The following is a 57671-nucleotide window of genomic DNA, read 5'->3' as shown; positions in this document are numbered from 1 at the left end:
GTCACGGTGATGCCTCGTGCGACGAGCCGCTCGGCTATCAGCGGCTCGATCCGGGACCACTTGCCGCCGGCGAGGCCGCAGCCTATGCGGGGCATGTGCACCGACGCGTCCAGCTCGGCCGCCCTGTCGGCGAGGCGGCCGAGGGCCGTGCCGATCGCCTCGTAGCGGACGGGGGCACCCTTGCTGCCGGTCCTCGTGCCGCGCTGGCCGATCATGTTGGCCACCCACACGTACGGCTCGACCTGGACGAACTGGACCGCGCCCAGCCCGAAGTCGTTCGACGCGCGGTCGCGGTGCCAGGCGCGGTAGGCCGCCTCCGGCTCCGGCCAGCGGCGCGAGACGGCCAGGACGAAGCCCTTGCCCCAGCCGCCGAGATCGTTGCAGACATGGGCGATCACCTTGACGCCCTTGACCGAAGGGACGGTGGCGTCACCGCGGACATACCTGATCTCCGACATGACGCCACCGTAGAGGCCACCACTGACAGCGGCCGTGACCTGGTGTTTCCGGCTACTTGCCGAGGCGGCCGAGCTCCTGCTCGGCGGCGTTCCGCGCCACCCGGCGGCGGACGCCGAACCAGCCGGCCACCAGGAGCACGGCGATCACGGGCACGAGCAGCACGGTCTTGCGGCCGACCTCCTGGTCGTTCCACATCAGGACGATCACGGCCAGCAGGAAGGCGATCGTGACGATCTCCGTGACCGGGCTGCCGGGCAGGCGGAAGTGCGGACGGATGAGGTGCCCGGCCCGGGCGCGGCGGACGAAGGCCAGGTGGCAGATCATGATGATCACCCAGGTGCTGATGATGCCCAGGGAGGCGACGTTCAGCACGATCTCGAAGGCCTTGTCCGGCACCAGGTAGTTCAGGCCGACGCCGAGGACGCACACCGCGCAGGTCAGCAGGATGCCGCCGTAGGGGACCTGGCTGCGGCTCATCACGCCGGTGAACCTGGGGGCGGAGCCCGACATCGCCATGGAGCGCAGGATGCGGCCGGTGGAGTACAGGCCGGAGTTCAGGGAGGACATCGCGGCGGTGAGGACGACGAGGTTCATCACGTCGTCGGCCGCCGGTACGCCGATGCCCGACAGCACGGTGACGAACGGGCTCTCGTCGCCCGAGTAGAGCGAGCTGGGCAGCAGCAGGGCCAGCAGGACGACCGAGCCGACGTAGAACAGGGCGACCCGCCACATGATCGAGTTCACCGCGCGCGGGACGATCTTCTCGGGCTCGGCGGTCTCGCCGGCGGCGACGCCGACCAGTTCCAGGGCCGCGTAGGAGAAGATCACGCCCTGCATGACGAGGACGACGGGCATCACGCCGTGCGGGAGGATGCCGCCGTGGTCGGTGATCATGCCCACGCCGGGGGTGTGGCCTGCCACGTCGTGCTGGGTGGCCAGCAGGAAGATGCCGATCAGCATGAAGCCGACGAGGGTGGCGACCTTGACGATCGCGAACCAGAACTCCATCTCACCGAAGATCTTCACCGAGATGAGGTTCACCGCCAGGACCACCGCGAGGGCGATCAGGGCGAGCACCCATTGCGGGACGCTCGTGAACATACTCCAGTAGTGCGTGTACAGCGCGATCGCGGTGATGTCGGCGATGCCGGTCGTCGACCAGTTCAGGAAGTACATCCAGCCGGCGACGTAGGCGCCCTTCTCGCCGAGGAACTCGCGCGCGTACGACACGAAGGATCCGGAGGAGGGCCGGTAGAGCACCAGCTCACCGAGGGCCTTGACGACGAAGAAGGCGAAGACGCCGGCGACGAGGTAGGCGATGGCGAGCGCCGGGCCCGCGTCGCGCAGGCGCCCTCCGGCGCCGAGGAAGAGGCCGGTGCCGATCGCGCCGCCGATGGCGATCATGTTGACGTGGCGGGCCTTGAGGTCCTTGCTGTAGCCGGCGTCACCCGCGTCCGCGGGTCGTTCGGCCGCCTGGGGGTGGGCGGCGGCCTGTGCCGTGGCGACGGCGTCCTTGCTCACGGGTGGTACCAATCTCTGGTGCGCCCGGGCGGGGTACGCCCAGGTCGTCCGTACAGCGACAAGGCCCGCACCACCCTTCGCGGCACAGACCAGGGCGGCACCTTCCCACGACTGTGCGTGGCCATGCGGTGTCTCATGTCACACAGCGTGACTTGTCACAAGATCCGTCGGTCGTCTCCACACGATGCGCGAGAGATGTCACAGCACTGCTGAGACAGCGATACTGCTGCACATGACGACGACGACCGACACCGAGGAGCCGCCGACCCTCACGATCGACGAGCTGGCAGCGCGGGCCGGCGTCACGGTGCGCACGGTGCGCTTCTACGGCACCAGGGGGCTGTTGCCGCCGCCGGCGATCGGACCGCGCCGGGTGGGGCACTACGGCCGGGAGCACCTGGCCCGGCTGGCGCTGATCGAGGAGTTGCAGCACCAGGGCATGACGCTGGCCGCGATCGAGCGGTATCTGAAGCGGCTGCCGCCGGACCTGAGCGCGCACGACCTCGCGCTGCACCGCGCGGTGGTGGCCTCCTGGGCGCCTCAGACGCTGGAGAGCGTCACGCGCGAGGAGCTGGGCCGGCGGGCGGGCCGGCCGCTGACCGACGACGAGGTGGGCCGGCTCACGGCGATGGACATCGTCACGCGGGACGCGGACGCCCCGGACGGCGACGCCTACCGCGTCGACGCCGGGCTGCTCCGGCTCGGCGTCGAGCTGCTGGACGTGCCCTTCTCCCCCGAGACGGTCCTCGCCGCCCGCACCGCCCTCCTCCAGCACTCCCGCGCCGCCGCGCGCGACCTGTCGCGGCTGCTGCGCGACGCGGTCGCCGAACGCGACGCGCGGGACGTGCGGTCCCTGTCCGCCCACATGCACCCGCTCGTGGTGCAGGCGCTGCTGACCACGTTCCAGCGGTCGCTGCGGGAGGAGCTGCGGGAGTGGCTGGACCGCGGCGGCGAGGACTGAGCCGCTCGCTCAGCGGCCGTCGGTGAAGACCTCCCCCTTGTCCGCCTTCTCCACCAGCAGGCCGGGCGGGGTGAAGCGCTCGCCGTAGCGGTCGGCGAGCTCCCGCGCGCGGGCCACGAAGCCGGGCAGACCCCCCTCGTAGCCGTTGATGTACTGCAGGACGCCGCCGGTCCAGCCCGGGAAACCGATACCGAAGATGGAGCCGATGTTCGCGTCGGCGACGGACGTCAGCACGCCCTCCTCCAGGAGCTTGACCGTGTCGAGCGCCTCCGAGAAGAGCATGCGCTCCTGCATGTCCGCGAAGGGGATCTCGTGGCCGGGCCTTGTGAAGTGTTCCCGCAGGCCCGGCCAGAGTCCTGCCCGCCTGCCGTCGTCCCCGTACTCGTAGAACCCGGCGCCGCCGCTGCGCCCCGGGCGCTCGAACTCGTCGACCATGCGGTCGATGACGGCCTCGGCGGGGTGCGCGGTCCAGGTGCCGCCCGCCTCCTCCACGGCCCGCCTGGTCTCCTTCCGGATCTTCCGGGGCAGCGTGAGGGTCAGTTCGTCCATCAGGGAGAGCACCTTGGCCGGGTAGCCCGCCTGGGCCGCCGCCTGCTCGACGGAGGCGGGCTCGACGCCCTCGCCGACCATGGCCACGCCCTCGTTGATGAAGTGGCCGATGACCCGGGAGGTGAAGAAGCCGCGCGAGTCGTTGACGACGATCGGCGTCTTGTTGATCTGCCGGACCAGATCGAAAGCGCGCGCCAGCGCCTCGTCGCCCGTCCGCCCACCCTTGATGATCTCGACCAGTGGCATCCTGTCGACGGGCGAGAAGAAGTGGAGCCCGATGAAGTCCGCCTGCCGCTCGACGCCCTCGGCCAGCGCGGTGATGGGAAGCGTGGAGGTGTTGGAGCACAGCAGCGCGTCGGGGGCGACGACGGCCTGGATGTCCTGGAACACCTTGTGCTTGAGCGCGGTGTCCTCGAAGACCGCCTCGATGACCGCGTCACAACCCGCCAGATCGGCCACCTCGGCCGTCGGCGTGATCCGCGCCAGCAACGCGTCCGCCTTCGCCGGAGACGTACGCCCCTTGGCCACGGCCTTGGCACACAGCCTCTCCGAGTAACCCTTGCCCTTCAGAGCCGACTCCAGCGCGACGTCCTTCAGGACGACTTCGATGCCCGCGCGGGCGCACGAATAGGCGATGCCGGCGCCCATCATCCCGGCGCCGAGGACGGCGACCTTGCGGACCTTGCGCGGCTCGACGTCCTTGGGACGGTTGGCACCGGAGTTGACGGCCTGGAGGTCGAAGAAGAACGCCTGGATCATGTTCTTCGCGGTCTGGCCCGCGGCCAGCTCGACGAAGTAGCGGGCCTCGATGACCTGGGCGGTCTCGAAGTCGACCTGGGAGCCCTCGACGGCGGCGGCCATGATGTTGCGCGGCGCCGGGTAGGGGGCGCCGTTCGTCTGCTTGCGCAGGTTGGCGGGGAAGGCGGGCAGGTTGGCGGCGAGCTTCGGGTTCGCGGGTGTGCCGCCGGGGATGCGGTAGCCGGGCCTGTCCCAGGGCTGGGCGGACTCCGGATTGGCGTCGATGAAGGCACGGGCCTTGGCGAGCATGTCCTCGCGGCTGTCGGCGACCTCGTCGACCAGGCCGTTCTCCCGGGCGCGGCTCGGGTTGTACTGGGTGCCCTGGAGGAGCACCTTGAGCAGTGCGTCGGTGATGCCGAGCATCCGGACGGTGCGGACGACTCCGCCGCCTCCGGGGAGCAGGCCGAGGGTGACCTCGGGGCAGCCGATCTTGGAGCCGGGGGCGTCGAGGGCGACGCGGTGGTGGCAGGCGAGGGCGATCTCGTAGCCGCCGCCGAGGGCCGCGCCGTTCATGGCGGCGACGACGGGCTTGCCGAGGGTCTCGATGCGGCGCAGGTTCCGCTTGATCGCCATGCCGCCGTCGAAGAGGTCCTGGGCGGTCTCGGGGGTGACCCGGATCAGGTCGCGCAGGTCGCCGCCGGCGAAGAAGGTCTTCTTGGCGGAGGTGACGATGACGCCGCGGATCGAGTCCTTCTCGGCCTCCAGGCGGTCGGTGATCACGGCGAGGGATTCGCGGAACGCCTGGTTCATGGTGTTCGCGGACTGGTAGGGGTCGTCGAGGACGAGGGTGACGACGCCGGTGTCGTCCCGTTCCCAGCGGATGGTGGTGCTCTCGGTCGTCATGAAAGGGGTCTCCAGTGAGGTCTTCGGTGGCCGTGGTGCCGCTTGCCCGGGGATCAGACGCGCTCGACGATCGTGGCGATGCCCATGCCGCCGCCCACACACAGGGTGGCCAGGCCGTAGCGCTTGTCCTGGCGCTCCAGTTCGTCGACGAGCGTGCCGAGGATCATCGCGCCGGTGGCACCGAGGGGGTGGCCGAGCGCGATGGCGCCGCCGTTGACGTTGACCTTGTCCAGGGACAGGCCCATGTCCTTGACGAAACGCAGGACGACCGCGGCGAACGCCTCGTTGATCTCGACCAGGTCGATGTCGTCGATGGTCAGCCCGGCCTTGGCGAGCGCCTTGCGGGTGGCGGGGGCGGGGCCGGTGAGCATGATGGTGGGCTCGGAGCCGGACACGGCGGCGGAGACGATCCGCGCGCGCGGGGTGAGCCCGTAGCGCTCGCCGACCTCCTTGGAACCGATGGCGACCAGGGAGGCACCGTCCACGATGCCGGAGGAGTTGCCCGCGTGGTGGACGTGGTCGATCTTCTCGACCCAGTGGTACTTCTGCAGGGCCACGGCGTCGAAGCCGCCGAGTTCGCCGATGTCGGCGAAGGACGCCTTGAGGCCCGCGAGGGAGTCTGCGGTGGTGCCCGGGCGCAGGTGCTCGTCGTGGTCGAGGACGGTCAGGCCGGCGCGGTCCCTGACCGGCACGACGGACCGCTCGAAGCGGTTCTCCTTCCAGGCGGTGGCCGCGCGCTCCTGGGAGAGGGCCGCGTACTCGTCGACGTCGCGGCGGGTGAAGCCCTCGATGGTGGCGATCAGGTCGGCGCCGATGCCCTGCGGGACGAAGTTGGTGGCGAGGTTGGTCATCGGGTCGTTGAACCAGGCGCCGCCGTCCGAGGCCATCGGCACCCGGGACATCGACTCGACGCCGCCCGCGAGGACCAGGTCCTCCCAGCCGGAGCGCACCTTGGCGGCGGCCATGTTGACGGCCTCCAGGCCCGAGGCACAGAAGCGGTTCTCCTGGACGCCGGCCACGGTGTCCGGCAGCCCGGCCGCGATGGCGGCGATGCGGGCGATGTCGGAGCCCTGGTCGCCGACCGGGCCGACGACGCCGAGCACGACGTCGTCGACGGCGGCCGGGTCCAGGTCCGGGAAGCGGGCGCGGATCTCGTGGATGAGGCCGACGACCAGGTCGACGGGCTTCGTGCCGTGCAGGGCGCCGTTCGCCTTGCCGCGTCCGCGCGGGGTGCGGATCGCGTCGTACACGTACGCTTCGGTGGTCACTGGCAGGCCTTTCACTGAGGGTTGTTCGGTGCGGGGTTCGGGCCGGGGTTACGGGCGGGGTCCGGTACGGGGTTACGGGCGGGGTCCGGGACGAGGTTTGCCGTGGGGTCCGGTGCCGGGGCCCCGGCGGGGCCCGGGTGTCGGGGCAGGTCCCAGTCGCGGGCCACGGCCTCGGTGTCGGCGCCCGGCAGGGCGGGTCCGGTGCGGACCGCGGTGGGGGTCGCGGAGAAGCGGGGCGCCGGGGCGGGCTGGGTGATGCCGCCGTGGTCCGTGAAGGTGGAGCGGGCGGCGAGGTGCGGGTGGTGCGGGGCCTCGCGAAGCGACAGGACGGGGGCGACACAGGCGTCGGAGTCCGCGAAGACGGCCGTCCACTCGTCCCGGGTACGGGACCCGAACCGGGCGGCGATGGCCTCGCGCAGCTCGCCCCAGCGGCCCGGGTCGTCGCGGGCCGGGGCCTGGTCGGGAAGACCGAGCAGGTCCATGAACTCGGCGTAGAACCGCTGCTCCAGGGCGCCGACCGCCATGTACCCGCCGTCGGCGGTCTCGTAGGTGCCGTAGAAGGGACAGCCGCCGTCGAGGAGGTTGGCGCCGCGCCGGTCCTGCCAGCCGCCGGCGGCGAGCATGCCGTGGATCATCGAGGTGAGGTGGGCGGTGCCGTCGACGATGGCGGCGTCGACGACCTGGCCGGTGCCCCTCGCGCGGGCGTGGTGCAGGGCGGCGAGGATGCCGACGACCAGGTAGAGGGAGCCGCCCGCGTAGTCGCCGAGGAGGTTGGCGGGGGCGGGCGGCGGCGCGTCGGGGGCGCCGGTCATGCCGAGGGCGCCGGTGAGCGCGATGTACCCGATGTCGTGGCCGGCGCGCTGGGCGAGGGGGCCGTCCTGGCCCCAGCCGGTCATGCGGCCGTAGACGAGGCGGGGGTTGCGGGCGTGACAGGGCTCGGGGCCGACACCGAGCCGCTCGGCGACTCCGGGGCGGTAGCCCTCGATCAGGACGTCGGCGCGTGCGGCGAGGTCGAGGACCCGGGCCGCGCCGTCCGCCGACTTGAGGTCCACGATCACCGAACGCTTGTTGCGGTTGGTGACGTCGTGGGCGGGGTCGATCGCGAGGCCGGGCCCGCCTGGGCGGTCGACGCGGACGACGTCGGCTCCCAGGTCGGCCAGGAGCATGGCGGCGAAGGGCCCGGGGCCGATACCGGCCAGCTCGACCACGCGCACTCCGGCGAGCGGGCCCTCGGGCGGCGTCCGCCCCGCCGTCTTCGCTTCCGACATCGAGCCCCCAGCTCTATGACACAACTGATGTAACACCAGTGATGCTAGAAACGTGTTCCACTGGGCACAAGACCCGGGCGAGCAAGCGCTTAGCCAATTATGGGCCAGGCTCTCTCCGGGCCGGCAGTCCTCACGCTAGCCTCAGCCACCGGCAACGGCTCGTACTGCGGATCCAGGGGTTGCCGACGGGCGACGAAGGGATGTCATGACCAGGCTGAACAGGACCGACCGTCCGTACGACATCGTGCTCTTCGGAGCGACGGGGTTCGTCGGCGAGCTCACCGCGGAGTACCTCGCCGCGCACGCGCCGCAGGGGCTGCGCTGGGCGATCGCCGGCCGCGGCGAGGAGAAGCTGCGGCGGCTGCGGGAGCGGCTGCCCGGCGCGGCGGACGTCGGCGTGCTGCGCGCGGACGTGTCCGATCCGGCCTCGCTGCGCGAACTCGCCGAGCAGGCGCGCGTGGTGGCCACGACGGTGGGCCCGTACGTCCGGTACGGCGACGCGCTGGTCGCCGCCTGTGCCGAGACCGGCACGGACTACCTCGACCTCACCGGTGAACCCGAGTTCGTGGACCTGACGTACGTCCGCCACGACGCCCGCGCGCGGGAGACCGGCGCGCGGCTGGTGCACGCCTGCGGCTTCGACTCCGTGCCGCACGACCTGGGTGTGCACTTCACCGTCCGGCAGCTGCCGGAGGGCGTGCCACTGGCCGTGGACGGCTTCGTGACGGCCGGCGGCACCATCTCGGGCGGTACGTTCGCCTCGGCGCTGGGTCAGTTCGCGCGCGGCCGGCAGATGCGGGTGGCCGCGCGGGAACGCCGGCGGCACGAGCCCCGGCTGGTGGGACGCAGGGCGGTGACACCGACCGGCACGCCGCGGTTCGCCGGTGAGGTGGGTGCCTGGGCGCTGCCGCTGCCGACGATCGACGCGCAGATCGTGCGGCGCTCCGCGAAGGCGCTGGACCGCTACGGTCCGGACTTCCGCTACCGGCACTACGCGGCCGTCCGGCACCTGCCCGTCGCGGTGGGCGGGGTGGCCGCCGTGGGCGCGCTGGCGGCGGCGGCGCAGGTACCGCCGGCGCGGCGCTGGCTGTCCGGGCGGCTCAAGCCCGGTGACGGACCGAGTCCCGAGAAGCGGGCGAAGAGCTGGTTCTCGGTCCGCTTCGTGGGCGAGGGCGGCGGCCGGAAGGTGTTCACCGAGGTCACCGGCGGCGACCCGGGGTACGGCGAGACCGCGAAGATGTTCGCCGAGGCGGCGCTCGCCCTCGCCCTCGACGACCTGCCGCCGGTGGCCGGACAGGTCACGACGGCCGTGGCGATGGGGGACGCGCTGACCGAGCGGCTGCGGGCGGCTGGCATCCGCTTCCGGGTGGCAGCGACCCGCTGACGGTCCTCCCGCACCGGGGCCTGGCCTGTCCGCGAGCCGGCTTGCCCGGCGCGCTGCCCGGCGCCCTGTCCGGCGCCCTGTCCGGCGCCCGGTCCTGGGGGCGGGCCAGTGGGCGGACCTGCGCCCGGTCCGTCCATGGGCGGACCTGCGCCCCGTCCGTGGGCGAGCCTGCGCCCCGTCCGTGGACGGGCCTGCGCCCGCCCGTGGGCGGGTCTGTGGGCCGGCCCTACCCCGACCACCCGGCGATCGTGTAGATCATCCCGCCGATCCAGGCCAGGCCCGCCCCCACGGCGAGCGTCAGCCCCGCGACCACGGCCCGCTCGGCGGGCCGGGCGGCGTGGTGGGCGGACTGGTCGGGTGCGCGATGTGTCCTCATGCGGCCCAGCCTGCCCGCGCCGACGGCGGGCGCACATCCGTACGGATACTCAGGTGACCGCTGAGCGGCCGCACGCACCCGGTCGGGTCGCTGGTGTACGCCCGGATTTGAGACTTTCCCCGCCACCGACGCCCTCCGTCAGCAGCGATGCCCGGCGAAGTCTCAACGGGGAATTCAATGAAACCCTTGAAGGTATGAAGTTCCTTCTCGAAGTCACCATGGACGAGGGCGCGCTCGCCGAGGACCCCGCGGGCGAGTTGCAGCGGATCCTGCGGTACTGGGGCGGCAACCTGAAGCACTACACGATGCGGCCCGGGGACGGCTCGGTGGTCTACGACTCGGCGTACCGGGAGGTGGGCCGCTGGAGCGTCGAGGCTCAGGCCGAGTAGTCGGTGGCCGACCGCAGGGCCGCGCGGCACAGGGCGTCCGCCCTGCGGGTGCTCTCCGGCAGACGGTAGGCGGGGGCGAGTGCCAGCGTGTGCGCGCACGCGTTGTCCAGGCTCACCCGATGGCCGACGGAGACGAAGACCGGCTTGACGCCCTCGCGGGTACGGACGGCACGTCCGACCTCCTCGGCGCCGGCGAGCAGCGGGGCCGTACTGCCGCGGGTCGCGTCCGGGTCGTCGTACGTGAAGGTGAACGGGTTCTTGGCCACGCCGATCGTGGGCAGGCCCGTGAGCACACCGAGGTGGCTGGCGAGGCCGAAGCGGCGCGGGTGGGCCAGGCCGTAGCCGTCGCAGACGACCAGGCCCGGCGGGACGGGCAGGGCGTCCAGCGCGGCGAGGACGGTGGGGATCTCGCGGAAGGCGAGCAGTCCGGGCACGTAGGGGAAGGAGATCCGTCCGACGGCCGTGGCCTCGGCGACTACGTCGAGGGTCGCGGCGTCCAGCACGACGGCCGCGGCCGCGACGGCGTCGCGTTCGTCGTCGTAGGCGACGTCGACGCCGGTCACCCGGCCGGTGCCGGGCGGCGGGCCGGGCTCGTCGCGCACCACGCGTGCCCGCAGTTCGTCCTGGACGGCGCGGGCCCGTTCCTCGGTCGCGGGCCAGTCGGCGGGGATCCTCACGGTCACGGTCGTCATGGTGGCGGCAAGCCTACGGGAGTCCGGAGTACGCTCGCGATCATGTACGTACTGGAGCTGACCCACACCGCCCCGCTCCACGCCGTCGACGCCGTGCTGGAGGAGCACGCGGCGTGGCTCGACGGACTGTACGAGCAGGGGGTGTTCCTGGCGTCCGGGCGCAAGGAACCCCGCGACGGCGGGGTGATCATCGCCGTCGCGGGGGACCGTGCGCGGATCGAGGAGATCACCGCGGGCGACCCGTTCGTCAGGGCCGGCGTGTGCGCGTACCGCGTCACCGAGTTCGTCGCCACGAAGACGGCACCGGCGCTGGAGCGGTACCGGGAGACCTCCGGCCGGTAGCCGTACGGCTCACTTGCCCAGTGCGCGCCGCAGCTCGCCCTTGTTCATGTTCGAACGGCCGTGGACGTCACGGCGCTTGGCCTCCTGGTACAGCTGGTCGTAGGTGGGGCCCTGGGGGCCCTGCCGGTTCCCGGACCGCTGCCCGCCCCGCTTGCCCGGCGACTTGTCCCGCGTCGACGTACGGCTGGCGGTCTTCGACTCGCCGGACTGGGCGCGCTCCTTGTTCACCGTCCGGGCGGCGATCTCCTTGGCCCGGCCGGTGCTCTCGCCACGGTCCTCGGCGCTGTCCTTGATGTGCTCGTACTGCCGCTCCCGCTTGGAGCTGGAACCGCGTGGCATGTCCGCTCACTTCCTCTCACGTTCAGCGAACGGATACCCACGTTACGGACAAACACCCGCCCCCGCGCGCCGCCGGCGCTCCGGCCGGACGGCCCGTCCCTGCTCGCCGGCGGGCCAACAGCCCCGGTCCACGGCGCAGTCCACGGTGTCGTACGGCCCCGGGCCGGCGGTCCGCCAGGTGCGGCCGCCGTCCGTGGTGAGGCCGGCGCCGGGGGGCGGCCCCACGAGGGCGGCCCCGGGCGTCTCGTGGCGGGCGGAACGAGGGGGCGGCCAGAGGACCGTGTGCGGCACGCGTGGGCGGGCACGAGTGGCGCAAGTGCCTTACGGGGCACGCGAGGAGAGTCGCGTCACTGCCGTTCGCTCTCACGCATGAAGGCGGTGACAGAGGTCACTCGTTCATCGTGTGCACGGATTGGCTGATTCCGTCGTCTCTTCCAGTGCCCGGCCCGCACCACCCCGGAAAGCCCGTCCAGCCGTCACGAGGGAGCAAGGCGTTGTCCACCGTCATCGAGCAGCCCGTCGAGGCGCGCCTCGTCGCCGCCGCGCCGCGCATGCCGAGCATTCCCGCCACGCTGCACTACGACCGCGGCGACCCGTTCGCCGTCCGCATGACCTTCCCGGCCCCGGCCACCCTCGAAGGTGTGGAGGTCTGCTGGACCTTCTCCCGCGAGCTGCTCATCTCGGGCATGCGGGAGCCGGACGGTCACGGCGACGTGCGGGTGCGCCCGTACGGATACGACCGCACCGTCCTGGAGTTCCACGCGCCCGAGGGCACCGCCGTGATCCACGTGCGTTCGGGCGAGCTGCGCCGGTTCCTCCAGGCCACCGGCGAGCTGGTGCCGGTCGGCCTGGAGCACCTCCAGCTGGACCTGGACCACGGCCTGGCGGAGCTGATGCGCGGGACCTGCTGAACGGCCCCCGGCTCCGCCACGCGCCGTCCGGCCGACCTCGGCGTCAGCCGCCCGCCGACGCCACCGACCGTCAGCCTCAGCCGCCCGCCGGCCTCACCCGCCCGCCGACGCCACCGACCGCGCCGTCTCCGCGCTCACCGCTCCCCACACCTCGCCCACGATCTTCCGCAGTCCGGGCGCCGCGCCCCCGCAGCGCCCGGCCAGCTCCGCGATCCGGTCCTCCCGCCGTGCGCCCGTCACGGCGGACCCGACGGCGCGGGGCCCACGGGTGCGGGGCTCGAAGGCGCGGGGCTCGGAGGTACGGGGTGCGAACGCGCGCAGCTCCGCCGCGGCCGCCAGCGCCGCCACCGCCGCGTCCCGCTCGGAGACCTCACCGGCCGGGACCGGCCCCTCCAGGACGTACCGCGTCTCCTCATGGAGCGCCCGCGCCGCCGCGACCCGCGCCAGGACGTACTCGACGGACGGGAACACGCCGAGGACGCGCCGCTTCTCGGCACGCAGGTAGCCCTCGGCCACCAGCTGCTCCCGTACGGCGTCGAAGGTGACCCGCGCGTGCAGCCGCACCCAGGTACGCCACCGGTGCGGCATCGACTCACGGACCAGGTCCAGCAGCCCGTCGAGGACGGCGTCCCCGGTCCGCGCGTCCAGGTCGACGGGGGTGGCGATGCCCTCGTCGTCGACGAGCAGGCCACGCTGGGCCAGTTCGGTGAGCGCGCCGGCCCGCACCAGGTGGTGGTGCCGGGCGGTGTCGGTGGCGCCGGGCCGCGCGGGGTCCCAGGCCAGCAGAGAGAGACGGGCCGGCAGTGAGAGCGAGCCGTCGGGCACAAGGCCTCCTTGGGGCCGTGGGACCGGATCGGCGATAAGGCGTTGACAGCCGAACCGGCCCCTCGTACGGTGTATAGCGCTTCTGTTGCCGCCGATTGGAGAAGGACGTTGCTCGTCTGAGGTCCTGAGACACCGCGTCACACATGTCATGTGTGGACGTCGCGTGCGACCTCGGCGTTCGAGCCGTCCTCGCGGAGCAGGGCATTTCTCATGCCCGGGCACTCCCGGGGCTCCTCCTTCCCTCGCCCGACGGCGGTCGCCGCCTCTCGGTGTCTCGATACGCGTTTGCCCCTGACCGCTTCGAGCAACCGCGGAGACCCCGTATGTCTACTTCCATCACCTGTACGTCCCTCTCCTTCGCCTGGCCCGACGGCACGTCCGTCTTCGAGGGACTCGACACCGCCGTCGGCCCCGGCAGGACCGGGCTCGTCGGCGTCAACGGGTCGGGCAAGTCCACCCTGTTGAAGCTGATCGCCGGGCAGCTCACCCCGGCCGACGGCACGGTCCGCGTATCCGGTGAGGTCGGATACCTTCCGCAGAACGTCACGCTCGACACCGCGCTGCGGGTCGACGAGGCGCTCGGCATCGCCGCGCGACGGGCCGCGCTGCACGCCATCGAGGCGGGCGACGTGGCCGAGGAGCACTTCGAGACCGTCGGCGACGACTGGGACGTCGAGGAGCGCGCCCTCGCCACGCTCGGCGAACTCGGTCTCGGCCACGTCGGGCTCGACCGCACCGTCGGCGAGGTCTCGGGCGGCGAGTCGGTGCTGCTGCGGCTGGCCGCGCTGCTGCTGCGCCGGCCCGACGTCCTGCTCCTGGACGAGCCCACGAACAACCTCGACGTGTACGCACGAGGACGGCTGTACGCGGCCGTCGCCTCCTGGCCCGGCGTGATGGTGGTGGTCAGCCACGACCGCGAACTGCTGGACCTCGTGGACCAGATCGCCGACCTGCGCTCCGGGGAGATCACCTGGTACGGCGGGAACTTCTCGGCGTACGAGGAGGCGCTGGCCGTCGAGCAGGAGGCGGCCGAGCGGATGGTGCGCGTCGCCGAGTCGGACCTGCGCAAGCAGAAGCGCGAGCTGGCCGACGCCCAGGTCAAGCTGGCCCGCCGCAAGCGGTACGGCCAGAAGATGTGGGACCAGAAACGCGAGCCGAAGATCGTCATGGGGGCGCGCAAGCGCGCGGCGCAGGAGTCCGCGGGCAAGCACCGCATCATGCACGAGGAGAAGCTCGCCGAGGCCAGGGAGCGGCTCGACGACGCGGTGGAGGCCGTACGGGACGACGACGAGATCCGGGTCGACCTGCCGTACACCGCCGTGCCGCCGGGGCGGTCGGTGCTCACGCTCCGGGATCTGGATCTGGTGTACGGCGCGCGCGTGGAGGGCGGTCTCGATCTGCGCGGCCCCGAGCGGATCGCGCTGATCGGGCGCAACGGCGCGGGCAAGACCACGCTGCTGCGCACGATCGCCGGGGAGCTGGAGCCGGTGGCGGGCGAGGCGACGGCGCACGTACCGCTGCGGTTCCTGCCGCAGCGCCTCGACGTCCTCGACGATGAGCTGAGCGTCGCGGAGAACGTGGCCCGCTTCGCACCGGGCGCCACCAACAACCGGATCCGGGCGCGGCTGGCACGCTTCCTGTTCCGGGGCGCGCGTGCCGACCAGAAGGCGGCGACGCTGTCCGGCGGCGAGCGTTTCCGGGCGGCCCTGGCCGCGCTGATGCTGGCCGAGCCCGCACCGCAGCTGCTGATGCTGGACGAGCCGACCAACAACCTGGACATGGCGAGCGTGCGGCAGCTCACGACCGCGCTGGAGTCCTACGAGGGCGCGCTGCTCGTGGCCAGCCACGACCTGCCGTTCCTGGAGTCGATCGGCATCACCCGCCGGCTGCTGATGGAGGAGGGAGAACTGAGGGAAATCACGCCGGGAGCTGTCGGGTATTCCGCCTAGCGTCGCCCGCATGAGCGAGTTCATCAGCATCACCGGAGCCAGGGAGAACAACCTCCAGGACGTCACCCTCCGCATCCCGAAGGGCCGGTTGACCGTTTTCACCGGCGTTTCGGGGTCGGGGAAGTCGTCGGTCGTGTTCGACACGATCGCGGTCGAGTCGCAGCGCCAGCTGAACGAGACGTTCACCTGGTTCGTACGCAACCGGCTGCCCAAGTACGAGCGGCCGCACGCGGACTCCCTGGAGGACCTCTCCCCCGCCATCGTCGTCGACCAGCGCCCGGTCGGCGGCCACTCGCGGTCCACCGTCGGCACGATGACCGACATCCACTCGGTGCTGCGGGTGCTGTTCTCCCGGCACGGCACGCCCAGCGCCGGGTCGGCGACGGCGTACTCGTTCAACGACCCGTCGGGCATGTGCCCCGGCTGCGACGGGCTGGGCCGCACGGTGCGGCCCGACTGGGACCGCATCCTGGACCCGGCCAGGTCTCTGGCCGGCGGAGCGGTCCGCTTCCCGCCGTTCGCGGCGGGGACCTGGCAGGGGCAGGCCTACACCAACACCGACGAGCTGGACCCGGACAAGCCGGTCGGCGGCTTCACGGACGCCGAGCGGGCGTTCCTGATGCGTGGACGGCCCGGCAGCAAGGTCACCGTCAACGGCACGGGCGGCACCTGGACCACCGAGTACGAGGGACTCGCCGACCGCTTCGAGCGGCTGTACCTCAAGCGGGACCTGTCGGCGATGACCGAGAAGACCCGGGAACTGGTGCGGCGGTTCCTGGTCGAGGGAAGCTGCCCCCGGTGCGGCGGCGCCCGGCTGAACGCGGCGGCGCTCGCGACCCGGATCGACGGACGTTCCATCGCCGACTGCTCCGCCATGCAGGTCACCGACCTGATCGCCGTGCTGGGGGAGATCGACGATCCGGTGGCCCGGCCGGTCGCCGCCGCCGCCGTCACCGCGCTGGAGCGGGTCGAGGCGATCGGCCTCGGCTACCTCAGCCTCGACCGGGAGACCTCCACCCTGTCCGGTGGCGAGGGGCAGCGGCTGAAGACGGTACGGCACCTCGGCTCCAGTCTGACCGGGATGACGTACGTCTTCGACGAGCCCAGCGCCGGATTGCACCCGCGTGACGTGGGGCGCCTGGGAGACCTGCTGCTGCGGCTGCGCGACAAGGGCAACACCGTGCTGGTCGTCGAGCACGACCCGGACGTCATCGCGCTGGCGGACCACGTCGTCGACATGGGCCCGCGGGCCGGCGCGGACGGCGGCCGGGTGGTTTTCGAGGGAACGCCGGGCGAGCTGGCCCGGGCGGACACGCTCACCGGGCGGTTCCTCGGACGCCGTACGGCGGTGAAGGAGGGCCCGCGGACGCCGACCGGTGAACTGTGGGTGAAGGACGCCGGCCGCCACAACCTGCGGGACGTGACGGTGGCCTTCCCGACCGGGGTGCTGACGGCGGTCACCGGGGTCGCCGGGTCGGGCAAGAGCACGCTGGTCGCGGAGCTGGTCGCCCGCCATCCCGACGCGGTGGTCGTCGACCAGTCGGCGATCGGCGTCTCGGCGCGCTCCACCCCGGCGACGTACCTCGGGATCATGGACACGGTGCGGAAGATCTTCGCGCGGGAGACGGGCGCCGAGGCCGGCTTCTTCAGTTTCAACTCGGCGGGGGCGTGCGGCACCTGCGAGGGGCGCGGGATCATCTACACCGACCTGGCCTTCATGGACCCGGTGACCACCACCTGCCACGACTGCGAGGGCCGGCGCTTCCGGGAGGAGGTGCTGCGGCTGACGGTCGGCGGGAGCTCCATCGCCGACGTGCTGGCGATGACCGCCGACCAGGCACTGGACTTCTTCACCGACACGGGCGTACGGCGGCGGCTGCGCGCCCTGCGCGACGTGGGCCTCACCTATCTCACGCTGGGGCAGCCGCTGTCCACGCTTTCGGGCGGTGAGCGCCAGCGCGTCAAGCTGGCCACCCGGCTGCACCGCACCGGCGCCGTCTACGTCCTGGACGAGCCGACCACCGGCCTGCACCTGTCGGACGTCGAAGGGCTGCTCGCCCTGCTGGACCGACTGGTCGACAGCGGCAACACGGTCGTGGTCGTCGAGCACCATCTGGACGTGGTGGCCCACGCCGACCGGGTGATCGACCTCGGCCCGGACGGAGGCCGGGACGGCGGCCGGGTGATCTTCGAGGGCACCCCGCGCGAGCTGCTCACGGCCCGCGGCTCCAGCACGGCGGAGCATCTCAGGAGGGCCACGGGGCACTGACGGGGGTTTCGTCCGCGGGCGGGCGCGCTGCATGATGACCAAGCGGTGCCGTGACGCGGGCACCGGACAGCCAGCGCCGACACGGAGCCCCCCGGAGATCCCCTCGTGCCCAGCAGGAAGGCCCTCGTCCGCCGCCCCGGCCCGCGACTCACGGAAGGACTGGTGACCCACGTCGAGCGGCGGAAGGTCGACCACGGTCTCGCGGTCGGGCAGTGGGAGGCGTATACCGAGGCGCTGCGTGCGCACGGCTGGGAGACGCTGGAGGTGGACCCGGCCGACGAGTGCCCCGACTCCGTCTTCGTCGAGGACACGGTCGTCATGTTCCGCAACGTCGCTCTCATCACCCGGCCGGGCGCCGGGTCGCGGCGCGCGGAGACCGCCGGCGTCGAGGAGGCCGTGGCCCGGCTGGGCTGCTCGGTCAACTGGGTCTGGGAGCCGGGGACCCTGGACGGCGGTGACGTCCTGAAGATCGGCGACACGGTCTACGTCGGACGGGGCGGGCGTACCAACGCGGCCGGCGTACAGCAGCTGCGGGCGGTCTTCGAACCGCTGGGGGCCCGGGTCGTCGCCGTGCCCGTGAGCAAGGTGCTGCACCTCAAGTCGGCGGTGACCGCGCTGCCGGACGGGACGGTGATCGGGCACATCCCGATGATGGACGTGCCGTCGCTGTTCCCCCGCTTCCTGCCGGTGCCGGAGGAGTCGGGCGCGCACGTGGTGCTGCTCGGCGGCGGCAAGCTGCTGATGGCGGCGAGCGCGCCGAAGACGGCGGACCTGCTCGCCGGCCTGGGTCATGAGCCGGTGGTCGTCGACATCGGCGAGTTCGAGAAACTCGAGGGCTGTGTGACGTGCCTCTCGGTCCGGCTGCGGGAGCTCTACGGCTGAGCCCTCGCGAGCGTCACCCTTTCGGCTCCACCACCTGCGTGTCCCGGAGCCGCCCCGGAGCCGCCCCCGACACTTCCCACCCCGATGGACGGTGGCTGATCAGGGACCTTTACAGTGCGTTTAACCTACGGTCTCGTAACCTACGGTTTCGTAGCCTACGATCCCGTAGGTTCCCCGGCACCGCTCGCCGGGCCGCATTCCGCTCTGTCGCACGTCCCCTGGAGTTCTCCGTGACGATCGTCTCCCCTCACCTCGGCAATTCCGCCGAATGGACCGACGCCCGGCTGCTGTACGCGCTGGAGGAAGTGGTCGAGACCGAACTCAACCGGCATCTGAAGGTCGCCAAGGACTGGATGCCGCACGAGTACGTGCCGTGGAGCGACGGCCGGAACTTCCCGGGCGTCTTCGAGGACGGCGAGGCCTGGGCGAAGGACCAGTCCAAGGTCACCGAGATCGGCCGGATCGCCCTGGTGGTGAACCTGCTGACGGAGGACAACCTCCCCAGCTACCACCACGAGATCGCGAGCCTCTTCGGCCGGGACGGCGCCTGGGGCACCTGGGTGCACCGCTGGACCGCGGAGGAGGGCCGGCACGGCATCGTCATGCGCGACTACCTGCTCGCCTCGCGCGCGGTCGACCCGGACAAGCTGGAGGAGTTCCGCATGGCCCACATGAGTGAGGGCTTCGAGTCGGACAACCGGCACTCGATGCTCCACTCGGTGGCCTACGTCGCCTTCCAGGAACTGGCCACCCGCGTCTCGCACCGCAACACGGGCCACCAGTCCGGCGACCCGGTCTGCGACCGCATGCTGGCCCGCATCGCGACCGACGAGAACCTGCACATGGTCTTCTACCGCAACCTGCTCAAGGCGGCCTTCGAGCTCGCGCCCGACCTGACGATGCAGGCCGTGCGGGACGTGGTCGTGCACTTCCGGATGCCCGGTCACGGCATGCCCGGCTTCGAGCGGGCCGCCGCCCAGATGGCGATCGGCGAGGTCTACAACCTGCGCATCCACCACGACGACGTGATCCAGCCCGTGCTGCGCTACCTGAAGATCATGGAGATCGACGGCCTCGGCCCCGAGGGGCAGGCGGCCCAGGAGGAGCTGGGGCTGTACATGGGCGGACTGGACGCCGAGGCTGCCAAGTTCGACGAGAAGCTGGCGGCGCGCAAGGCGCGGATGGCCGCCCGGGCGGCGGGCTGACCCGGGGCGTGCCCCGCGGGGCACGCCGCTGTCACCCGTAGGCCGCCGTCACTGGCCGCCGTCACTGCGGAGCCGCCCTCGCTCCGGGGCGCCGTCGCTTCCGGCTCGCCGTCACTCGTGGGCCGTGGTCTCCTCCAGCGCCGCGTCGCGCACGTCCGGGACCGGGTGGCGGCGCGGGGTCCGCGGGAGCTCGCGCCAGGGCGCGGGCCACTCCTCGCGGCCACCGAGCGCGCCGGTGACGGCGACGGCCGGCAGCATCTCGGCGTGACCGCCGTGCCCGGCCAGTACCACCGCCCCACGGCCTCGGCGCCTCGAACTCCGCGTCCGGCACGCCCAGGCTGCCGGGCGACACGCAGGGCATGCCCGCAGCGAGACCGACTCCCGGGCGCGCGCATCGAGGGCGTGCGGCAGGCCTTCGGCCACGTGCTGGGCGACGGTTGGCGACACGCGAGGACTCTGTCTGCCGGGGCCGGCGCGGCACAGCGAATCAAACGGCCCGGTCGGCACGGTGCGCGGCGGCGGGGCCGGCGTCAGCGCGACACGCGCCGCAGCGCCACTCGTTCCTTCTCCGACAGTCCGCCCCAGACGCCGAAGCGCTCGTCGTTGCTCAGCGCGTACTCCAGGCAGGCCGAGCGGATCGGGCAGAGGGCGCAGATCCGCTTGGCGTCCCGTACGGAGCTGCCGGGCTCGGGGAAGAAGAAGTCTCCCCCGGTCTGTGCGCACAACGCCTCCTGCTGCCAGGCGAGGTCGGGCGTCTGGATCGTTTCGATGTGCATGTCCAGAGCGTGCCGGACCGCGGAAAACGTTCGATCAACGCGGGATCAACGCCCCGCGGACGGGCCCCCGGCCGACCCGATGGTCCCCCGCCGGGCACGGCAGCGCACGGCGGCGCGCGGAAGCTCCTCGATGTCCGGCGGACGGTGGCCGGCGGCGGGCCGGTCTGCCCGGCGACGGGCAGCATGCCGTCGAAGCCGGCCACGGCCACCTCGTGGGGCACCCGTCGCCCGCGCCGGCGCGGCACCCGCGAGGCGTCCGCGCGCGGGGACCCCTCAGTGTTGGTGGGCGGGAGCCTCCTCCCCGGTCGCGGACTGCTGCCCGTGCGCGTGCTCGTGCGGGTCGTAGCCGGGGATCGTGCCGTCCGGCTTCTTCACCAGGAACAGGCCCACCATCCCCATGTCGGAGTGGCTCTGCACGTGGCAGTGGTACATCCACGCCCCGGCGCCCACCCCCTCCCCCGCGATGATCTGGAAACCGAAGGAGTCCGCCGGCCCGGTGATCTTGTTGTCGATGACCTGGCTCGGGTCGTCGGGTCCGGTGAGCATGCCCGTGCGGTTGTCCGCCCAGCGGTGACCGTGCATGTGGAAGGTGTGGTAGTACTCGCCGTGCGTGATCATCACGATCTCGACGCGATCACCCACCGTGGCCTCGAAGTCGGGCCCGGTGTGAGGCGCCCGGTTGTTGATGAGCATGTCGTTGAAGACGATCGTGTGCGTGGCGTCCGGCAGCACGTCGCCCTTGCGGCGCACGATCACCGGGCCGTACAGGCCCTTGCGGATGCCGCCGGTGCCGTGTTCCGTGCCGACGACGTGGTCGTGGTAGTGCCAGTAGCCCGCGCTGCCCGCCCGCCAGGTGCCGTCCGCCCGGCGGCCGGGCTTGTGGGTGCGCCAGGTGTAGGTGCGGGTGCCGCCGGGCTCGACGTCGCTCTTGTTCATCGCCGTGCCGTCGCTGGAGATCTCGTAGTCCAGGCCGTGGACGTGCAGACTCGCCCGCACGTCCATCGTGTTCTCGAACTCGATGTGCAGCGTGTCGCCCTCGTTGAGTTCGATCAGCGGGCCGGGGATGGACGCCTTGCCCTTCTCGAGGCCGTAGCCCATCTGACCGTCGGGCAGCTTCTCGGCGTACATCTTGATGTGTCTCACCTCGCCCCCGGCCGGTGCCGTCTTCGCGCTGACTCCCTTGGCGGCATCGGCGGCACCGGCCGCGCCGGCGACCTCCGGAGCGATGGACAACGATGTCGCGACGGCCGCGCCGCCCAGCAGGACACGTCGGTTGAAGCCTCGCCTGTCCACGTCGAACTCCCCACGTCGGTACGGAACTTGCGGAGACGTAGCCAATAGGTGGCCTGATTGGCTGTGATGAACCTGTGGGACGGTACCGGTTGCCGCCTCGTTTATCCACACTCAGGACAAAGTTCGTTCGATCCTGGTCATACCTATTGGCGAACCACGCAAAGAGGTCTAACTTCCTTGGCGCTGCTGCCGTGACCGAGGAGGTGCCCATGCACTTACGAGGGTTGAGCGCGAGAAGAAGAAAGGGCTGGGCGGCGTTCGCGACCGCCGGATTCGTCGCCGCCGGACTGCTGTCCGGCCCCGCCGCCAGCGCCCGTCCGGCGCCGGATCCAGCCCTGACAACGATGTCGATCAAGTCGCCGCCTGGCGGCGCCAACGTACGGGTGCTGATCTTCTACGGGTCCGCCGCGGCCGGGGACGAGTCCCCGGTCGTGAACGCCGGGATCGCTGCCATCGAGAGGATCGGGCTGTCCGGCCCGGAGAAGGAGCGTTTCAGCGTCGAGGCCACGGACAACGCCTCGGTCTTCACCAATGAGAAGAGGCTCGGCCGCTTCAACGCGGTCGTGTTCCTGACCGGCGGCGGCGACGTCCTGACACCGGCGCAGGAAGCGGGCCTGGAGACGTACATGGAGGCCGGCGGCGGGTTCGTCGGCATCCACGACGCGGCCCGCGCCGAACCGTACTCGGACTGGTTCACGGGTCTGGTCGGGGCCCGCCCGGCCGCCTCCAGCCCGGACACGGTCCAGCGGGCCACCGTCGAGGTGGGTGACCGGCGCCATCCGGCCACCAAGGACCTGCCGGTGCAGTGGAAGCGGCCCGACCAGTGGATGAACTGGGTGGAGAACCCGTCCGGCGACGTGCACACCGTGGCCCGGGTGCGCGAGTCGACGTACCAGCCCGGGGCGAGCGCCAACGGCTGGGACCACCCGGTCAGCTGGTGCCGGGACTACGACGGCGGCCGGTCCTTCTACACCGGCATGGGCGGGACGGTGTCGTCCTACGACGAGACCGACTTCCGCGCCCATCTGCGTGGCGCCCTGATGTGGACGACGCGGCTTGCGCAGGCCGACTGCAAGGCGACCATCAACGGCAACTACCAGGCCGAGCGGCTCACCGATCCCAACCAGCCCGGCCAGAACGACCAGATCGGCGAACCCCACGGCCTGGTCACCGCGCCCGACGGCCGCGTGTTCTACATCGGCCGCGGCGGCGCGGACTCCTCCCAGCCCGTGGTGACCGACTGGAACGACCCGGACATCGGCAAGGGCCAGGGCGAGATCCACGTCTGGGACCCGGAAACCGACAAGGTCACGCTCGCCGGTGAGCTGACCGTCTTCGGCAACAAGGGGGGCGGCGAGGAACTGGTCAAGGTCGAGGAGGGCCTGCTCGGCATCGAGCTGGACCCGGGGTTCGCGGAGAACGGCTGGGTGTACCTGCACTACACACCCCACTCCGAGATCAACCGCGACACCCACATGGCCGAGCGGCGGGTCTCCCGCTTCACGCTCGACCAGGAGACCAACAAGCTGGACCTGGGCAGCGAGAAGGTGCTGCTGAAGTGGCCGGTGCAGATCCACAGCTGCTGCCACGCGGGCGGCGGGCTGGCCTGGGACTCCAAGGGCAACCTGTACATCGCGACCGGTGACAACAACTCCAGCGGATTCAGCGACGGTTACTCGGGCAACAACCCGGAGCCCAACTTCAAGGGCGTGTCCTTCGCCGACGCGCGCCGCACCGCCGGCAACACCAACAACCTCAACGGCAAGATCCTGCGCATCCACCCGGAGCCGGACGGGACCTACACGCTCCCCGAGGGCAACCTCTTCACCGGCGAGGAGACCGCCGAGGGCGGTGGCAAGACGCGCGGCGAGATCTACGTGATGGGCGTGCGCAACCCGGCACGCATCTCCGTCGACAAGAAGACCGACACCCTCTACGCGGGCTGGGTCGGCCCGGACGCCGGTTCTCCGTCGCCGACGTGGGGCCCGGCGAAGTACGACACGTTCGCCGCGATCACCGAGGCGGGCAACCGGGGCTGGCCCTACTGCATGGGCAACAAGCAGCCCTACCGGGACCGGAACCTGCCGGACCCGTCGAAGCCGCTGGGCTGGTACGACTGCGACGCCCCGAAGAACGAGTCGCCGAACAACGACGGCCTGGTCAACCTGCCGCCGGTGACCGGCAACAACATCTGGTACTCACCGCAGGGCGGCGGTCCCGACTTCCCGCGCGACGAGAACGGGATCCCGTCGTACGAGCAGGACGAGGCCACCTACCAGCTGCCCTGGCTCAAGGGCGGCGGCCAGGCCGCGATGAACGGCCCGGTCTACCGTTACGACGCCGAGAACGCCAGCGAGACCAAGTGGCCGGCGTACTGGGACGGCAAGTGGTTCGTCGGTGACTTCTACGACGCCGACCAGCCGCGCAACGCGGTGCTGATGGACCCGAGGACGCAGGGTGACGGCGGTCTGCCGGTGCACTCGGAGTCGCTGAAGAAGATCGTGCCGATCGGCAACGACGGCATCAGGAACCTGATGGGCTGGAAGTTCGGCCCGGACGGCGCGCTGTACGTCCTGGACTACGGCCGCGGCTTCTTCACCTCGGACTCCAAGTCGGCCCTGTGGCGGGTCACCTACGAGGGCGGCGGGCCGACGCCGGCCGCCGGGCAGCTGGCGAGGGGGTCCCAGTGATACGCGGGCGAAGAATGTGGGCGGCCCTGTTGGCCGGCCTGCTGATGATGCTCGGGCTGCAGGCGACGTCCGCGTCCGGGCAGCCCCGGGCGGAAAGCGAGACCGTCGCCGCCGACCAGGTCCTCACCTGGACGGCCGGCAACGACATCGACAAGTACACGTCGGCGCCCGAGACGGCGGTGGCCGGTCCGGCCACGATCGTCTTCGAGAACAGTGAGGCGACCGGCAACACCACCGGCATGCCGCACACGCTGACGTTCACGACCAGCGATCCCGAGTACAACCAGGACGTCCAGCTGAACATCCTGGCCAACCCGGGCGACGACCAGGGCGGCCGGCACACCGCCGAGGTCACCCTCTCCCCCGGCCGCTACCTGTACCACTGCACGATCCAGGGCCACGGGGAGATGAAGGGCGTCCTCGTGGTGACCGAGGGCGGCGGGGGCGAGGACACCACCGCGCCCGCGACGTCGGCGGACGTCGGCGGCACGCAGAACGCCGACGGCGCCTACGTCGGCTCCGCGAGCGTGACGCTCGGCGCCACCGACGAGGGCGGCTCCGGCGTCGAGCGGATCGAGTACGCGATCGGCGCCGACGGTGCCTGGCAGCCGTACACCACGCCGGTCGTCGTCGACCAGGTCGGCGAGCACACGGTGCGCTACCGGGCGTTCGACAAGGCGGGCAACGCGGCCGCCGAGAAGAGCGTCACGTTCACCGTGGCCGCCCCGGACACCGACGACACGACCGCGCCGGAGACCTCGGCGACGGTCGGCGGCGAGAAGAACCCGGACGGCGCGTACATCGACATGGCGACGGTGACCGTCACCGCCTCCGACACCGGTTCCGGGGTCAACACCATCGAGTACGCGGTCGGCGACGGCGCCTGGCAGGCGTACACCTCGCCGGTCATGGTGCACGAGGTCGGTGAGCACACCGTGCGCTACCGCGCCACCGACAAGGCGGGCAACGTCGCCGCGAAGAAGAGCGTCGCCTTCACCGTCGTCGCCGCTCCCCCCGAGGACACCACGCCGCCGGTGACCGGCGCGACCGTGGAGGGCACCAAGGACTCCGACGGCGCGTACGTCGGCAGCGCGAAGGTGACCGTCAGCGCCACGGACGGGGGCGGTTCCGGTGTGGCCGGCGTGGAGTACTCGCTCGACGCCGGGCCCTACCTGGCGTACACCGCGCCCGTGGTCGTCGACCGGGTGGGCCGGCACACCGTCGCCTACCGGGCGAGCGACGAGGCGGGCAACACCGCCGAGCCGGTGACCGTGAGCTTCACGGTGGTGTCGGGCCAGGTGCCCGCGCCGCCCTGCCCGGAGTACGACGAGCGGGAGACGGTGATCGTCGGCACGGTCGACACGGGCGTGCCGAACCGGGTCACGAACAACCGGTGCCGGATCAACGAGATGATCGAGGACGAGAAGGAGTGGACGTCCCAGGCACTGTTCCTCAAGCACGTCCGGGAGGTCATGGACGCGCTGCTGGACGAGGGCGTCGTCGACCGGCGGGAGTACCGGGCGGTCAACAAGGCCGCGCGCCAGTCGAAGATCGGCACGCCCGGCCAGACCGAGGGCTACCGCACGATCCTCGACGGCACGGCGGACTCCTTCGCCAAATGGCAGCAGGTGGGCGGCGGGTCGTTCGGGCTGAACCCGGACGGGTCGATCACCTCCAGCACCACCACACCGGGCATGGGCATGCTGTGGTTCCCCGAGCGCAAGTACGGGGACTTCTCGCTGAAGCTCCAGTGGCGGGACGACGCCGCGGACGCCGCGAACACCAACGGCGGTGTCTTCGTGCGCTTCCCGCAGGTCCACGACCATCCGGAGGAGTCCCGGCCGGAGTGGGTCGCCATCAAGTACGGGCACGAGGTGCAGGTGTTCGACAGCCCGTCCGGCGACATGTACAAGACCGGCTCGGTCTACGGCTTCGACCGGGTGGGTCTCGCCGGGGCCGGTGTGACGGAGAAGGGCACCTGGAACGACTACGAGATCCGCGTGGTCGACCAGCACTACTCCGTCTACCGCAACGGCGTGCTGATCAACGAGTTCGACAACACCGGCGGCCAGGACTTCACCCCGCCGCGCTCGGACGACCCGGGCACGGACGGGCGGCGGTTCGCCTCCGGTTACGTCGGACTCCAGGTCCACGGCACGACGGACGTGGTCTCGTACCGCGACGTGAGGATCAAGGAGTTGTAGTCCGCTAGCCCCGGGGCCGCGGCTTCTTCGCGCGGCTCGGCTGTACCCGGCTGGGTTCTCCCGGCATCTTCGGATACTCGGGCGGGTACGGCAGATCACCGAGCCCGTGGTCGTGCTCGTCCTTCGTCGCCAGTTCCAGCAGGGCGTCGAGGGAGTAGGCCTCGTCGTCCATGCCCGCGTGCACGTCGCCGAGTTCGGCGAAGCGCGCGGGCATGGACGTGATGTCGAAGTCCCGGGGGTGCGCGACGCCCACCTCGTCCCAGCGCAGCGGCGCGGAGACGGGGGCGTGCGGGCGGGGGCGTACGGAGTAGGCGGAGGCGATGGTGCGGTCCCGGGAGGTCTGGTTGTAGTCGATGAAGATGCGCTGGCCGCGCTCCTCCTTCCACCACTTGATGGTGACCTGCTCGGGCATCCGCCGTTCCATCTCGCGGCCCACGGCGATGGCGGCGCGTCTGACCTGGGTGAAGGTCCAGCGTGGTTCGATCGGCACGAAGACGTGCAGTCCGCGTCCGCCGGAGGTCTTGGGCCAGCCGTGCAGCCCGCCGAACTCCTCCAGCACGGCGCGCAGTTCGTGGGCGGCGCGGGCGGCGTCGTCGTAGTCGGTGCCGGGCTGCGGGTCGAGGTCGATGCGCAGTTCGTCGGGGTGGTCGACGTCGTCGCTCCGCACCGGCCAGGGGTGGAAGGTGAGGGTGCCGTACTGCGCGGCCCACAGGACCGCCGCCTCCTCGGTGGGGCACATCTCGTCGGCGCTGCGTCCGCTGGGGAAGGTGATGTGCGCGGTGGGGATCCAGTCGGGCATGCCCTTGGGCGCGCGCTTCTGGTAGAACCACTCGCCGGTGACGCCGTCCGGGTAGCGCTGCAGGGTGGTGGGCCGCTCGCGCAGGGCGCGCAGGATTCCGGGGGCGACGGCCTGGTAGTACCGGGCCACGTCGAGCTTGGTGTAGCCGGGCTCCGGGAAGAAGACCTTGCCGGGGCTGGACAGCCGCACGGTCCGTCCGCCCGCTTCCAGTTCCACCGCGTCCGCCATGCGAGCCACGGTAGGCGCACCGCGTGGACCTCGCACATCAGAGGCCGGCCCGCCCGGGCGCCCCGGGGGGCGGGGACGCTCCCCCGCCCCACATCGCCACGGCCGGATCGCCGTCCCTACCCGGCCAGGCCTCCGTTGCTCATCCGGACGCGGCGGCCGGTGAACCGCCGGGCGACCATGCGGTCGTGCGAGACCATCACCAGGGCGCCCCGGTAGTGGTGCAGGGCCTCCTCGAAGTCCTCCACCAGCGCGGGCGAGAGGTGGTTCGTCGGCTCGTCCAGCAGTAGCAGATCCACCGGGTCGCGCAGCAGGCGGGCCAGGGCCAGCCGGCGCAGTTGCCCGGTGGACAGGTCACCGACCGCGGTCGTCAGATCGGACGGCCGGAACAGGCCGAAGCCCAGCAGCGCACCGCGGTGCTCCTCGTGGGCACCCGGCAGTCCGGCGGCGAAGGCCGCCAGCAGCGTGCGCCGCGGGTCGGTGATCGCGGTCTCCTGGGGCAGCCAGCCGATCCGGTCCGGTCGCGCGCACGTGCCCCGGTCGGGGCGCAGGTCGCCGGCGAGGACCCGCAGCAGGGTGCTCTTGCCGGCGCCGTTCGCCCCGGTGACCAGGACGCGCTCACCGGGTGCGACGGTGAAGCCGGGGACGTCGAGCCGGTCGCCGACGGCGACCCGGTGCAGGTCGGCGAGGGGCCCGTCGTGGCCTCTCCCGCCGCCCGCGACCCGGGCGCCGAAGCGCAGGGGCTCCGGGGGCCGCGGCACCGGGTTCTCCTCCATGCGCCGTACCCGCTCCTTCGCCTGCCGGACGCGCGCGGAGATCTGCCTCTCCACGCTGCGCTGGTGGCGCTGGTTGTCGCGGTCGGCGTTGGACGCGCGCCGGGGTCCGGCGGCCATGGTGCCGGCGGCGCGGCGGGCCAGGGCACGCTGCTCGGCCAGCTCCCGCTGCCAGTCGGCGTACTCCTGCTCCCAGCGGCGCCGGGCGCCCTCCTTCGCCCGGAGGTATCCCGCGTAGCCGCCGCCGTGCCGGTGGACGGTGCGGCGTTCGCCGTCCACCTCCCACAGGGCGGTGGCGACGCGTTCCAGGAAGACGCGGTCGTGGGAGACGGCCAGCACGCTGCCGCGGTGGGAGCGCAGGTGTTCCTCCAGCCACTCCACGGCCGGGACGTCGAGGTGGTTGGTCGGCTCGTCGAGCAGCAGCAACTGCGGTGCGGACGCCAGCAGACAGGCCAGGCTGAGGCGGGCCTGCTCACCGCCGGAGAGGCTGCCCAGCCGCCGGTCGGGCGCGATGCGCCCAAGGCCCAGTCCGTGCATGGCGGCCTCGACGCGGGCGTCGGCCGCGTAGCCCTCCCGGGCCTCGAACGCCTCCAGCAGTTCCCCGTACGAGGCGAGCGGGCCGTCGAGTTCGCCGGGGCCGGCCTCCGCCAGCGCCTGTTCGGCCCGGCGCAGGGCGCGTTCCAGGGCGCGCAGGTCGGCCAGGGCGTGGTCGACGGCGTCCTGGACGGTGTCCTTTGGGGGAAGGCCGGGGGTCTGCGGCAGGTATCCGGCGCCGCCCGGGGCGTGGAGGCGGATCCGGCCCGCGTCCGGCCGGTCCAGGCCCGCCAGCAGGCGCAGCAGGGTCGACTTGCCCGTGCCGTTCTCACCGATGACGCCGATGCGCTCGCCGAGCGCCACCGACTGGTGCACGCCGTCCAGCAGCGGCCGGCCTCCCGGCGCGCGGACGACGTCGTCCAGGACGACCTGGAAGGCACCCGAGCCGGCCCCGGGCCCGGAGGAGGATTCGCAGTGGGACGCGGACGCGGACGGAGACGGGGTGGAAGGGCAGGTGGAGGTGGAGGTGCCAGGAGTGGGCTGGGACATGCGTGATCCGCCATATCGGAAGGCGTGGACAGGTGGCCGATACGGAGACACGGGTCGTCGACGCGCGGCGAGGCGGCGCGGGAATCGGCGAGATGGCCGACCCGGGGACCCTGAGGGGCAGCCGGAATCACACCGCGTACGCGCGGCGGCATCGGCGCCCGGTCTCCCGGGGCGGAATCAGATGTAGTAGTAGAACCTGGTCACCAGGCAAGCCTAACAGGCAGGGACCACGGGCCGCTCATACAGTCGGACCATGGATCTGCCCGTCATGCCGCCCGTGAAGCCGATGCTCGCCAAGTCCGTGGCGAAGATCCCGCCGGGCATGCACTACGAGGCCAAGTGGGACGGGTTCCGGGCGATCGTGTTCCGCGACGGCGCCGAGGTCGAGCTCGGCAGCCGTACGGGAAAGCCGTTGACCAGGTACTTCCCCGAACTGGTGGAGGCGGTGCGGGAGCGGTTGCCCGAGCGGTGCGTGGTGGACGGGGAGATCGTGATCGCGCGGGAGGGGCACCTGGACTTCGACGCGCTCACCGAGCGGATCCATCCGGCGGCCTCCCGGGTGCGGACGCTGGCCGAGCGGACACCGGCCTCGTTCGTGGCCTTCGACCTGCTGGCGCTGGGCGACGAGTCGCTGCTCGGCGTGCCGCTCGCCGACCGTCGGGCGGCTCTCGTGACAGCCCTGTCCGGGGTCACCGCACCGGTGCACGTGGCACCGGCGACGGACGACATCGAGGTGGCCCGGCGGTGGTTCGAGCAGTACGAGGGGGCGGGTCTCGACGGCGTCGTCGCCAAGCCGCTCGACCTTCGGTACCGCCAGGACGAGCGGGCCATGTACAAGATCAAGCACGAGCGCACGGCGGACGTGGTGGTCGCCGGGTACCGCCTCCACAAGAGCGGTCCCGTGGTCGGCTCCCTCCTGCTCGGCCTCTACGACCACCGGGGCGTCCTCCAGCACGTGGGGGTGAGCGCCGCCTTCACCATGAAGCGGCGCGCCGAGCTGGTCGAGGAGCTGGAACCGCTGCGCATGGACGACGTCCGGGGCCATCCGTGGGCCGCCTGGGCCGAACAGTCGGCGCACGAGTCGTCCCGGCTGCCCGGCGCCCCGAGCCGCTGGTCGGGCAAGAAGGACCTGTCCTGGGTGCCGCTCAGGCCGGAGCGGGTCGTCGAGGTGGCGTACGACCACATGGAGAACGGGGCGCGCTTCCGGCACACGGCCCGCTTCCGCCGTTGGCGCCCGGACCGGACACCGGAGAGCTGCACCTACGCCCAGCTGGAGGAGCCGGTCCGCTACGACCTGGCGGAGATCCTCGGCGGCCCCTGAGGGCGCTGCCGAGGACGCCCGGGCCCTACGGCTTCAGCAGGACCTTGACCGCGCCGTCCTGCTTCTTCTGGAACATCTCGTACGCGTGCGGCGCGTCCGTCAGCGGCACGCGGTGGGTGGCGAAGTCGTCGACGCCGAGCGGGTCCTCGTCCGTCAGGTACGGGATGATCTCGTCGCTCCAGCGTCGTACGTTGGCCTGCCCCATCCGCAGCTGGATCTGCTTGTCGAACAGGGTGAGCAGCGGCATCGGGTCGGCCATGCCGCCGTAGACGCCGGACAGGGAGATCGTGCCGCCGCGGCGCACCAGTTCGATGGCGGTGTAGAGGGCCGCGAGCCGGTCGACGCTGAACCGTTCCGCCAGCGGGCCGCCGAGGGCCCGGGGCATCACCGCGGCGGTCTGCTGGACCAGCTTGGCGACGACGCCGCCGTGTGCCTCGGTGCCGACCGCGTCGATCACGGCGTCGGGGCCGCGGCCGTCGGTCTCGTCCTGGATCGCCGCGACGAGCTCCTTCTCGCTGTCGAAGGACCGGAGGTCGTACGTCTCCACGCCTCGCTCACGGGCCCGCCGCAGCCGCTCCGGCACCAGGTCCACGCCGAACACCCGTCCGACTCCCGTGGCCCGGGCGATCCGGCAGGCCATGTCGCCGATCGGACCGAGCCCGAGCACGGCGAGGGTGCCGCCCCGTGGGACGGCGGCGTACTGGACCGCCTGCCAGGCGGTGGGCAGGACGTCGGAGAGGTAGACGAAGCGGTCGTCGGCCGGGCCCTCGGGCACCTTGATCGGTCCGTACTGGGCCTGCGGCACGCGCAGGTACTGGGCCTGCCCGCCGGGGACGGCGCCGTACAGACGGGTGTAGCCGAACAGCGGGGCGCCCATGCCCTCGCCGGTGACCTGGGTGGTCTCGCACTGGGTCGGCAGTCCGGTACCGCACATGAAGCAGTGCCCGCACGCGATCTGGAACGGCACCACGACCCGGTCACCGGGCTTCAGCCCGGTCACCTCGGAGCCGACCTCCTCCACGATGCCCATGGGTTCGTGGCCGAGGATGTCGCCCGGTGTCATGAACGGAGTGAGCACCTCGTAGAGATGCAGGTCGGAGCCGCACAACCCGGAGGACGTGACGCGGATGACCGCGTCCGTCGGCTCCTGGATCCTCGGATCGGGCACGTCCTCCACCCGCACGTCCCGCTTTCCCTGCCACGTCACTGCCTTCATCGCCTCGCGCTCCCTCCGTCGCCGTGCGCATCGGTCCTGCGTGGCGGCCGGGTACCCGAGGCGTCCTCCACCGAACCGCCGCCGCTTTCGTCCGAACAGCGGATCATGTGCCCCACTCCGCGTGCCGTATCAGATTCGGTCATGTATGGCACTAAAAGCTTGCAGAAGCGCACAATCAATGACACGGGATGGGTGGACGGGTGGTCAGGATGCGACGAAGGACGCGCAGGCGGCGCGGGACGCAGCGGCGGCACGGTACGCACGGGCGGCACGGCGCCGCGCTGCTGACCGCGGCGGTGGCCGTATCGCTGGCGGCGGGCTGCACGGCCGGGCCCGGGCCCGTGAAGGAGGACGACCGACGGGCACCGGCCCGGGAGTCGTCGCCCAGCGCGAAGGCCCGGGGAGGCTCGCTGCTCGCCGTGAAGGTCGACAACGTACCGGCGGCCCGCCCGCAGACGGGCCTGGACGCCGCGGACGTGGTCTACGTGGAACCGGTGGAGGGGGGACTGAGCCGTCTGCTGGCGGTCTACGCGACCGAACTGCCCGAGTCGGTCGGGCCGGTGCGCAGCGCGCGCGAGTCGGACCTGGAGCTGCTGCGCCAGTTCGACCGGCCGACGCTGGCCTTCTCCGGTGCGCAGCACAAGCTGCTGCCGCTCATCGACAAGGCACCGCTGCGCGCGGAGCCGCCCGGCGAGGAATCCGACGCCTACGTCCGCGACGAGGGCCGGCCCGCCCCGCACAACCTCTACGTGCGGCCCGGTCGGCTGCTGCCGGGGCCCGCGGGCGCCGAGGCCCTGACCACGGGCTTCCGCCACGGCGAGGCCCCCGCGGGCGGCGCGGTCGCGCCCTCCCGCACGGTGCGCTACCCGTCCGCGTCCTTCACCTTCACCTGGTCCGGGAGCCGGGACCGCTGGCTGGTCTCCATGGACGGCGCCCCGGCCCGGACGGCCGACGGCGGGCGGCTGGCACCGGCGACGGTGGTCGTGCAGCACGTGGACGTACGCGAGTCGGACTTCCGCGACTACCTGGGCAACAACTCGCCGTACGTCGAGTCGGTGGGCTCCGGGCGGGCGGAGGTACTGCGCGACGGGCGCGCCCACGACGCGGCCTGGAAGCGCGACGCGGCCGCGGACGGCACGTCCTTCACCACCGCGGACGGCGCCCCGCTGAACTTCGCCGAGGGCCAGGTGTGGGTGGTGTTCGCCGATACGACGAAGCAGCCCTGATCAGCCCTGCTCGGCCCTGATCAGCTCGGGACCGCCGTGGGCGCGGTCGGGTTGCGCAGCCCTTCGGTGGCGTCCGCGACCCGCCGGATGAGGTCGAAGAACACGGCCTGCTCGTCGGCGGAGAGCGGGGCGAGGAAGACCTGGTTCATCCGGGCCGTACGCACGGTCAGTTTGCGGTGGACGCGCAGCCCCTCGTCGGTGAGGCGCAGCAGGAAGCGACGTCCGTCCTGCGGGTCACGGACCTTGTCCAGCAGTCCCCGGCGGCCGAGCCGGCTGATCACCTCGGCGATGGTGGACCGGTCCAGGCCGACTCTCTCCCCGACGGTTCGCTGGTCCAGGCGGCCCGGCTCGCTGACGAGCGCGTTGAGGACCGCGAACTGCGGCGAGGTGATCTCCTCCGAGACCATCGTGTTCCACAGCAGGTAGTGCGCCTGCTGCAGCCGCCGGGCCAGGTGCCCGGGATGGGTGGTCAGGTCGACCGCGGCCATGTGCGCTCCTGTGGTCCAGTTCCGTCGGTGCACTGACGATACATCGGGCAGGCAGGGGCTGTCCGATGCCGTGTCGAGCGATCCACCTCGCGTTTATGCGAGGTCTTGACGCCCCGGCCGTCCGGTGGCAGCGTGTGGGAAACCTCGCTGAAATACTCAGTGCCCTGACTAATTCGCCACTTCGGTCCGCGATCCGGGGCGCTTGCAAGAGATGGGGCTTCTCGGATGGACAAGGTGGTGGCCACGGCCGGTGAGGCAGTGGCCGACGTGCCGGACGGCGCGTCGCTGGCGGTGGGCGGTTTCGGGCTGAGCGGTGTGCCGAACGTACTGATCCAGGCGCTGTACGAGCGTGGGACCGGCGGCCTGTCGGTGGTCTCCAACAACTGCGGCGCGATGGAGTCAGGACTGGCGGTCCTGCTGGCCGCGGGCCGGATCGCCCGGGTGACCGGGTCCTACATCGGGGCGAACAAGGAGTTCGCCCGGCAGTACCTCGGCGGGGAGCTGGAGGTGGAGATGATCCCGCAGGGCACGCTGGCCGAGCGGCTGCGGGCGGGCGGGGCCGGGATTCCCGCCTTCTACACCCCGGCGGGGGTGGGCACACAGGTCGCCGACGGCGGGCTGCCGTGGCGATACGACGGCTCCGGCGGCATCGCGCTGGCGTCACCGCCGAAGGAGGTCCGCGAGTTCGACGGAGCCCAGTACGTGCTGGAGCACGGCATCCGCACCGACTTCGCGCTGGTGCGGGCCGCGAAGGGCGACCGGCACGGGAACCTGGTGTTCAACAAGTCGTCCCGGAACTTCAACCCGCTGGCCGCGATGGCCGGGCGGGTGACGGTCGCCGAGGTGGAGGAGCTGGTCGAGCCGGGGGGGATCGACCCGGACGCGGTGCATCTGCCGGGGATCTTCGTGCAGCGGGTCGTCGCGCTGACGGCGGAGCAGGCGGCGGACAAGAGGATCGAGCGGCGGACGGTGAGTTCCTGATGGCCTGGACACGTGAGCAGATGGCCGCGCGGGCCGCGCGTGAGCTGGAGGACGGGCAGTACGTCAACCTCGGCATCGGCCTGCCCACCCTGATCCCGAACTACCTCCCCAAGGGTGTGGAGGTGACCCTGGAGTCCGAGAACGGCATCCTGGGCACCGGCCGGTATCCGACCGAGGCGGAGGTGGACCCGGACCTGATCAACGCCGGGAAGGAGACCGTGACGGTCCGGCCGGGCGCCTCCTTCTTCGACTCGGCGCTGTCCTTCGGCATGATCCGCGGCGGGCACATCGACGTCGCCGTACTGGGTGCCATGCAGGTCTCGGCCGGCGGCGACCTGGCCAACTGGGCCATCCCGGGCAAGATGATCACCGGGATCGGCGGCGCGATGGACCTCGTCCACGGCGCCCGCACGGTGATCGTGGTGATGACCCACACCGCCAAGGACGGCTCGCCCAAGATCCTCCGCGAGTGCGCGCTGCCCCTCACGGGCAAGGCGTGTGTGAACCGGGTCATCACCGACCTCGGCGTCCTCGACATCACCGACGACGGCCTGGTCCTGGTCGAGACCGCACCGGGCGTGGGCGTCGACGAGGTCGTCGCCAAGACCGACGCCGAGCTCGTCACAGCGGACGACCTGAAGTGAACGCGGAGGACCTGAAGTGAACGACGTCTACATCGTCGACGCGGTGCGCACCCCGTTCGGCAAGTACAACGGCTCCCTGGCGGACGTACGCCCGGACGACCTGGCCGCGCACGCGATCCGTGAACTCCTCGCCCGCACACCGGACCTGGACCCCTCCCGGATCGAGGACGTGTACCTCGGCAACGCCAACGGCGCCGGCGAGGAGAACCGCAACGTCGCCCGCATGGCGGGCCTGCTGGCCGGCCTGCCCACCACCGTCCCCGGCGTGACCGTGAACCGGCTGTGCGCCTCCGGCCTCGAAGCGGTGGTCCAGGCCGCCCGCGCCATCTCGGTCGGCGACGCGCACATCGCCCTGGCGGGCGGCGTGGAGTCGATGACCCGGGCGCCGTACGTGCTGCCCAAGTCGGACCGGCCCTTCCCGGCAGGGCACACCGAGCTGTACTCCACCACCCTGGGCTGGCGCATGGTCAACCCGAGGATGGACCCGCAGTGGACCATCCCGCTCGGGGAGTCGGCGGAACTGATCGCGGACAAGCACGCGATCACCCGTGAGCAGCAGGACGAGTACGCCCTCGCCTCCCACCACAAGGCCGCCCGCGCCCAGGCCGACGGCCTGTTCGACGGCGAGATCGCGCCCGTCCCGGTGCCGCGGCGCAAGGGCGACCCGGTGGACCTCGCCGCCGACGAGTGCGTACGCCCGACCGCCTCGCTGGAGGCGATGGCGAAGCTCGGGCCGTCGTTCCGCGAGACCGCCGACGGCACGGTCACCGCCGGGAACGCCTCCCCGCTCAACGACGGCGCCGCCGCCCTGCTCCTGGTCGACGAGGTGGGCCTGAAGGCCACCGGCCGCGAGCCGCTCGCCCGCGTCCGGGCCACCGGTGTCTCGGCGACCGACCCGCACTACTTCGGTCTCGCCCCCGTCGAAGCGGTCGACCGCGCCCTCACCAAGGCCGGCCGCACCTTCGCCGACCTCGACGTCCTCGAACTCAACGAGGCGTTCGCCGCCCAGGTGCTGGGCTGTGTGGCCGAGTGGCCCGACTTCGACCCCGCGATCCTCAACCCCCAGGGCGGCGCCATCGCACTGGGCCACCCCCTGGGCGCCTCCGGTGCCCGCCTCGCCGGCACCGTCGCCCACCAGCTCGCCCGCAAGGGCGGCGGCACCGGCGTCGCCACCCTCTGCATCGGCGTCGGCCAGGGCCTCGCCCTCGTCCTCGACCGCTAGAGGCTTGTCCCAGCCACGTCACCCACGGGAATCACGATGACCCTCACCCAGCACGACATCGACGCGGAGATCGCGGCCGAGCACGCCGCGTACGAGAAGCGGGTCGCCGGCGGCGCGCCCGTCGAGCACCACCCGCGCCGCGACTACGCCCCCTACCGCTCCTCGGTGCTGCGCCACCCGAAGCAGCCGCCGGTCTCCATCGACGTCACCAAGGACCCGGAGCTGGTGGAGCTGTCCTCCCCCGCCTTCGGGGAGCGGGACATCACCGAGATCGACAACGACCTGACCCGGCAGCACACCGGGGAGCCGGTCGGCGAGCGCATCACCGTCTCCGGCCGTCTCCTGGACCGCGAGGGCAGGCCCGTGCGCGGCCAGCTCGTCGAGATCTGGCAGGCGAACTCGGCCGGCCGCTACGCCCACCAGCGCGAGCAGCACGACGCCCCGCTGGACCCGAACTTCACCGGCGTGGGCCGCACCCTCTCCGACGACGACGGCTTCTACCGCTTCACCACCGTCCAGCCGGGCCCCTACCCGTGGCGCAACCACGTCAACGCCTGGCGCCCGGCGCACATCCACTTCTCGGTGTTCGGCTCGGCCTTCACCCAGCGGCTCGTGACGCAGATGTACTTCCCCAACGACCCGCTGTTCCCGTACGACCCGATCCTGCAGTCCGTGACGGACGACGCCGCCCGGCAGCGGCTGATCGCGACGTACGACCACAGTCTGTCCGTGCCCGAGTTCTCGCTCGGCTACCACTGGGACATCGTGCTCGACGGCCCGAACGCCACCTGGATCGAAGAAGGACGCTGACCCGCCATGACGAAGATCGACACCAGCCTCCCGGAGAACGTGCTGCCGACGCCGTCGCACACGGTCGGTCCCTTCTACGGGTACGCGCTGCCCTTCCGCGGCGGCGAGGAGATCGCGCCCGCCGGACACCCGGACACGGTCACCGTGCACGGGTACGTGTACGACGGCGAGGGCAACCCGCTGCCGGACGCGCTCCTGGAGGTGTGGGGCCCCGACCCGGACGGCGAACTGCCGACGGCCGACGGCTCGATGCGCCGCGACCCGGCCTCCGGCGGCTTCCTCGGCCGCAACGGCGTGGAGTTCACCGGCTTCGGGCGCATCCAGACCGACGCGGACGGCCACTGGTACGCGCGGACGCTACGGCCCGGCGCGCGCGGGGCCGGCGCGCCGTACGTCAGTGTGTGCGTGTTCGCGCGCGGGCTGCTCGTGCACCTGTTCACCCGGATCTACCTGCCGGGCGACGCGGCGGCGCTCGCGGCGGACCCGCTGCTGTCCCGGGTGGACGCGGAGCGCCGCGACACGCTGATCGCGGTGGACGAGGGCAACGGGACGTACCGTTTCGACATCCGCCTTCAGGGCGAGGGCGAGACGGTCTTCCTGGAGTTCCAGTGACATCAGCAGCCGATACGGGCGGCCTGCTCGCCCCCGGGTGGGCGGGTTCGCCGGCCGCCGACGCCACCGACGACCGCGCCTGGCTGCGGGCGCTGCTCGACGCGGAGGCGGCGCTGACCCGTGCTCAGGCCGGGCTGGGCCTCGCCCCGGCCGAGGCGGCGGCGGCGGTGTCCGACGCGGCCGACCCGGACCGGTTCGACGTCCGATCCCTGGCCGAGCGCGCCCGCGGCGGCGGCAACCCGGTGATCCCGCTGGTGGCCGACCTGACGCGGGCGGTCGGCGAGGAGTACGGGCCGTACGTGCACCGGGGCGCGACCAGTCAGGACATCCTGGACTCGGCGACGGTCCTGGTCGCCGCCCGCACCCTGGACCTGCTGCTCCCCGACCTCGCCCGCACCGAGCGGGCGCTGGCCCGGCTGGCCGCCGAGCACCGGGACACGGCGATGCCGGGCCGGACGCTCACCCAGCACGCCGTGCCGACGACCTTCGGGCTGAAGGCGGCCGGCTGGCGCACGCTGGTGCTCGACGCGCGGGACCGGATCACCGCCGTACGCGAAGCGCTGCCCGCCCAGCTCGGCGGCGCGGCGGGCACCCTGGCCGCCTTCGGGGCGTACGGCGCGACGGACCCGACCGAGCTGCCGGCGGCGTACGCCCGTGAACTGGGGCTGCGGGCGCCCCTGCTGCCCTGGCACACGCTGCGCACGCCGGTCGCCGACCTGGCCGGCTGCCTCGCCCTCACCGCCGGGGCGCTCGGGAAGATCGCGGCGGACGTGCTCGTCCTGTCCCGTACCGAGACCGCCGAGGTGGCCGAGGGCAGCGGCGGCGGCTCGTCGGCGATGCCGCACAAGGCCAATCCCGTACGGTCCACGCTGATCGCGGCCGCCGCCCGGCGCGCGCCGCAGCTCGCGGCCACGCTGTACGGCTCGCTGGCCGCGGAGGACGAGCGGCCGGCCGGCGCGTGGCACGCCGAGTGGGAGCCGCTGCGGGACCTGCTGCGGCTGACCGGCGGCGCGGCCCGGGACGCCGCGGAGCTGGCCGAGGGGCTGCGCGTGCGTCCGGACGCGATGCGCGCGCACCTCGGTCTCACCCACGGGCTGATCGTGTCCGAGCGGCTCTCCGCCGAACTGGCGCCGGTGCTCGGGCGGGCCCGCGCCAAGGCGCTGCTCACCGAGCTGGCCGGGCGGACGTACGCCGAGGACCGCGATCTGGGCGAACTGCTGAGCCAGGTACCGGAGTTGGCCGGCCTCGACCTCGGCTCGCTGACCGACCCCGCCCGTTACACCGGCTCAGCCGGAGCCCTGACCGACCGTGCTCTGGAGCGACGTTGACCATGCTCAACCATCTGACCGAAGGTTCCGCCTCCGCTCCCCCGCTGCTGCTGGGCCCCTCGCTGGGCACCTCGTACGCGCTGTGGGACAAGGTGGCGCCCGAGCTGTCCATCGGGCACCGGGTCATCCGGTGGGACCTGCCGGGGCACGGGGGCTCGGCGGCGGAGCTGATCGGTCCGGGCGCCACCGTCGGGGACCTCGCCGGCCTGGTGCTCGCGCTCGCCGACTCGCTCGGGGTTCAGCGGTTCGCCTACGCCGGGGTGTCGCTGGGCGGCGCGGTGGGTCTGCATCTGGCGGTGCACCATCCGGAGCGGGTGTCGTCGCTGGCCGTCGTCTGTTCGTCGGCGCACTTCAACGGTGCCAAGGCGTGGGAGGAGCGGGCCGCGACGGTGCGAGCCGAGGGGCTGGCGAAGCTCGCGGCGAGCGCGGACGACCGGTGGTTCACACCGGGGTTCACCGTGCCGGAGCTGGTCCGGGACCACCGGGACGCCGATCCGGGGGCGTACGCCGCCTGCTGCGACGCGCTGGCCGCGTTCGACCTGCGGGACCGGCTCGGTGACATCACCGCGCCGACGCTGCTGATCGCGGGCCGCCAGGACCCGGCGACGCCGCCCGCGCATCTGCGGGAGATCGCCGACGCGGTGCCGGGTGCGACGCTGACCGAGCTGCCGGGGGCCTCGCACCTGGCTCCGGCGGAGCGTCCCGAGGCGGTGCTGACCGCTCTGCGGGCGCACTTCGACGGCGGTGCCGGGCGGGGCATGGCGGTGCGGCGCGAGGTGCTGGGCGACGTGCACGTGGACCGGGCGCAGGGGCGGCAGACCCCGTTCACCGCCCGCTTCCAGGACTTCATCTCGCGCTACGCCTGGGGTGAGATCTGGACCGACGAGACCCTCTCGCGCCGCGAGCGCAGCATGATCACGATGACGGCGCTGGTCGCGCACGGCCACTACGAGGAGCTGGCCATGCACGTACGGGCGGCGCGGCGCAACGGGCTGACGCCGGACGAGATCGGGGCGGTGCTGCTGCAGACGGCGGTGTACTGCGGGGTGCCGGCCGCGAACTCGGCGTTCGCGGCGGCCCAGCGGGTGCTGACCGAGGAGGAAGGCGCCGCCGGCTGACCTCAGCGCGGGGAGCCCGTCGCCAGTGCCTCGCGGGCCCGCGCCACCAGCCCGTCCGCGCCGCACGAGTCCGCCAGCGCCAGGCCGCGGTGCAACTCGGCCGCCGAGCGGGCGGCGATGCCGTACTCCACGCGGGCCGCGGCGTGCTCGTACTGGCAGGGCGACGCCTCGAGATAGGCGACGGCCTGGGCGGCGAGCCGGACCGCGCGCTGGCCGGTCTCCAGCGCGGCGGCGCAGCGCAGAGCCTCCCCTATCGCGGTGTCCGTGCCGAAGCGCTCGGCCTGGCGGCGGGCGTCGGAGGCCAGTCGGGCGGCGCGGGCGGGGTCCTCCGTGGCGAGGGCGCGGGCGAGCTCGGTCGCCCAGGGGGCCACCACCGGGTTGTGCCGGCCACGGGCGGCCGCCGACTTCTCGGCGGCCTCCAGTTCGTTGACGCCCTCCTTGGTGCGGCCCGTGGCGAGCAGCAACCGCCCGCGTACGGAACGGGGTTCGGGCAGCACGATCGTGGACGGGTACGGCGGGTCGAATCCGTACCGGTCGGCGACCGACCGGGCCTCCTCGACGTGGCCGCGGGCCAGCAGGATGTCGATCAGGTTGCAGACCGCGGACCAGTACAGCGGCAGGCCGCGGCCGACGCGCTCCGCGATGCGCAGTGATTCGCGCAGGGTCGCCTCGGCCTCCTTGAGTCGGCCCCGCCTGCGATGGCCGAGCCCGACGTAGGCGTGCGCGAGGGCGAGGTGGCCGCCGCTCCAGCCGGCGGTCTCGTAGGCGCGCAGGGCCTCGGTGAACAGTGCCTCGGCGCGGTCGAGGCGGTCGGTGTAGGCGTAGCAGTTGGCGAGCATCATGGGCAGTTCCAGGCCCCACTCGTTGTCGGTCCAGCCCAGCCCGGAGGGGAGGCGGCCGTTGACGAGGGTGCGGTCGCACAGCTCGACGACCTCCTCGGCGTTCTCACCTCGGGTCATGGCGTCGAAGCCGCGCAGGATGAGCAGGGCGCGCTCGGTGTTGTCCCGGCCGGTGCAGGTCCCGGCGAGTTCGGCGAGGCGCGCGGAACGGCCGGGCGAGGTCGTCTCACCGGGGTGGATGCCCTCCCACATGTACTGGACGGCCTGCATGCGCAGCCGGGCGGACGGGTCCGGGTTGCGGGCGGCCTCCGCCTCGACGGTACGGACGGCCTCCTCCAGCTGGTTGTTGTGGACCAGGGCCTCGGAGAGCCGGAAGACGGCGTTGAAGCGCTGTTCGCCGTCGAGGCCGGGCATGGCGAGGGCGGTGCGCAGATGACCGATGGTGGTGGCGGGCGCGGTGAGCAGGGTCGCGCAGCCCAGTTCGTAGAGCACACGCGCGTGCCGGTCGGGCAACGGCGGTTCCTCCAGGGCGCGTTCGAGGCAGCGGCGGGCCGCGTCCGGAGCGCCGACGGCGAGGTGCTCGCGGGCGGCTTCGCGCAGCTGTTCGACGACTTCCGGGTCGTCGTCGGGATACACCTGGAGCAGGTGGCGGGAGGCTGCCGCGGCACCGAGCCGGGAGTCGGCGAGCAGTTGGGCCGCTATTCCGTGCATCGCCGTGCGCAGCGCGCCGGGGATGGAGTTGTAGACGGCGGTGGCGATCAGCGGGTGGACGAACTCCAGGTCGCCCGCGTCCGGTTGGCCGGCGGCGGGGTCGGTCGCGGCGAGGATGCGGGCGTTGCGCAGCAGTTCGGCGCAGCGGGCGGCGTCGTCGTGGTCGAGGGTGGCGAGCCTGGCCACCATGTCGACGGTGATGCCGCTGCCGAGGATGGCGGCGGCCCAGGCGAAGCGGGTGGAGTCGACGCCGAGTTGCTCGAGGCGTGCGACGAGGCCGCCGCCCCGGGCGGAGCGGTTCAGGGGGCGCAGTTCGGCGGCCTGGGCCTCGACCGGTTCCAGTTCGCTGTCCTGGGTCCTGGCGAGGAGTTCGACGGTCTCGTAGGGGTTGCCGCCGGTGACGGCCCACACCTCACGGCAGAACGCGGCGTCGGCGTGGTCGCCCAGCGTGGCGCGGGTGAGTCCGGCCGTCGCTTCGGGGGTGAGGGCGTTCAGCGGGGCGAGCGGGCGTCCCAGGGCACAGGCCGCGTCCAGGTGGCGGGCGCTGTCGCCGCTGACGTCGCCGGGGCGGCGGGCGATCACGACCAGGACGGAGGTCTCGTCGAGCCGGTCGGCGAAGGCGGCGAGCCAGCGCAGGGTCTCCTGGTCGGCCCAGTGGGCGTCGTCGATCAGCAGCACCAGCGGCCACTCCCGGCGGGCGAGCCGGCGTACGGCGGCGACCAGGCCGTCGCACACGCCCTGCGGGTCGGCCCGCCGCTCGCCGGGGTCCGCGATGCCGAGGGCGGGGCCCGCGATGTCGTACCAGTCGCCGAGGTACTCGCGCGCCTCCTCCGGGAGCATGGACACGAGCGCGGGCTGGAGCAGTTGGCGTACCACGTTGAAGGGGACGGACCTGAGTGTCTCGCCGCCGCGCGCCGACCAGACGGTGCAGCCCCGGGCCTCGGCGATCCGTCGGGCCTCGGCGAGCAGCGCGGTCTTGCCGAGTCCGGCCTCGCCCCGGGCCTCCAGGAGGCTTCCGGAGGACGAGCGGTCCGCGCACAGGGTGTCGATCGCCCGTGTGAGGGTGGCGACTTCCTCGTCACGCTCCCACAGGAAGGCCGAGGCGGCGCCCGTCCGCCGTACCTCCGTCATCCCGCTACCTCCCCGAGTCGCCCGAATGACGTACCGACCCTGAGCCTAGCCGTCCGATCGCGCAAGTGGGGGGTGTCGGGGCAGCAGTTGCCGTGACGGGTGACATGCGGTAAAGCGCGGACGACGCGCCAAGCCCGTCATCAGCGACGGTACCGGGTGACGGCCGTCAACCCGCCGTGAACGGCACCGGACCGGCGAGCCGTACGGCGGACCGGCGGACGGTCTCCGGGCGGGCCCACGGTCGGACCGGCGGGTGGCCCCGGGCGGGCCGGCACCGGGCCTCTCATCCCGCTTTCACCGACGCCTCATACGGTGGGCACATGACGCAGGCGACTCCTCCCGGGTGGTACCCGGACCCCGGACAGAAGAATGACGGTCCCGCCACCGAACGCTGGTGGGACGGCAAGGCGTGGACGGACCAGGTCCGCCCCACGGGACCGGCCGCCGCGTGGGAGCCCCCGGCGCAGCCGTCAGCCCAGCCCCCGGCGCAGCCGCCCGCGCACGACACCGTGCCCGCGTACGGCACCGTGCCCGCGCCGTACCCCGTGCACCCGGGCTACCCGGGGCTCCCCGTTCAGCCGCCGTCCGCGCGGCGGCGCCGGCTGCGTACCGGCATAGCCGTGGCCGCCGCCGTGGCCGTGCTGGCCGGCGTCGGTGTCGGCGTGTACGTGCTGGTCGACGACGGTCCGGGCGGCGGCACGTCCTCGCAGGCGGACCGGCGCGGACCCGGCGGCCAGACCGACCCCTTCGGCGGCCCCGGCGGCGGCGAGTCGCCCTCGCCCGACTCCCCGGACGGGTCCGAACCGCCCACGATCGACAGCGGATCGGTGACGGACCCGGTCAGCGGGATCAGCCTGCCCATTCCGGACGGCTGGTCCGGCCAGCAGATGTCGGTGGGCGCGACGGTGACGTCGGACGACAGCTACGAGTGCCCCGGCGACACCTCCGCGACCTGTACCAAGGGTGGCGCCTACTCGGCCCCCGCGGTGGTGCTGGGCACGAAGGGCGGCACCGCCGAGGCGGTCGCGAAGGCCGACATCGAGGCGAACGCCGAGGAGTCCTACGGCGGTGAGTCCTACGGCGGGATCACCTCGCACGAGGAACTGGCGTCCAAGGCGGTCACGGTCGCCGGACAGAAGGGCTATCTGGTCCGCTGGAAGGCGGTCACCAGCGAGGGCGCCGACGGCTACGTCGAGTCGCTCGCCTTCCCGGCGCCCGCCGATCCCGAGCGCATCGTCGTCGTCCGGTTCGGCGTCGACGTCGGGGAGCGGCAGTCGGTGATCGACGAGATCACCAAGGGCATCGAGGCCGACTCCTCCGGAGGCGGCAACGGCGGCGGACAGGACGTCTGACCGGCCCCGGACAGCAGTCGGCCGGGTGGGCCCCCTTCCGCTCAGAGGGGTCCCACCCGGCCGGGGGTGCGCGCCGCCCCCGTCCCCACGGTGCGGCGCGGGCAGGCCACCGTCCAGTCATCCCATGGACGGCGACCTGGGTCTCAGGGGAGGCCGAGCGCCGGCAGCACGACGGCCTCCACGAACCCGACGAGGTACGCCGCGTCGGCCTGCTCGCCCTCGACGACGGGCCGCATCCGCAGCATGCCGAACAGCTGGGCCGGTACGTACTCCAGGGCCGGATGACCGGCGGGGATCTCTCCCCGTGCGACGCCCCGCCCGAGGATCTCCCTCAGCGCCGCGATCTCCGGCTCGACGAGCGCCTCGCGCAGCGCGCACTGGAGTTCCGGGTCCTGCATGACCGCGTGGCCGAGCGCCTGGAGCAGCCCGGTGTCCTTGCCCGCTCCCTCGCCCGCGGCCCGGGCCGCCTGGCGCAGGTCCTCGGCCAGCGACCCGGTGTCGATGCCGACGAAGCGCACTCGGCGGTTCGAGCGCAGCGCCGCGGCCACGAACTGCGGCTTGGTCTTCCACTGCCGGTAGAGCGTGGACTTGCTGCACCGGGTACTGGCCGCGATGCCGTCCATGGTGACGGCGTCGTAGCCGCAGGTCCGGACCTGTTCGAGCACGGCGTCGAAGAATTCCTGCTCACGCTCCGGCGTGAGCTTGGAGCGGCGCGAGGTGCCGACCGGTTCCGGTCCGTCCGCGGCCTGCGGCGTCATCTGCTCTCCTCTTCCGCTCCAGCGGCACTGGTGGCTGCCTCGAGCGGCCCGTACGACAGTGTGTCGCATGTCTATCGATACACGAGTGTACCGGTACACCAGCGTATCGGTACACTGGCGTATCGGAACGAGGTCGTATCGATGAGAACCCTCACATGCCCCCGTACCCGTGAGCCACAAGCACCACCGTCAGCGAAAGGGCCGGGGGATGAACGCCCGCACCGAGCCTGCGCAAGCAGGGCAGGACGCGCACGCGCGCCCGGCGCTCGTCCGTGAGCTCCTGCTCGTGGCCGGGCTCTTCCTCGTGTACAAGCTCGGCCGGGGGCTGGCGACCGGCCACACCGCCGAGGCCTTCCGCAACGCCCACCGGGTGTGGGACTGGGAACGCGCCCTCCGGCTGCCGGACGAGGGCACGGTGCAGTCCCTGCTCCTGCACGGCGACACCCTGATACACGCGGCGAACACCTACTACGCCGCCGTCCACTTCCCGGCCACCGCGGCCTTCCTGGTCTGGCTCTACCTGCGACGGCCCGGACACTACGTCTGGGCCCGCCGGGTGCTGGCCGCCGTGACCGGTGCCGCGCTGATGGTGCACCTCCTCTTCCCACTCGCCCCGCCCCGCATGCTGGGCGCCACCGGGCTGATCGACACCGCCCGGGTCTTCGGTCCCTCGGTGTACGGCCCGCCGAGCACCGACCAGTTGTCGAACCAGTTCGCGGCGATGCCCTCGCTGCACTTCGGCTGGGCCCTGATGCTGGCGATCGGCCTGATCGTCGCGACGCGGTCGCGCCTGCGGTGGCTGTGGCTGCTGCATCCGCTGCTGACGCTGCTGGTGATCGTGGGCACCGCGAACCACTACTGGCTCGACGTGCTCGTGGCGGCGGCCCTGATCGGCCTCGCCCTCGCGGTGATCCGTCCGGCGCGCCGGCCGCGGTGCGCCGTGCCCCACCGCCGGTCCGAGTTCCGTCGCCGGACGGCCGCGGACCGGCACGAGCCGGTGGGGGCGGGCCGATGAGCGCGGCCCTGATCGCCGTCCTGCTGTCCCTGGTCTCCGCCTGCGCCTACGCCGCCGCGGCAGTCGCCCAGGAACGGCTGGCCTCCCGCGACCCCGGCACGGGCGCGCTGCGGCTGCTGGCGTCCGGCGCCTGGTGGTGGTCGGTCGCGCTCAACGCCTCGGCCGCGCTGCTGCACGTGGTGGCCCTGAAGTACGGTCCGCTCACCGTGGTCCAGCCGCTCGGTGCGCTCACCCTGGTCGCGGCGGTGCCGCTGGGGGCGCGACTGGCGGGCCGGCGGGTGAGCGCGGTCGAGTGGCGGGGCACCGGACTGACCCTGCTGGGGCTGGGCGCGCTGCTGCTCACCGCGTCCGGTCCCGCGCCCGACGACGTACTGAGCGTGTCCGAGGCGCTGGCGGTCTCCGGTGCGACGGCCGCGCTGATCGGCATGCTGTCGTGGCCCGGTGCCCGGCCCGGACTGCGGCACGCCTCGGCCTCGGGCATCGCCTCCGGGGTCGCCTCGGCGCTCACGCAGACCGTCACGGTCGCCGTCACCGACCGCTCGGGCCCGCTGCTCAGCGCGCAGGTGATCGGGGTGGCGGCGCTGGTGGCGGTCTTCGCGGCGGGCGGGCTGCTGCTTTCGCAGACGGCGTACCGGGGCGGCCTGGGCGCCCCGCTGGCGGTGGTGACCCTGGCCAACCCGGTGGCCGCCGCCGTGATCGGGCTGTCCCTGCTCGGTGAGCGACTGCGGGGCGGCCCGGCCGGCGTGCTGCTCGCGCTGGCCGGTGCGGCGCTGGCCGCCTGGGGCGTGGTCCAGCTGAGCCGGGCGGCACCCCGGCGGCCCGACGACGCCGGTTCACCGGCCGCCGTACCGGAGCCGGCGGCGACTTTGACGGCGGGGGAACCGGTGGGCCGGGCCGCCGCCGGACCGGCGCAGGTGGAGCGGGACCAGGTCGGTCCCGCGCGGGTGGGGCCGGTGCTGGTGCCCCGGCAGCCGGGGCCGGGGCGCCTCACGCGGCTGTAGGGCGTCCTGCCGGTGACCGTCAGTCCGTGACGATCGCCGGGTCGCTCACCCCCGGCCGCCCGTTCTCCACGTGTCCGGCGAGGCGCCGCAGGAACGCGGGGTCGGCCTCGGAGGTGACGGTCAGGTCGTACCAGCGCCGGCTCCCCGCGAGGTCGACGGTGTGACGCACGGTGGCCCCCGGGCGCACGGTGAACGTCCTGCTCCGCCCGCCGTAGGCGTTCGCGACCCGGAGACGGGCCGCCCCGGTCCCGGTGTTGGTGAGCGTCAGCCGGACGTCGTCACCGGCGTGCCGGGCGGTGACCTCGGGTCCGGCCGCCTTGTCGGGACCCCGGAAGACGCGCAGGAAGCCGTTGGGGCCGTGCACGGTCAGGTCGTACGAGCCGTCCGAGTAGGCGAGGTTCCAGGTGTCCGCGGTGCTCTTGCCGGCCTCGGTGGTGTACGTCCAGGGGCCGTCGGCGCGGTTGCCGGAGGTGACGAGGAAGGCGGCACCGGCCCCGGCGCCGGAGGCGAACGTGAGCGTGAGCCTCCCTCCCGCCGCGTCCACGGCACCGTCCACCCGCGGGGCGTACCGCAGTGGGCGGGCGGGGCGCGTGCCGCGTTCCTGCCGGGGCATGTACGGGTCCGCGGGCGGTGTCGGACGGTAGTCCGGGTGGCGTTCGCGGTCCGGCGGCTCGTAGGCGTCGGTGTCCGGCAGACGGGCCGGCCGGCTGTCCTCGCGGGAGAAGTCGAAGGCGGAGGTCAGGTCACCGCAGACGGCGCGCCGCCACGGCGAGATGCCCGGCTCGCGCACGCCGAAGCGGCGCTCCATGAACCGGATGACCGAGGTGTGGTCGAAGGTCTCCGAGCAGACGAAGCCGCCCTTGCTCCAGGGGGAGACGACCAGCATGGGCACGCGTGGACCGAGCCCGTACAGGCCCTCGCGGTGGGTCCCACTGCCCTCGAACACGTCCAGGGAGACGTCGACGGTGGACAGGCCCCGCGCCGCGGACTTCGGCGGCAGCGGCGGCACCACGTGGTCGAAGAAGCCGTCGTTCTCGTCGTACGTGATGAACAGGGCCGTCTTCGCCCACACCGCCGGATTGGACGTGAGCGCGTCCAGCACCTGGGAGATGTACCAGGCGCCGTAGTTCGAGGGCCAGTTGGAGTGCTCGGAGAAGGCCTCCGGAGCGGCCATCCAGGAGATCTGCGGCAGCCGGCCGGCCTGGACGTCGGCGCGGAGCCGGTCGAAGTAGCCGTCGCCGTTCCTGGCGTCGGTGCCGGTGCGGGCCTTGTCGTACCAGGGCTCACCGGGCCGGGCGTCGCGGTACTTGTTGAAGTACAGCAGGGAGTTGTCGCCGTAGTTGCCGCGGTAGGCGTCGTCGATCCAGCCCCAGTGGCCGGCCGCGTCCAGGCCGTCGCCGATGTCCTGGTAGATCTTCCAGGAGATCCCGGCCTCCTCCAGCCGCTCGGGGTACGTCGTCCAGTCGTAGCCGAGCTCGTCGTTGCCGAGGACCGGGCCGCCGCCCCTGCCGTCGTTGCCCGTGTGCCCCGACCACAGGTAGTAGCGGTTGGGGTCGGTGGAGCCGATGAAGGAGCAGTGGTAGGCGTCGCAGACGGTGAAGGTGTCGGCGAGGGCGTAGTGGAAGGGGATGTCCTCGCGGGTCAGGTACGCCATGGTGGTGGTGCCCTTGGCGGGCAGCCAGCGGTCGTACTTGCCGTTGTGGTACGCGTCCTGGCCGTCGGCCCAGCCGTGCGGCAGCCCCTCCAGGAACCGCATGCCGAGATCGTCGGCCTCGGGGCGGAAGGGCAGCACCTCCGTGCCGTCGGCCTTGGTCTGGTGCCACACCGACCTGCCGGTGTCCAGGGTCACCGGATGCGGGTCGCCGAAGCCGCGGACGCCGCGCAGGCTGCCGAAGTAGTGGTCGAACGAACGGTTCTCCTGCATCAGGACGACGATGTGCTCGACGTCCTCGATGGTCCCCGAGCGATGGTTCGCCGGGAGCGCGGCGGCCCGCTCGATACTCGCCGACAGCGCGCCGAACGCCGTTGTCGCGCCCGCGAGTCGGAGAAAGCGACGACGATTGACCTCGGGCATGGATGAGGAGCCTCTCGCCTTGGGGGGCCATCCGGCCGGGGGGGGGCGCCGGATGATGACGGAACGTGCGCGGAAGGAGTGTTTCAGGAGCGGCGAACGTCAGGGAAGGGCCCGGTGGCGCCCTGGTGAAAGTCGCCGGTACACGGGAGGGAGGAAGGCGCGCGGAGAGCGGGCGGCACGAAAACACGTCGCCCGGACGGACCGGCGGCCCTACGCTGACCGGAGCGGGAGCGCGCGCTGCCCGCAGGCTGCGGGGCCGTGGCAGAGCGGCCCATCGCGATCGACGTGTACGAGGCCCCGTACACGTCGACTGACGGGAACCGGGCGGGCCCTGCCCCTCCCTGTCCGCGGGTTCGAATCCCGCCGGCCCCGCCGCCGGACTCATCCGCGCCAGCTCGCGTCGCGCAGGGCGGCCTCCGCTCCGGCGAGGTAGACGGCGGTGGCGAGCCACTGGGCCGGGTACCGGTCCCGGCCGGCTTCGTCGAGGCGGCCGAACGCGTCACGGGTGCGCCGGGCGGCCACCGTGCCGAGCGCGGCGGCCAGTTCGGCACCGGTGACGAATCCGCCGCGGCGCAGCGCGAGCACGTGGCCGTGGCGATCGTCGTCACGCGCGGATTCGGCCGCGGCCCGGCGTCCACCCGCGACGGCCAGCTCGACCAGACGCCGAAGGCGCCGGAGCGGCGAGTCGGCGGCGGTGGCCGGCGCGGGAGTACCGGAGGGCGCGGACGGTGGCGGGAAATCCGGGGGGAAGTGGTCGCTTTCCAGGTGGTCGTAGCCGAGGTCGGCACGGCCCTGCCAGGCGTCCGGGAGACGCAGGGTGGCCTCGCTACCGGGTATCGCGCCTACGGCCAGCGGGCGCAGGGTGGTGACCCGGTCGGGGTCGACGCGTCCCAGGACCCGGATCCGCAGCCCCGGCCCCGCGCCGAGCCTCCGCAGGTTGGCGGTGTGGGCGAGACCGGGATGACGGTGGGCGGGGGCCAGCCGGACCGGCGGACCGGAGGCGGGCCGTCCTGCCGGGGACGGGTCACCACTTCGCCCCGGCAGTACCCGGACGAGGAGTTCCTCGCCGTCGGCCGCGAGGATCTCCACGTCGCAGCCGGTCAGGGGCCCGGCGTGCCCGGTTTCCTCGGGGCCACCCGCGAAGGCCGCCGGGGGCCGGCCGGTGGCGGACCCGGTGACCGGGCCGGCGGCGACCGCCGCCGGGTCCGCGGCGGCCCAGGGGCGTCCGGCGGCGAAGGTGGCACGGACCCCCTTTTCCCGCAGGAGGCGCCCGTCCGGGGAGACGGCGGCACCCGTGAGGATCAGGCCACCGCGGGACACCCGGAAGTGGTCGCTCAGGAAGGACCGGATGGCGACATGGGCGGTACCGGCTCGGCGGGCCCGGGCCGGACCGCCCGGCTCGACGTCGCGGAGCGTGTACCAGCGGCCGTCGTCGGCCACCAGGTGGGTGACCACTCCGCCGAGGCCGTCCGGCCCGATCACCGGTTCGCGGCAGACGCCGTAGAGCCGCAGCGGTCCGTCGGGTCGGTGGTTGCGGCGGACCGAACCGACGAGTGCCGGGTCGGGGTCGCCGTCCTTCACCCGATGGGTGACCAGGAGGAGTTCACGCAGGGCGGCGACCAGCTCGGCGAGGCTGTGGGAACGGTCCGGGTCCCGCGCGTCCCGCAGGTGGCGCACCACACCCAGGGCGGCGGTCTCCGCGCGGTGCAGGCCCGCCAGCCGGGCCGTGTGGGCGGCGCGGAGCAGCTCGGCCTGGACGACCGCTCCCGCACCGGCCGTTCCGGCGGAGAGCACGGTCGCCCCCGCCGCCCACAGTCCGGCCGCGGCACGGACCTGGTCGGCCCGGCCCTCCGGGCTGCCCGCCGGGGCGGTCGGACGGTCGGGAGCCGGCGGTGCTGCCGCGGCCGTGGACCGGGTGGACGCCGAGGGGGCGGATCCGGCGGGCGGGGCGGGTTCCGCGTCCGCGACCGGGCAGGCGCCCAGGACCGCCGTCCGGTGCAGGCAGCGCGGTGCCAGGAGGCAGGTGCAGCGGGCCTGTCCGGCGTCGGTGACCGCGCCGGACGGACCCGGCGCCAGTGTCACCGTGACATCGTCGCCGCAGCGGACGCCGAACGTCCCGTCCCCGGTGGTGACGTGCGCGGTGGCCAGGGCCTCGACCGCCGCGTCGAGTCTGCCGCGCAGCCGCGTGGTCAGACTCTCAGCCGCGGCGGCGAAGACCTCCGGCACGACCGGTGGGAGTGGGAGGTCCGGACGGGCAGGGGTCATCGGGTCGCTCCACGGACGCGCTCGCCCACCCAGCGGGCCAGCGAGAGAGGGCTGAGCGCGGCCACCGGCATGCCGGCCGCGACGAGTTGCCGGGTGACCGGCACCGAGTAGCGGGGCACCCCGCCGCCGTCCAGGGCGGCGCAGCCCAGCACCTGGACACCGGCGAAGACCACGGCCCGGACCTCGGCCAGCAGCCCGTCGATCGCGGCTCCCTCCTCGAAGTCGCTGACGACCACCATCAGCGTGCGGTTCGGCACCCGCACCAGCGTGCGGGCGTGCGCGACCCCGGCCGCGATGTGCGTGCCGCCGCCGACCCTCACCTCCAGCAGCAGGGAGAGCGGGTCGGCGACCCGGTCGGTGAGGTCGACCACCTGTGTGCCGAAGGCGAGGAAGTGGGTGGAGAGCATGGGCGCGCCGCCCAGTACGGCGGCGGTGATCGCCGACCAGACGACCGAGGACTCCATGGACGCGGAGACGTCGACGACGAGGATCAGCCGCCAGTCGTTCTCCCGTGCGGTGCGGGTGGTGAAGACCGGCCGTTCGGGGATGACCTCGACGCTGCCGTCCTCCAGACGGCGGGTGTGGGTGAGGTTGGCCCGCAGCGTGCGGGGCAGGTCCAGCCGGCCGCCGGGGCGCCGGGTGGGGCGCGGCGAGGTGAGGCCGGTCAGCGTGGGACGCAGCCGGGTGGCGAGTTCCCGGGTGAGGTCGTCGATCAGCCGTCTGACGAGCGGCCTGAGGCTCGCCATCCGCTGTTCGGGCATCCCCCTGGCGAGCGACAGCACGGCGGACAGCAGTTCCACGGAGGGACGTACCGAGGCGGGGTCGAGGTGGGCGATGACGTCCGTACGGCCGCTCTCCACGGCGCGTCCCAGGACTTCCTCCCGGACGTCCGCGCCGAAGAGCGCCTCGAGTCGCTCGGCCCAGTGCCGGGCACTGGGAAAGCCCGGTCCCCGGCCACCGGTGCGCCCGCCGTCGGCGCGCCGGCCGTCGGTACGGCCGTCGGCCGGGGCCGCCCGATCGCCGCCCTGCGCGCCGCCGTCCTGGTCACCGCCGCCCGCGCCCTCCCCGTCTTCCGTCCCGCCCTGGCCGTCCTGGCCTTCCTGGCCGTCCGTCCCGAACAGCTCGTCGAGGGCCCAGGCGTACGGCACGAGGCCCGGGGGCAGCTTCGCCGTGTCGCGGCCCAGCAGCAGCCGCCAGCGGTCTGCGGGGCGGATCCGTGCGGCCCCGGGCGCCGGCCGGTCCGGGGCCGGGTCCTCCGTGTGCGGCGAGGAAGGGGCGCCGGTGTCCGTGCGCGCCGGCGCCGAAGGGCTCACCAGCCCGTCCAGGCCCACCGCCCGCAGTGCGGCGAGTCCCTCGTGGTCGGCCTCGGCCCCGCGTCCGACCAGCTCGGCGGAGGCCGGGAGCCGCAGGCCGGGCCGGTGGCCCAGGCGGTCGGTCACGGCCGCGAGCAGCCGGCCCCGGCCGGCCCGGGTCAGCGCCCGGAAGCCGCCGCGCAGTGCGGGGAGCCGGTCGAGGAAGTCGCGGTCGCCGATGGTCTCGACGCGCTCGAACAGCGGCTCGAGGGCGGTGGGTACGTACTCCATCAGCGGACCGGCGCCGATGAGCACCCCCGTGAGCCGGCGCTCCAGCCGGCGCCGGGTGTCCGCTCCCGTGGCCGTGTCGACCCACCCGGCGAGCCTTCGGCCGAGCAGGTCCGAGCCGTCCAGGCCGAGCAGCACCCGGGCGGCGAGGGACGCCCCCTGGACCAGCCCGGACCCCGCGGTGGAGAGCCGGTACAACTCGCCGTCCAGCCGCAGGCCGAGGCGTTCCTCGCCGCTTCGGACGGCCAGGGTGACGATCGCGAGAGCGTCCTCTTCCTCGTCGCTGCCCGCCAGCCCCGGCAGGGCCCGCACGGCGGCCTCCAGCACGGTCTCGGAGACTCCGGCCGCCCGCACGCGTATCCGCTCGGTGGTGCCGGGCAGGTGTCCGCGCCATATGGAGTCCAGCAGGTCCAGGGCATGCAGCAGTTCGGGCAGTGTGGCCGCGGCGGGCAGTGACCGCGCGGCCTCGGTGAGGCAGTCGCCGACCAGGACGGGCAGCGCGCACCTGGCCGCGGCGCCCAGGACGCCGATGACCTGGGCCGGGGTGGCTCCGCCGGCGGCCCGCGACGCACGACGGTGGTTCTCCCGGAGAGTGCCGTCGGCCGCCTGCGCGGCGGTGACGCCTCTGACTCCCACCAGTTCGAGCCGGGCGACGACCGCCGGGGTCCAGGCCGCCCGCCAGCGGGTGGTGAGGGCGCTCCCGTCCCCCGTGGCGGACACCTCGGCAGGCTCGGCGTAGCCCACCCCGCACTCCCCCAGGCGCTGGAGCAGGATCTCGCGCCGGGCGTCGAGTGCGGAGCGGAGCGGCTGGAGCCGGAGTTCACGGCGGGCGGGGCTGCCCGGGCAGGGCATCCGCAGCGAGGCGAGCTCCGCCTCCACCCAGGGGCCGAGTCCGCAACGAGGAGTGCCGGGGGCGAGACGGCCGCGCTCCGTGCCGACGAGTACCGGTTCCAGGACCCGGCCGAGCGGTTCGCCCCGGCCCAGTACGGACGTCACCGCTTCCAGCAGTTCACTTCGGCCGGGGGCGGGCAGGCCGCGCAGGGCGCCCAGGTCGCAGGCCAGCCGCAGGGTCTCGATCGCCTCGCCGGTTCCCGCGGTGTGCCCGGACGCGCGGATCTCCCGGCAGAGTTCGGTGATGACGCGCGCGGCGGCGTCGCGTATCCGGCCGGGATCGCCACCGGCGTCGAGCACGGCCTGCCGCCAGCGCGGGTCGCGGACGCCGGCCGGATAACCGGAGCGGGGGTCCAGCAGGGCGAAGGCGTACGGCACGAGCGACGTGACGACCGCGCGGCCGGCGGGGAGGCCGTCGGCAGGCGCCGTCGCCCGCGGGTGTTCCTCTTCGCCGGTCAGGCCGGGGACGTGGAAGGCGCCGATCACCGCCGCGACCCGGCGCCCCTTCGCCGCGGCGACGGCGGCGCGGCGCATGTGTGCCTCGCGGGCCAGGTCGACGGCAGCGACACCGCCGTGCGCCTGCCGGTCCCGGCGCAGCACCCGGCCGACGGCCAGGGCGGCACGGCGTACGGCCTCGGGCGTGCTGCCCGGGGCCGACGACTCCACGGTGCGGTCCCACAGGTCGTCCTCGTCCGGCCCGGCCGGCCTCGCGCAGGCGTCGGCCCCGGCCGGCCACTGTGGGGCGGTGAGGGGGAGATCGGCACAGATCACCTCCGCGCCCCGCTCCCGTGCCCAGCGGATCGCCGCCAGTTCGGGGGAGAAGTCGGCGAGGGGGTACGAGCGCAGCCGTCCGTCCTCGTACGCGCCGGTCAGTGCGACCGGCGCGGTGGTGCGCGGGTCGGAGAGGTACGGCAGCCAGGGCTGGAAGTCGGCCGGCAGTTCGACGCAGACGACCTCGGCCGCCGCGGCGTCCAGGAGCCGGGGTACGGCGACGGCGAGTGCGGGACTGTGGTGCCGTACGCCGATCAGGTAGGGCCGGGTGCGGGTCGCCGGCTCGGCCACCCGGGCGGCCGCTTCTTCTCTCGCGGTCATGCGGTCAGGGGTCCCAGTGAGTGGTTCGGCGGGGGACGGCCGCGCGCGGCGACCGTCCCCTCTCGTGGCGGAACTCGGCGACTGACGGAACTCAGCGACGGCGCTTGCGCGGTCGCGGCACCTCCAGTGCCTCCAGCTGCGGTCCGTCCCCGCCCAGGACCCGCTGCCAGGCCTCGCGGTACAGACCGGCGACGGGCCGGGTGGGTACGACGACACCCAGTACGGGGCTCTCACCGTCGAGCAGGTCGTACATCGGCAGCTTCCACCGCTCCAGCGGCAGGTGCGGAATGGCGAACTGGGTCCAGCCGCCGGGCAGGAACAGCGAACGTCCGGCCTTGGAGCGGTTGCCCTCGACCACGAGGTCGGTGGCCGCGAGTTCCGCGCGGGCGGCGCGGAGCCGGGCCGTTCCGCCGCGCTGCTTCCCCCAGCCGCTCCAGCGCGCGGTGTTGCGGTCGGTGGGGTCCGGCATGGCGAGCAGCATCAGGTAGAGGACGGCGGCGTCCTCGCCGACGCCGTAGCGCTCGGCCACCTCCGCGACCAGGTCGGGCACGGACCGGGCGGGGTCCTGCGGCCACCACAGCCCGTCCGCGTCGCGCTCGCCCGCCACCGGGTCACCGGGGTCGGCGAGCAGCTCGGCGAAGGACCGGTCGTGGACCAGGCGCAGGGCCCTCTCGACGACGTTCGGCCGTTGGCCGGGGAACAGCGCCGCCATGTGGGGGTCGTTCCCGGCCGGGTCGAGCAGGGCGGTCCGCAGGGCGGCGTAGGGCATGGAGCTCGCGACGCCCAGCACGACCGCGCCGTGGCGTTCGAAGCCGTCACCGGTCTCGGTGGGGTCGCCGGCGGCCAGACGGTACGCCTCCAGGTCGATGCTCCCGCCGAGTGCGAGCAGCAGTCCCGGATGAGCCAGCCGGTCGCGTATCGCGGTCAGCACCGAGGGCAGCACGGCACGGACCGGGTCGCCGGACGGGAGGCGGTGGGCCAGCCACGCGGCCAGGGGCACCGCTGTCCGCAGGGCGTGCTCGTCGAAACCGGCCGTGTCCTCGGCGGATTCGGGACGGTAGTTGCCTGCCCTCCAGGTCAGGTCCCTGCTCAACCGTGGTTCGGCGCGTACGTCGAGGAAGCCGCGCAGCGCCTCGCCCGGTGCCCAGCCCGGTGACTCCACGGCGCGGACGGCGTCGTGGAGTACGTCCTCGGGGACGGGGACGCGCCGGCCCAGCCGCTCGTTCCAGACCTCGGCCGCCGCGGCCACGTCGGGGCCGTCCGTCCACAGCCGGAACGGCTCGGTGGGCAGCAGCGCCGCCACGACGGCCCGCAGGGCGCCGATGTCGAGGGACCTCAACTCCTCCTTGGCCACGCGGGCGTCGGCCGACTTCACACCGATCACCTTCAGGGTCGCGGGGGGCACGGCCACGCGCTTGTCGTCGATCTGCGGCATACCGGCGAGCACCAGCCGGGCCGTGGTCGGGGTGAGACCCGTGAGCCGGGCGAACTCCTCGGCGGCCTCGGGGCGCCACGGCGCGGGGCCGCGCTCGGCGAGCTCGGCCCGGAAGGCGGCGACCCAGCCGGGTGCCCGCGTCGGCTCCGGGACGAACGGTTCCTCACCGACCGGTGTGTCCGGTGTGTAGGGGGCGGGTGTCTCGAACCGGCCGGACGGGTCGTGGTGGATCGCGCCGTAGTGCCGGCCCCTGATCTCGTGGTGGCCGTACTGGTGGACGAACCGGTACCAGTCGTCGGGGAAGACGAGGAACGCGCCCGCGCCCAGGTCGAGGACGGTCTCGTCCGTGTAGCCCCGCACGGCGTCGGGCCCCTCGAAGAGTCTGGTCTCCAGACACAGCCGGACGCGGCGCCAGTGGCGGGGGTCCAGCTCCGTCAGCTCCCGCGCGTCCAGTTCCTCGAGGAAGTCGTCCAGCGCCCGCCGGTGTTCCTCCACGGTGGACTCCGAGGCGGCCCGCAGTGCCAGTACGGCGGGCAGGTCGGGCAGGGCCAGCGCGTTCAGGTACTCCAGCGGTTCCCGCTTGGGCAGGGACAGGTGCGCGGTGCCCGCGGCGGCCGGCTCGGCCAGGCCCTTCATGGACCGGGAGAGCAGGTGCGGCAGCTCGAAGATGCTGTGCTGCCAGTCGTAGTACCCGCGTGCGTCGCGCTTGGTCAGGCCGACGCCGTTCAGCGCCGAGGCGAGCAGGCGGTCTCCGGGCGCGGGGCGTGGCTTCTCGGGGGTGGCACCCTCGATCTCCAGGTCGAGCCGGGCGCGCGCCGCGTCCAGGACGCGCTGCTGCTCGGCGGCGAACCGCACCACTCCGGTGATGCCCGCGCGCAGTGCCTCGTGGCCGACCTGCGGCAGCAGCTTCCGGATCAGAGCGGGCACCACCTCCGGGTCCTCCGTCTCGTCCCCGGGTGCCTGCGCCACGGCAGCCTCCAGGAACGCCGCCGCGGTGTCCTCGCCGATCCGGCGAAGGGCCAGGGACCCCTGCGGGTCGCGGGGCTGGAGCAGGTGCCAGTAGCGAACCGGCGGGAGCAGGGCGGTGCCCGCGCTGAAGGCGCCGGCCCGGTGGCCCGAGAGGGCGGCGAGCACCGATCCACGCGGGTCGCGCAGTTCGATGTCGCGTCCCTTCCGGGTCACGGCCACCGGCCGGTCGGCGCCGGGGAACAGCAGTGCGTGGTCGGGGCTCCACCTCGCTCCGGGCGGCACGACGACCGAGCGTCCGGACAGGTCCTCGCCCTGCTTCGAACCGTCGGGCCGAGTGACCACACGCCAGCCGAGCACGCCGTCCACCGGGGCACACATCGGGCCGGGCGCGGCCAAGAAGGCGGGCCGCAGCCAGGCGGTGTCGAGGTGGCTGCCCTTCGGCGCGGTACGCAGGGCGTCGTCGAACCAGTCCGGTGCTCCGGCCTGGCCCACCGTGTCGCCGACCGGGTCGTACTCCCG

The 57671-nt window shown here is 73.1% G+C and carries 45 protein-coding genes and 1 tRNA gene (2 of these 46 running past the window's edge); 24 read left to right on the top strand and 22 right to left on the bottom strand.

The window, feature by feature from the left end; all coding sequences use genetic code 11:
- Together ACH4NX_RS18670 and ACH4NX_RS18665 are read right to left on the bottom strand one after the other, a co-directional pair.
- Window positions 1-458, bottom strand: the 5' portion of a protein-coding gene (locus ACH4NX_RS18670) for a macro domain-containing protein (RefSeq protein ID WP_398128077.1). 22 nt of this gene lie to the left of the window's left edge; the window shows 458 of its 480 coding nt (coding positions 1-458); the start codon lies at window positions 456-458; its stop codon lies off the left edge, out of view.
- A gap of 52 nt (window positions 459-510) precedes the next feature.
- The gene (locus tag ACH4NX_RS18665; RefSeq protein ID WP_398128076.1) at window positions 511-1980 is read right to left on the bottom strand and encodes an amino acid permease; all 1470 of its coding nucleotides are present in this window, start codon (window positions 1978-1980) and stop codon (window positions 511-513) included.
- Window positions 1981-2164: 184 nt separating this feature from the next.
- Here ACH4NX_RS18665 and ACH4NX_RS18660 point away from each other — a divergent pair, with 184 nt between their 5' ends.
- Window positions 2165-2941 (top strand): MerR family transcriptional regulator, encoded by a 777-nt coding sequence (locus ACH4NX_RS18660; RefSeq protein WP_351395522.1) that lies wholly within the window; start codon window positions 2165-2167, stop codon window positions 2939-2941.
- A 9-nt stretch (window positions 2942-2950) separates the two neighbouring features.
- On the opposite strand, the gene ACH4NX_RS18655 is transcribed toward ACH4NX_RS18660, so the two are convergent.
- The 3 genes from ACH4NX_RS18655 to ACH4NX_RS18645 are packed head-to-tail and all read right to left on the bottom strand — an operon-like array spanning window position 2951 to window position 7667.
- Entirely contained in the window at window positions 2951-5131 is a 2181-nt protein-coding gene (locus tag ACH4NX_RS18655) for a 3-hydroxyacyl-CoA dehydrogenase NAD-binding domain-containing protein (protein ID WP_398128075.1), read from the bottom strand.
- 53 nt (window positions 5132-5184) lie between these two features.
- A complete protein-coding gene (locus tag ACH4NX_RS18650; protein WP_398128074.1) occupies window positions 5185-6399 on the bottom strand; it encodes an acetyl-CoA C-acetyltransferase in 1215 nt (404 codons plus the stop codon).
- 11 nt (window positions 6400-6410) lie between these two features.
- Complete coding sequence (locus tag ACH4NX_RS18645) at window positions 6411-7667, bottom strand: CaiB/BaiF CoA-transferase family protein (RefSeq protein WP_351395530.1); 1257 nt, start codon at window positions 7665-7667, stop codon at window positions 6411-6413.
- A 205-nt stretch (window positions 7668-7872) separates the two neighbouring features.
- On the opposite strand from ACH4NX_RS18645, the gene ACH4NX_RS18640 reads away from it, so the two are divergent.
- Window positions 7873-9051 (top strand): saccharopine dehydrogenase family protein, encoded by a 1179-nt coding sequence (locus ACH4NX_RS18640; protein WP_398128073.1) that lies wholly within the window; start codon window positions 7873-7875, stop codon window positions 9049-9051.
- A 226-nt stretch (window positions 9052-9277) separates the two neighbouring features.
- On the opposite strand, the gene mmpA is transcribed toward ACH4NX_RS18640, so the two are convergent.
- Window positions 9278-9427, bottom strand: a complete 150-nt coding sequence (gene mmpA, locus ACH4NX_RS18635) for a morphogenic membrane protein MmpA (protein ID WP_351395534.1) — start codon at window positions 9425-9427, stop codon at window positions 9278-9280.
- 194 nt (window positions 9428-9621) lie between these two features.
- Here mmpA and ACH4NX_RS18630 point away from each other — a divergent pair, with 194 nt between their 5' ends.
- Window positions 9622-9816 carry a hypothetical protein gene (locus ACH4NX_RS18630; protein WP_351395536.1) on the top strand — a complete coding sequence of 65 codons (195 nt, stop codon included), beginning with the start codon at window positions 9622-9624 and terminating at the stop codon, window positions 9814-9816.
- On the opposite strand, the gene ACH4NX_RS18625 is transcribed toward ACH4NX_RS18630, so the two are convergent.
- The gene (locus tag ACH4NX_RS18625; RefSeq protein ID WP_351395538.1) at window positions 9804-10508 is read right to left on the bottom strand and encodes an endonuclease V; all 705 of its coding nucleotides are present in this window, start codon (window positions 10506-10508) and stop codon (window positions 9804-9806) included. The genes ACH4NX_RS18630 and ACH4NX_RS18625 overlap by 13 nt on opposite strands.
- 42 nt (window positions 10509-10550) lie before the next feature.
- Here ACH4NX_RS18625 and ACH4NX_RS18620 point away from each other — a divergent pair, with 42 nt between their 5' ends.
- Window positions 10551-10850, top strand: a complete 300-nt coding sequence (locus tag ACH4NX_RS18620; protein ID WP_351395540.1) for a YciI family protein — start codon at window positions 10551-10553, stop codon at window positions 10848-10850.
- Window positions 10851-10859: 9 nt separating this feature from the next.
- On the opposite strand, the gene ACH4NX_RS18615 is transcribed toward ACH4NX_RS18620, so the two are convergent.
- On the bottom strand, window positions 10860-11189 hold the full coding sequence (locus ACH4NX_RS18615; RefSeq protein WP_398128072.1) for a plasmid stabilization protein: 330 nt from the start codon (window positions 11187-11189) through the stop codon (window positions 10860-10862).
- A gap of 494 nt (window positions 11190-11683) precedes the next feature.
- Here ACH4NX_RS18615 and ACH4NX_RS18610 point away from each other — a divergent pair, with 494 nt between their 5' ends.
- Entirely contained in the window at window positions 11684-12100 is a 417-nt protein-coding gene (locus ACH4NX_RS18610; RefSeq protein WP_351395545.1) for an SsgA family sporulation/cell division regulator, read from the top strand.
- Between the two features lie 93 nt (window positions 12101-12193).
- On the opposite strand, the gene ACH4NX_RS18605 is transcribed toward ACH4NX_RS18610, so the two are convergent.
- Entirely contained in the window at window positions 12194-12925 is a 732-nt protein-coding gene (locus ACH4NX_RS18605; RefSeq protein WP_398128071.1) for a GPP34 family phosphoprotein, read from the bottom strand.
- Between the two features lie 323 nt (window positions 12926-13248).
- On the opposite strand from ACH4NX_RS18605, the gene ACH4NX_RS18600 reads away from it, so the two are divergent.
- From ACH4NX_RS18600 to ACH4NX_RS18585, 4 genes are all read left to right on the top strand, one after another.
- Window positions 13249-14874, top strand: coding sequence for an ABC-F family ATP-binding cassette domain-containing protein (locus ACH4NX_RS18600; protein ID WP_398128070.1), 1626 nt, complete (start codon window positions 13249-13251; stop codon window positions 14872-14874).
- 10 nt (window positions 14875-14884) lie between these two features.
- Complete coding sequence (locus tag ACH4NX_RS18595) at window positions 14885-17143, top strand: ATP-binding cassette domain-containing protein (protein WP_398128069.1); 2259 nt, start codon at window positions 14885-14887, stop codon at window positions 17141-17143.
- A 105-nt stretch (window positions 17144-17248) separates the two neighbouring features.
- Window positions 17249-18025, top strand: a complete 777-nt coding sequence (gene ddaH, locus ACH4NX_RS18590) for a dimethylargininase (protein ID WP_398128068.1) — start codon at window positions 17249-17251, stop codon at window positions 18023-18025.
- 230 nt (window positions 18026-18255) lie between these two features.
- A complete protein-coding gene (locus ACH4NX_RS18585) occupies window positions 18256-19230 on the top strand; it encodes an acyl-ACP desaturase (RefSeq protein WP_279560452.1) in 975 nt (324 codons plus the stop codon).
- Window positions 19231-19341: 111 nt separating this feature from the next.
- On the opposite strand, the gene ACH4NX_RS18580 is transcribed toward ACH4NX_RS18585, so the two are convergent.
- From ACH4NX_RS18580 to ACH4NX_RS18570, 3 genes are all read right to left on the bottom strand, one after another.
- Window positions 19342-19521 carry a hypothetical protein gene (locus ACH4NX_RS18580; protein ID WP_398128067.1) on the bottom strand — a complete coding sequence of 60 codons (180 nt, stop codon included), beginning with the start codon at window positions 19519-19521 and terminating at the stop codon, window positions 19342-19344.
- A 239-nt stretch (window positions 19522-19760) separates the two neighbouring features.
- A complete protein-coding gene (locus ACH4NX_RS18575) occupies window positions 19761-20006 on the bottom strand; it encodes a WhiB family transcriptional regulator (protein WP_351395559.1) in 246 nt (81 codons plus the stop codon).
- A gap of 273 nt (window positions 20007-20279) precedes the next feature.
- Window positions 20280-21299: a multicopper oxidase domain-containing protein gene (locus ACH4NX_RS18570; protein WP_351395562.1), complete on the bottom strand. Its 1020-nt coding sequence runs from the start codon at window positions 21297-21299 to the stop codon at window positions 20280-20282.
- 209 nt (window positions 21300-21508) lie between these two features.
- Between ACH4NX_RS18570 and ACH4NX_RS18565 the strand changes: the two genes are divergently transcribed.
- Window positions 21509-23989 carry a ThuA domain-containing protein gene (locus tag ACH4NX_RS18565; RefSeq protein WP_398128066.1) on the top strand — a complete coding sequence of 827 codons (2481 nt, stop codon included), beginning with the start codon at window positions 21509-21511 and terminating at the stop codon, window positions 23987-23989.
- A 14-nt stretch (window positions 23990-24003) separates the two neighbouring features.
- Window positions 24004-26193, top strand: coding sequence for an OmpL47-type beta-barrel domain-containing protein (locus ACH4NX_RS18560; RefSeq protein ID WP_398128065.1), 2190 nt, complete (start codon window positions 24004-24006; stop codon window positions 26191-26193).
- Between the two features lie 4 nt (window positions 26194-26197).
- Here ACH4NX_RS18560 and ligD read toward each other — a convergent pair whose 3' ends face one another.
- A complete protein-coding gene (gene ligD / locus ACH4NX_RS18555; RefSeq protein ID WP_398128064.1) occupies window positions 26198-27220 on the bottom strand; it encodes a non-homologous end-joining DNA ligase in 1023 nt (340 codons plus the stop codon).
- A 116-nt stretch (window positions 27221-27336) separates the two neighbouring features.
- On the bottom strand, window positions 27337-29073 hold the full coding sequence (locus ACH4NX_RS18550; RefSeq protein WP_398128063.1) for a TlrC/CarA/OleB/SrmB family ABC-F type ribosomal protection protein: 1737 nt from the start codon (window positions 29071-29073) through the stop codon (window positions 27337-27339).
- A 253-nt stretch (window positions 29074-29326) separates the two neighbouring features.
- On the opposite strand from ACH4NX_RS18550, the gene ACH4NX_RS18545 reads away from it, so the two are divergent.
- Complete coding sequence (locus ACH4NX_RS18545; RefSeq protein WP_398128062.1) at window positions 29327-30394, top strand: ATP-dependent DNA ligase; 1068 nt, start codon at window positions 29327-29329, stop codon at window positions 30392-30394.
- 25 nt (window positions 30395-30419) lie between these two features.
- On the opposite strand, the gene ACH4NX_RS18540 is transcribed toward ACH4NX_RS18545, so the two are convergent.
- Window positions 30420-31610 carry a zinc-dependent alcohol dehydrogenase gene (locus tag ACH4NX_RS18540; protein ID WP_351395580.1) on the bottom strand — a complete coding sequence of 397 codons (1191 nt, stop codon included), beginning with the start codon at window positions 31608-31610 and terminating at the stop codon, window positions 30420-30422.
- A 209-nt stretch (window positions 31611-31819) separates the two neighbouring features.
- Between ACH4NX_RS18540 and ACH4NX_RS18535 the strand changes: the two genes are divergently transcribed.
- Complete coding sequence (locus ACH4NX_RS18535; RefSeq protein WP_351395583.1) at window positions 31820-32836, top strand: DUF3048 domain-containing protein; 1017 nt, start codon at window positions 31820-31822, stop codon at window positions 32834-32836.
- Window positions 32837-32856: 20 nt separating this feature from the next.
- Here the strand turns inward: ACH4NX_RS18535 and ACH4NX_RS18530 are convergent, their stop codons facing one another.
- The gene (locus ACH4NX_RS18530) at window positions 32857-33324 is read right to left on the bottom strand and encodes a MarR family transcriptional regulator (RefSeq protein WP_351395586.1); all 468 of its coding nucleotides are present in this window, start codon (window positions 33322-33324) and stop codon (window positions 32857-32859) included.
- A gap of 225 nt (window positions 33325-33549) precedes the next feature.
- Between ACH4NX_RS18530 and ACH4NX_RS18525 the strand changes: the two genes are divergently transcribed.
- Genes ACH4NX_RS18525 through pcaD form a run of 7 tightly spaced genes read left to right on the top strand, consistent with a single transcriptional unit; the run spans window position 33550 to window position 40039 of the window.
- The gene (locus ACH4NX_RS18525; RefSeq protein ID WP_351395589.1) at window positions 33550-34305 is read left to right on the top strand and encodes a CoA transferase subunit A; all 756 of its coding nucleotides are present in this window, start codon (window positions 33550-33552) and stop codon (window positions 34303-34305) included.
- A complete protein-coding gene (locus ACH4NX_RS18520) occupies window positions 34305-34949 on the top strand; it encodes a CoA transferase subunit B (RefSeq protein ID WP_351395592.1) in 645 nt (214 codons plus the stop codon). The genes ACH4NX_RS18525 and ACH4NX_RS18520 overlap by 1 nt, the downstream gene beginning before the upstream one ends.
- Before the next feature lie 16 nt (window positions 34950-34965).
- Window positions 34966-36171, top strand: a complete 1206-nt coding sequence (locus ACH4NX_RS18515) for a thiolase family protein (protein WP_398128061.1) — start codon at window positions 34966-34968, stop codon at window positions 36169-36171.
- Between the two features lie 36 nt (window positions 36172-36207).
- On the top strand, window positions 36208-36981 hold the full coding sequence (gene pcaH / locus ACH4NX_RS18510; protein ID WP_351395598.1) for a protocatechuate 3,4-dioxygenase subunit beta: 774 nt from the start codon (window positions 36208-36210) through the stop codon (window positions 36979-36981).
- Window positions 36982-36987: 6 nt separating this feature from the next.
- Complete coding sequence (pcaG, locus tag ACH4NX_RS18505; protein WP_351395601.1) at window positions 36988-37593, top strand: protocatechuate 3,4-dioxygenase subunit alpha; 606 nt, start codon at window positions 36988-36990, stop codon at window positions 37591-37593.
- Entirely contained in the window at window positions 37590-38921 is a 1332-nt protein-coding gene (gene pcaB / locus ACH4NX_RS18500) for a 3-carboxy-cis,cis-muconate cycloisomerase (protein ID WP_398128060.1), read from the top strand. Before pcaG ends, pcaB begins: the two co-directional genes overlap by 4 nt.
- Window positions 38922-38923: 2 nt before the next feature.
- On the top strand, window positions 38924-40039 hold the full coding sequence (gene pcaD / locus ACH4NX_RS18495) for a 3-oxoadipate enol-lactonase (RefSeq protein ID WP_398128059.1): 1116 nt from the start codon (window positions 38924-38926) through the stop codon (window positions 40037-40039).
- 2 nt (window positions 40040-40041) lie between these two features.
- Here pcaD and ACH4NX_RS18490 read toward each other — a convergent pair whose 3' ends face one another.
- A complete protein-coding gene (locus ACH4NX_RS18490) occupies window positions 40042-42720 on the bottom strand; it encodes an ATP-binding protein (RefSeq protein ID WP_398128058.1) in 2679 nt (892 codons plus the stop codon).
- A 320-nt stretch (window positions 42721-43040) separates the two neighbouring features.
- Here ACH4NX_RS18490 and ACH4NX_RS18485 point away from each other — a divergent pair, with 320 nt between their 5' ends.
- Window positions 43041-44072 carry a DUF2510 domain-containing protein gene (locus ACH4NX_RS18485; RefSeq protein WP_398128057.1) on the top strand — a complete coding sequence of 344 codons (1032 nt, stop codon included), beginning with the start codon at window positions 43041-43043 and terminating at the stop codon, window positions 44070-44072.
- A gap of 143 nt (window positions 44073-44215) precedes the next feature.
- On the opposite strand, the gene ACH4NX_RS18480 is transcribed toward ACH4NX_RS18485, so the two are convergent.
- Window positions 44216-44830 carry a TetR/AcrR family transcriptional regulator gene (locus ACH4NX_RS18480; RefSeq protein WP_351395614.1) on the bottom strand — a complete coding sequence of 205 codons (615 nt, stop codon included), beginning with the start codon at window positions 44828-44830 and terminating at the stop codon, window positions 44216-44218.
- Window positions 44831-45038: 208 nt separating this feature from the next.
- Between ACH4NX_RS18480 and ACH4NX_RS18475 the strand changes: the two genes are divergently transcribed.
- Both ACH4NX_RS18475 and ACH4NX_RS18470 read left to right on the top strand, forming a co-directional pair.
- Window positions 45039-45845 carry a phosphatase PAP2 family protein gene (locus ACH4NX_RS18475; protein WP_398128056.1) on the top strand — a complete coding sequence of 269 codons (807 nt, stop codon included), beginning with the start codon at window positions 45039-45041 and terminating at the stop codon, window positions 45843-45845.
- Complete coding sequence (locus ACH4NX_RS18470) at window positions 45842-46846, top strand: hypothetical protein (RefSeq protein WP_398128055.1); 1005 nt, start codon at window positions 45842-45844, stop codon at window positions 46844-46846. The genes ACH4NX_RS18475 and ACH4NX_RS18470 overlap by 4 nt, the downstream gene beginning before the upstream one ends.
- 19 nt (window positions 46847-46865) lie before the next feature.
- Here the strand turns inward: ACH4NX_RS18470 and ACH4NX_RS18465 are convergent, their stop codons facing one another.
- Entirely contained in the window at window positions 46866-48920 is a 2055-nt protein-coding gene (locus ACH4NX_RS18465; RefSeq protein ID WP_398128054.1) for a phosphocholine-specific phospholipase C, read from the bottom strand.
- 252 nt (window positions 48921-49172) lie between these two features.
- On the opposite strand from ACH4NX_RS18465, the gene ACH4NX_RS18460 reads away from it, so the two are divergent.
- Window positions 49173-49292: transfer RNA gene (locus tag ACH4NX_RS18460), tRNA-Arg, on the top strand.
- A gap of 9 nt (window positions 49293-49301) precedes the next feature.
- Here the strand turns inward: ACH4NX_RS18460 and ACH4NX_RS18455 are convergent.
- The 3 genes from ACH4NX_RS18455 to ACH4NX_RS18445 all read right to left on the bottom strand — a co-directional run.
- A complete protein-coding gene (locus tag ACH4NX_RS18455) occupies window positions 49302-51185 on the bottom strand; it encodes a hypothetical protein (protein WP_398128053.1) in 1884 nt (627 codons plus the stop codon).
- Window positions 51182-54748: a DUF5682 family protein gene (locus tag ACH4NX_RS18450; protein WP_398128052.1), complete on the bottom strand. Its 3567-nt coding sequence runs from the start codon at window positions 54746-54748 to the stop codon at window positions 51182-51184. Before ACH4NX_RS18450 ends, ACH4NX_RS18455 begins: the two co-directional genes overlap by 4 nt.
- 91 nt (window positions 54749-54839) lie before the next feature.
- Window positions 54840-57671 carry the 3' portion of a DNA-binding protein gene (locus ACH4NX_RS18445; protein WP_398128051.1) on the bottom strand. Its footprint extends 2184 nt past the window's final position, so the window shows 2832 of its 5016 coding nt (coding positions 2185-5016); its start codon lies off the right edge, out of view — the gene reads right to left on this strand; its stop codon occupies window positions 54840-54842.

It is taken from the genome of Streptomyces sp. NPDC017225, assembly GCF_044331465.1.
GTDB lineage: Bacteria > Actinomycetota > Actinomycetes > Streptomycetales > Streptomycetaceae > Streptomyces.
The sequence above is the reverse complement of the archived record's forward strand: the minus strand, read 5'-3'. Positions and strand labels throughout refer to the sequence as shown.

Bases quoted from the DNA above. Each gene is read 5' to 3' on its own strand.
- ACH4NX_RS18660 (WP_351395522.1), top strand. From the start codon at position 2,165: ATGCGCGAGAGATGTCACAGCACTGCTGAGACAGCGATACTGCTGCAC.
- ACH4NX_RS18655 (WP_398128075.1), bottom strand. From the start codon at position 5,131: ATGACGACCGAGAGCACCACCATCCGCTGGGAACGGGACGACACCGGC.
- ACH4NX_RS18645 (WP_351395530.1), bottom strand. From the start codon at position 7,667: ATGTCGGAAGCGAAGACGGCGGGGCGGACGCCGCCCGAGGGCCCGCTC.
- ACH4NX_RS18640 (WP_398128073.1), top strand. From the start codon at position 7,873: ATGACCAGGCTGAACAGGACCGACCGTCCGTACGACATCGTGCTCTTC.
- mmpA (WP_351395534.1), bottom strand. From the start codon at position 9,427: ATGAGGACACATCGCGCACCCGACCAGTCCGCCCACCACGCCGCCCGG.
- ACH4NX_RS18630 (WP_351395536.1), top strand. From the start codon at position 9,622: ATGAAGTTCCTTCTCGAAGTCACCATGGACGAGGGCGCGCTCGCCGAG.
- ACH4NX_RS18625 (WP_351395538.1), bottom strand. From the start codon at position 10,508: ATGACGACCGTGACCGTGAGGATCCCCGCCGACTGGCCCGCGACCGAG.
- ACH4NX_RS18620 (WP_351395540.1), top strand. From the start codon at position 10,551: ATGTACGTACTGGAGCTGACCCACACCGCCCCGCTCCACGCCGTCGAC.
- ACH4NX_RS18615 (WP_398128072.1), bottom strand. From the start codon at position 11,189: ATGCCACGCGGTTCCAGCTCCAAGCGGGAGCGGCAGTACGAGCACATC.
- ACH4NX_RS18600 (WP_398128070.1), top strand. From the start codon at position 13,249: ATGTCTACTTCCATCACCTGTACGTCCCTCTCCTTCGCCTGGCCCGAC.
- ACH4NX_RS18595 (WP_398128069.1), top strand. From the start codon at position 14,885: ATGAGCGAGTTCATCAGCATCACCGGAGCCAGGGAGAACAACCTCCAG.
- ACH4NX_RS18575 (WP_351395559.1), bottom strand. From the start codon at position 20,006: ATGCACATCGAAACGATCCAGACGCCCGACCTCGCCTGGCAGCAGGAG.
- ACH4NX_RS18565 (WP_398128066.1), top strand. From the start codon at position 21,509: ATGCACTTACGAGGGTTGAGCGCGAGAAGAAGAAAGGGCTGGGCGGCG.
- ACH4NX_RS18560 (WP_398128065.1), top strand. From the start codon at position 24,004: ATGTGGGCGGCCCTGTTGGCCGGCCTGCTGATGATGCTCGGGCTGCAG.
- ligD (WP_398128064.1), bottom strand. From the start codon at position 27,220: ATGGCGGACGCGGTGGAACTGGAAGCGGGCGGACGGACCGTGCGGCTG.
- ACH4NX_RS18550 (WP_398128063.1), bottom strand. From the start codon at position 29,073: ATGTCCCAGCCCACTCCTGGCACCTCCACCTCCACCTGCCCTTCCACC.
- ACH4NX_RS18545 (WP_398128062.1), top strand. From the start codon at position 29,327: ATGGATCTGCCCGTCATGCCGCCCGTGAAGCCGATGCTCGCCAAGTCC.
- ACH4NX_RS18540 (WP_351395580.1), bottom strand. From the start codon at position 31,610: ATGAAGGCAGTGACGTGGCAGGGAAAGCGGGACGTGCGGGTGGAGGAC.
- ACH4NX_RS18535 (WP_351395583.1), top strand. From the start codon at position 31,820: ATGCGACGAAGGACGCGCAGGCGGCGCGGGACGCAGCGGCGGCACGGT.
- ACH4NX_RS18530 (WP_351395586.1), bottom strand. From the start codon at position 33,324: ATGGCCGCGGTCGACCTGACCACCCATCCCGGGCACCTGGCCCGGCGG.
- ACH4NX_RS18525 (WP_351395589.1), top strand. From the start codon at position 33,550: ATGGACAAGGTGGTGGCCACGGCCGGTGAGGCAGTGGCCGACGTGCCG.
- ACH4NX_RS18520 (WP_351395592.1), top strand. From the start codon at position 34,305: ATGGCCTGGACACGTGAGCAGATGGCCGCGCGGGCCGCGCGTGAGCTG.
- pcaH (WP_351395598.1), top strand. From the start codon at position 36,208: ATGACCCTCACCCAGCACGACATCGACGCGGAGATCGCGGCCGAGCAC.
- pcaG (WP_351395601.1), top strand. From the start codon at position 36,988: ATGACGAAGATCGACACCAGCCTCCCGGAGAACGTGCTGCCGACGCCG.
- pcaD (WP_398128059.1), top strand. From the start codon at position 38,924: ATGCTCAACCATCTGACCGAAGGTTCCGCCTCCGCTCCCCCGCTGCTG.
- ACH4NX_RS18490 (WP_398128058.1), bottom strand. From the start codon at position 42,720: ATGACGGAGGTACGGCGGACGGGCGCCGCCTCGGCCTTCCTGTGGGAG.
- ACH4NX_RS18485 (WP_398128057.1), top strand. From the start codon at position 43,041: ATGACGCAGGCGACTCCTCCCGGGTGGTACCCGGACCCCGGACAGAAG.
- ACH4NX_RS18480 (WP_351395614.1), bottom strand. From the start codon at position 44,830: ATGACGCCGCAGGCCGCGGACGGACCGGAACCGGTCGGCACCTCGCGC.
- ACH4NX_RS18475 (WP_398128056.1), top strand. From the start codon at position 45,039: ATGAACGCCCGCACCGAGCCTGCGCAAGCAGGGCAGGACGCGCACGCG.
- ACH4NX_RS18470 (WP_398128055.1), top strand. From the start codon at position 45,842: ATGAGCGCGGCCCTGATCGCCGTCCTGCTGTCCCTGGTCTCCGCCTGC.
- ACH4NX_RS18465 (WP_398128054.1), bottom strand. From the start codon at position 48,920: ATGCCCGAGGTCAATCGTCGTCGCTTTCTCCGACTCGCGGGCGCGACA.
- ACH4NX_RS18455 (WP_398128053.1), bottom strand. From the start codon at position 51,185: ATGACCCCTGCCCGTCCGGACCTCCCACTCCCACCGGTCGTGCCGGAG.
- ACH4NX_RS18450 (WP_398128052.1), bottom strand. From the start codon at position 54,748: ATGACCGCGAGAGAAGAAGCGGCCGCCCGGGTGGCCGAGCCGGCGACC.